The organism is Thiomonas sp. SCN 64-16 (genome assembly GCF_001725585.1).
Taxonomy (GTDB): Bacteria; Pseudomonadota; Gammaproteobacteria; order Burkholderiales; family Burkholderiaceae_C; genus Thiomonas; species Thiomonas arsenitoxydans.
The window spans coordinates 1-53918 of record NZ_MEGQ01000014.1 but is presented as its reverse complement, the minus strand read 5'-3'; the positions used below and the strand labels follow the sequence as shown (position 1 = coordinate 53918).

Annotated in this window: 51 protein-coding genes and 3 tRNA genes; 26 read left to right on the top strand and 28 right to left on the bottom strand. The window is 65.0% G+C overall.

The window, feature by feature from the left end; translation table 11 throughout:
- The 9 genes from ABT24_RS05785 to ABT24_RS05745 form a co-directional block, all read right to left on the bottom strand.
- On the bottom strand, positions 1-96 hold a 96-nt coding region (locus ABT24_RS05785; RefSeq protein ID WP_039011239.1), incomplete at its 3' end, for a GTP-binding protein.
- Positions 97-145: 49 nt separating this feature from the next.
- Positions 146-220: transfer RNA gene (locus ABT24_RS05780), tRNA-Thr, on the bottom strand.
- Between the two features lie 60 nt (positions 221-280).
- Positions 281-354: transfer RNA gene (locus tag ABT24_RS05775), tRNA-Gly, on the bottom strand.
- 122 nt (positions 355-476) lie between these two features.
- A tRNA-Tyr gene (locus ABT24_RS05770) sits at positions 477-562 on the bottom strand.
- Positions 563-626: 64 nt separating this feature from the next.
- Positions 627-1499 carry an indole-3-glycerol phosphate synthase TrpC gene (gene trpC, locus ABT24_RS05765; protein WP_276732045.1) on the bottom strand — a complete coding sequence of 291 codons (873 nt, stop codon included), beginning with the start codon at positions 1497-1499 and terminating at the stop codon, positions 627-629.
- Complete coding sequence (gene trpD, locus ABT24_RS05760; RefSeq protein ID WP_276732042.1) at positions 1496-2542, bottom strand: anthranilate phosphoribosyltransferase; 1047 nt, start codon at positions 2540-2542, stop codon at positions 1496-1498. Before trpD ends, trpC begins: the two co-directional genes overlap by 4 nt.
- Entirely contained in the window at positions 2529-3119 is a 591-nt protein-coding gene (locus ABT24_RS05755; protein ID WP_276732041.1) for an anthranilate synthase component II, read from the bottom strand. The genes trpD and ABT24_RS05755 overlap by 14 nt, the downstream gene beginning before the upstream one ends.
- Before the next feature lie 44 nt (positions 3120-3163).
- Positions 3164-4663, bottom strand: coding sequence for an anthranilate synthase component I (gene trpE, locus ABT24_RS05750; RefSeq protein WP_276732039.1), 1500 nt, complete (start codon positions 4661-4663; stop codon positions 3164-3166).
- A 302-nt stretch (positions 4664-4965) separates the two neighbouring features.
- Positions 4966-5430 (bottom strand): PaaI family thioesterase, encoded by a 465-nt coding sequence (locus ABT24_RS05745; RefSeq protein ID WP_013107516.1) that lies wholly within the window; start codon positions 5428-5430, stop codon positions 4966-4968.
- 122 nt (positions 5431-5552) lie between these two features.
- Here ABT24_RS05745 and ABT24_RS05740 point away from each other — a divergent pair, with 122 nt between their 5' ends.
- Entirely contained in the window at positions 5553-6176 is a 624-nt protein-coding gene (locus tag ABT24_RS05740; RefSeq protein ID WP_276732037.1) for a chalcone isomerase family protein, read from the top strand.
- 144 nt (positions 6177-6320) lie between these two features.
- A complete protein-coding gene (locus ABT24_RS05735) occupies positions 6321-6896 on the top strand; it encodes a chalcone isomerase family protein (RefSeq protein WP_013107518.1) in 576 nt (191 codons plus the stop codon).
- 72 nt (positions 6897-6968) lie between these two features.
- Here the strand turns inward: ABT24_RS05735 and gph are convergent, their stop codons facing one another.
- Both gph and rpe read right to left on the bottom strand, forming a co-directional pair.
- The gene (gene gph / locus ABT24_RS05730) at positions 6969-7670 is read right to left on the bottom strand and encodes a phosphoglycolate phosphatase (RefSeq protein WP_276732035.1); all 702 of its coding nucleotides are present in this window, start codon (positions 7668-7670) and stop codon (positions 6969-6971) included.
- Complete coding sequence (gene rpe / locus ABT24_RS05725; RefSeq protein ID WP_013107520.1) at positions 7670-8368, bottom strand: ribulose-phosphate 3-epimerase; 699 nt, start codon at positions 8366-8368, stop codon at positions 7670-7672. Before rpe ends, gph begins: the two co-directional genes overlap by 1 nt.
- 131 nt (positions 8369-8499) lie before the next feature.
- Between rpe and apaG the strand changes: the two genes are divergently transcribed.
- The 4 genes from apaG (at position 8500) to ABT24_RS05705 (ending at position 12598) form a co-directional block, all read left to right on the top strand.
- On the top strand, positions 8500-8874 hold the full coding sequence (gene apaG, locus ABT24_RS05720) for a Co2+/Mg2+ efflux facilitator ApaG/CorD (RefSeq protein ID WP_013124528.1): 375 nt from the start codon (positions 8500-8502) through the stop codon (positions 8872-8874).
- Positions 8874-10997: a transporter-like protein TlpB gene (gene tlpB / locus ABT24_RS05715; RefSeq protein ID WP_276732032.1), complete on the top strand. Its 2124-nt coding sequence runs from the start codon at positions 8874-8876 to the stop codon at positions 10995-10997. Before apaG ends, tlpB begins: the two co-directional genes overlap by 1 nt.
- Positions 10998-10999: 2 nt before the next feature.
- Complete coding sequence (mltA, locus tag ABT24_RS05710) at positions 11000-12265, top strand: murein transglycosylase A (protein ID WP_286737477.1); 1266 nt, start codon at positions 11000-11002, stop codon at positions 12263-12265.
- Between the two features lie 96 nt (positions 12266-12361).
- A complete protein-coding gene (locus ABT24_RS05705) occupies positions 12362-12598 on the top strand; it encodes an HP1242/YdcH family protein (protein WP_013124531.1) in 237 nt (78 codons plus the stop codon).
- 30 nt (positions 12599-12628) lie between these two features.
- Here ABT24_RS05705 and ABT24_RS05700 read toward each other — a convergent pair whose 3' ends face one another.
- The gene (locus tag ABT24_RS05700; RefSeq protein WP_276732029.1) at positions 12629-13549 is read right to left on the bottom strand and encodes a DUF808 domain-containing protein; all 921 of its coding nucleotides are present in this window, start codon (positions 13547-13549) and stop codon (positions 12629-12631) included.
- Between the two features lie 113 nt (positions 13550-13662).
- On the opposite strand from ABT24_RS05700, the gene ABT24_RS05695 reads away from it, so the two are divergent.
- On the top strand, positions 13663-14418 hold the full coding sequence (locus ABT24_RS05695; RefSeq protein ID WP_013124533.1) for a sulfite exporter TauE/SafE family protein: 756 nt from the start codon (positions 13663-13665) through the stop codon (positions 14416-14418).
- 26 nt (positions 14419-14444) lie between these two features.
- Here ABT24_RS05695 and ABT24_RS05690 read toward each other — a convergent pair whose 3' ends face one another.
- Positions 14445-14624 (bottom strand): hypothetical protein, encoded by a 180-nt coding sequence (locus tag ABT24_RS05690; RefSeq protein WP_013107527.1) that lies wholly within the window; start codon positions 14622-14624, stop codon positions 14445-14447.
- Positions 14625-14870: 246 nt separating this feature from the next.
- On the opposite strand from ABT24_RS05690, the gene ABT24_RS05685 reads away from it, so the two are divergent.
- From ABT24_RS05685 to ABT24_RS05670, 4 genes are all read left to right on the top strand, one after another.
- Complete coding sequence (locus tag ABT24_RS05685; RefSeq protein ID WP_423837856.1) at positions 14871-15203, top strand: CZB domain-containing protein; 333 nt, start codon at positions 14871-14873, stop codon at positions 15201-15203.
- A 155-nt stretch (positions 15204-15358) separates the two neighbouring features.
- On the top strand, positions 15359-16453 hold the full coding sequence (gene hemE, locus ABT24_RS05680; protein WP_276732024.1) for a uroporphyrinogen decarboxylase: 1095 nt from the start codon (positions 15359-15361) through the stop codon (positions 16451-16453).
- Positions 16454-16847: 394 nt separating this feature from the next.
- Entirely contained in the window at positions 16848-19121 is a 2274-nt protein-coding gene (locus ABT24_RS05675; protein ID WP_276732022.1) for a primosomal protein N', read from the top strand.
- Between the two features lie 156 nt (positions 19122-19277).
- Complete coding sequence (locus ABT24_RS05670) at positions 19278-19865, top strand: CBS domain-containing protein (protein ID WP_013107531.1); 588 nt, start codon at positions 19278-19280, stop codon at positions 19863-19865.
- A 12-nt stretch (positions 19866-19877) separates the two neighbouring features.
- Here the strand turns inward: ABT24_RS05670 and ABT24_RS05665 are convergent, their stop codons facing one another.
- The 7 genes from ABT24_RS05665 to ABT24_RS05635 all read right to left on the bottom strand — a co-directional run bounded on the left by ABT24_RS05665 (position 19878) and on the right by ABT24_RS05635 (position 30283).
- Positions 19878-21062, bottom strand: a complete 1185-nt coding sequence (locus ABT24_RS05665; RefSeq protein WP_276732020.1) for a multidrug effflux MFS transporter — start codon at positions 21060-21062, stop codon at positions 19878-19880.
- Between the two features lie 59 nt (positions 21063-21121).
- Positions 21122-22375, bottom strand: coding sequence for a c-type cytochrome (locus ABT24_RS05660; RefSeq protein ID WP_276732016.1), 1254 nt, complete (start codon positions 22373-22375; stop codon positions 21122-21124).
- 248 nt (positions 22376-22623) lie between these two features.
- A complete protein-coding gene (locus ABT24_RS05655) occupies positions 22624-22956 on the bottom strand; it encodes a chemotaxis protein (protein WP_276732013.1) in 333 nt (110 codons plus the stop codon).
- Positions 22957-22959: 3 nt separating this feature from the next.
- On the bottom strand, positions 22960-23829 hold the full coding sequence (gene ypfJ / locus ABT24_RS05650) for a KPN_02809 family neutral zinc metallopeptidase (RefSeq protein ID WP_276732011.1): 870 nt from the start codon (positions 23827-23829) through the stop codon (positions 22960-22962).
- 147 nt (positions 23830-23976) lie between these two features.
- On the bottom strand, positions 23977-27603 hold the full coding sequence (locus tag ABT24_RS05645) for an indolepyruvate ferredoxin oxidoreductase family protein (protein ID WP_276732009.1): 3627 nt from the start codon (positions 27601-27603) through the stop codon (positions 23977-23979).
- Positions 27604-27848: 245 nt separating this feature from the next.
- Positions 27849-29471 (bottom strand): hypothetical protein, encoded by a 1623-nt coding sequence (locus tag ABT24_RS05640; RefSeq protein WP_276732006.1) that lies wholly within the window; start codon positions 29469-29471, stop codon positions 27849-27851.
- Positions 29472-29695: 224 nt separating this feature from the next.
- Entirely contained in the window at positions 29696-30283 is a 588-nt protein-coding gene (locus ABT24_RS05635; protein WP_276732003.1) for an MliC family protein, read from the bottom strand.
- 209 nt (positions 30284-30492) lie between these two features.
- Between ABT24_RS05635 and ABT24_RS05630 the strand changes: the two genes are divergently transcribed.
- The 3 genes from ABT24_RS05630 to ABT24_RS05620 all read left to right on the top strand — a co-directional run bounded on the left by ABT24_RS05630 (position 30493) and on the right by ABT24_RS05620 (position 36669).
- Positions 30493-33027 carry a DNA internalization-related competence protein ComEC/Rec2 gene (locus ABT24_RS05630; RefSeq protein WP_276732000.1) on the top strand — a complete coding sequence of 845 codons (2535 nt, stop codon included), beginning with the start codon at positions 30493-30495 and terminating at the stop codon, positions 33025-33027.
- Positions 33028-33166: 139 nt separating this feature from the next.
- On the top strand, positions 33167-35740 hold the full coding sequence (locus ABT24_RS05625; RefSeq protein ID WP_423837857.1) for a circularly permuted type 2 ATP-grasp protein: 2574 nt from the start codon (positions 33167-33169) through the stop codon (positions 35738-35740).
- 11 nt (positions 35741-35751) lie between these two features.
- The gene (locus tag ABT24_RS05620) at positions 35752-36669 is read left to right on the top strand and encodes a transglutaminase family protein (RefSeq protein WP_276731995.1); all 918 of its coding nucleotides are present in this window, start codon (positions 35752-35754) and stop codon (positions 36667-36669) included.
- Between the two features lie 12 nt (positions 36670-36681).
- Here the strand turns inward: ABT24_RS05620 and ABT24_RS05615 are convergent, their stop codons facing one another.
- Entirely contained in the window at positions 36682-37263 is a 582-nt protein-coding gene (locus ABT24_RS05615; RefSeq protein ID WP_276731992.1) for a hypothetical protein, read from the bottom strand.
- Between the two features lie 97 nt (positions 37264-37360).
- The gene (locus ABT24_RS05610) at positions 37361-38425 is read right to left on the bottom strand and encodes a homocysteine S-methyltransferase family protein (protein WP_013107565.1); all 1065 of its coding nucleotides are present in this window, start codon (positions 38423-38425) and stop codon (positions 37361-37363) included.
- A 192-nt stretch (positions 38426-38617) separates the two neighbouring features.
- On the opposite strand from ABT24_RS05610, the gene ABT24_RS05605 reads away from it, so the two are divergent.
- The 4 genes from ABT24_RS05605 to ABT24_RS05590 all read left to right on the top strand — a co-directional run bounded on the left by ABT24_RS05605 (position 38618) and on the right by ABT24_RS05590 (position 41293).
- Complete coding sequence (locus ABT24_RS05605; RefSeq protein WP_276731988.1) at positions 38618-39031, top strand: transcriptional regulator algP; 414 nt, start codon at positions 38618-38620, stop codon at positions 39029-39031.
- Between the two features lie 85 nt (positions 39032-39116).
- The gene (locus tag ABT24_RS05600) at positions 39117-40205 is read left to right on the top strand and encodes a transporter (protein ID WP_423837855.1); all 1089 of its coding nucleotides are present in this window, start codon (positions 39117-39119) and stop codon (positions 40203-40205) included.
- A gap of 36 nt (positions 40206-40241) precedes the next feature.
- Positions 40242-40754, top strand: a complete 513-nt coding sequence (locus tag ABT24_RS05595) for a copper chaperone PCu(A)C (protein ID WP_276731983.1) — start codon at positions 40242-40244, stop codon at positions 40752-40754.
- An 11-nt stretch (positions 40755-40765) separates the two neighbouring features.
- Complete coding sequence (locus ABT24_RS05590) at positions 40766-41293, top strand: TlpA disulfide reductase family protein (protein ID WP_276731979.1); 528 nt, start codon at positions 40766-40768, stop codon at positions 41291-41293.
- Positions 41294-41328: 35 nt separating this feature from the next.
- On the opposite strand, the gene ABT24_RS05585 is transcribed toward ABT24_RS05590, so the two are convergent.
- Complete coding sequence (locus tag ABT24_RS05585) at positions 41329-43236, bottom strand: potassium transporter Kup (RefSeq protein WP_276731973.1); 1908 nt, start codon at positions 43234-43236, stop codon at positions 41329-41331.
- A gap of 183 nt (positions 43237-43419) precedes the next feature.
- On the opposite strand from ABT24_RS05585, the gene hemN reads away from it, so the two are divergent.
- From hemN to ABT24_RS05570, 3 genes are all read left to right on the top strand, one after another.
- Entirely contained in the window at positions 43420-44820 is a 1401-nt protein-coding gene (gene hemN, locus ABT24_RS05580; RefSeq protein WP_286737465.1) for an oxygen-independent coproporphyrinogen III oxidase, read from the top strand.
- A gap of 80 nt (positions 44821-44900) precedes the next feature.
- A complete protein-coding gene (locus ABT24_RS05575) occupies positions 44901-45524 on the top strand; it encodes a MarC family protein (RefSeq protein WP_013107573.1) in 624 nt (207 codons plus the stop codon).
- 251 nt (positions 45525-45775) lie between these two features.
- The gene (locus tag ABT24_RS05570; protein WP_276731967.1) at positions 45776-46531 is read left to right on the top strand and encodes a sulfite exporter TauE/SafE family protein; all 756 of its coding nucleotides are present in this window, start codon (positions 45776-45778) and stop codon (positions 46529-46531) included.
- 84 nt (positions 46532-46615) lie between these two features.
- Here the strand turns inward: ABT24_RS05570 and ABT24_RS05565 are convergent, their stop codons facing one another.
- Both ABT24_RS05565 and ABT24_RS05560 read right to left on the bottom strand, forming a co-directional pair.
- Positions 46616-46807 (bottom strand): YgaP family membrane protein, encoded by a 192-nt coding sequence (locus ABT24_RS05565; protein WP_013107575.1) that lies wholly within the window; start codon positions 46805-46807, stop codon positions 46616-46618.
- A gap of 78 nt (positions 46808-46885) precedes the next feature.
- Positions 46886-47557 carry a Crp/Fnr family transcriptional regulator gene (locus ABT24_RS05560; protein WP_276731963.1) on the bottom strand — a complete coding sequence of 224 codons (672 nt, stop codon included), beginning with the start codon at positions 47555-47557 and terminating at the stop codon, positions 46886-46888.
- Between the two features lie 121 nt (positions 47558-47678).
- On the opposite strand from ABT24_RS05560, the gene mnmG reads away from it, so the two are divergent.
- The 5 genes from mnmG to ABT24_RS05535 all read left to right on the top strand — a co-directional run bounded on the left by mnmG (position 47679) and on the right by ABT24_RS05535 (position 52666).
- A complete protein-coding gene (gene mnmG, locus ABT24_RS05555) occupies positions 47679-49613 on the top strand; it encodes a tRNA uridine-5-carboxymethylaminomethyl(34) synthesis enzyme MnmG (RefSeq protein ID WP_276731960.1) in 1935 nt (644 codons plus the stop codon).
- Positions 49610-50284, top strand: coding sequence for a 16S rRNA (guanine(527)-N(7))-methyltransferase RsmG (gene rsmG, locus ABT24_RS05550; RefSeq protein ID WP_423837854.1), 675 nt, complete (start codon positions 49610-49612; stop codon positions 50282-50284). The genes mnmG and rsmG overlap by 4 nt, the downstream gene beginning before the upstream one ends.
- 115 nt (positions 50285-50399) lie before the next feature.
- Entirely contained in the window at positions 50400-51173 is a 774-nt protein-coding gene (locus tag ABT24_RS05545) for a ParA family protein (RefSeq protein WP_013107579.1), read from the top strand.
- On the top strand, positions 51170-51736 hold the full coding sequence (locus ABT24_RS05540; RefSeq protein WP_286737460.1) for an RBBP9/YdeN family alpha/beta hydrolase: 567 nt from the start codon (positions 51170-51172) through the stop codon (positions 51734-51736). Before ABT24_RS05545 ends, ABT24_RS05540 begins: the two co-directional genes overlap by 4 nt.
- Before the next feature lie 27 nt (positions 51737-51763).
- Positions 51764-52666, top strand: coding sequence for a ParB/RepB/Spo0J family partition protein (locus ABT24_RS05535; protein ID WP_276731954.1), 903 nt, complete (start codon positions 51764-51766; stop codon positions 52664-52666).
- Here the strand turns inward: ABT24_RS05535 and ABT24_RS05530 are convergent, their stop codons facing one another.
- From ABT24_RS05530 to ABT24_RS05520, 3 genes are all read right to left on the bottom strand, one after another.
- Positions 52667-52945 carry a hypothetical protein gene (locus ABT24_RS05530; protein WP_013124570.1) on the bottom strand — a complete coding sequence of 93 codons (279 nt, stop codon included), beginning with the start codon at positions 52943-52945 and terminating at the stop codon, positions 52667-52669.
- A gap of 75 nt (positions 52946-53020) precedes the next feature.
- Positions 53021-53215: a hemin uptake protein HemP gene (hemP, locus tag ABT24_RS05525; protein ID WP_276731952.1), complete on the bottom strand. Its 195-nt coding sequence runs from the start codon at positions 53213-53215 to the stop codon at positions 53021-53023.
- A gap of 219 nt (positions 53216-53434) precedes the next feature.
- On the bottom strand, positions 53435-53918 hold a 484-nt coding region (locus ABT24_RS05520), incomplete at its 5' end, for a GGDEF domain-containing protein (RefSeq protein WP_286737456.1).

Genomic DNA, 53918 nt, shown 5'->3' with positions numbered 1-53918 from the left:
GATGGCCGCCGTCAGCGTGGTCTTGCCGTGGTCCACGTGACCAATCGTGCCCACGTTGACGTGCGGCTTGGTCCGCTCAAACTTTTCCTTCGCCATGATTCAAACTCCTCAAGCCTACAAAGATGGACAAATCGATAAATTCAACTGGTGCCCATGGCGGGAATCGGACCCGCGACCTCTCCCTTACCAAGGGAGTGCTCTGCCACTGAGCCACATGGGCCTGAACGCTTGCACGCTCAAGAAAAAACCGTTACATAACAACACTAAATACCGCAGGAGCTGGAGCGGGAGACGGGAATCGAACCCGCGCCATTAGCTTGGAAGGCTAAGGTTCTACCATTGAACTACTCCCGCCTTGCCTAGCCCTGGACACCCTGGCGAGGCCCGCAGCGACCAACTCGGAGCGACTGATCGTCGCCAACACGACGAAGCCCGCAGCAAAAACCAAAAGCAGCAAAGCACATCATTCTTGCGCCTGGTGGAGAGGGCTGGATTCGAACCAGCGTACTCGTAAGAGGGCAGATTTACAGTCTGCTGCCATTAACCACTCGGCCACCTCTCCGAGGCGAACCGCAGATTCTTAGCGATTTTTGCGGCAATGTCAAATAGAAGGCCTTTTAGCCGGGTCAATCGAAGAGCGCGCGCAGGGCCGTGCCGGGGTCGTCCGCGCGCATGAAGGCTTCGCCGACGAGGAAGGCCTGAACGCTGGCGGCCCGCATGCGCGCGACGTGATCCGCGGTCAGAATGCCGCTCTCGGTCACAACGACGCGGCCCTCAGGAATCTGCGGCAGCAGATCGAGGGTGGTCTCCAGCCGGGTTTCAAAGCTGCGCAAGTCGCGGTTGTTGATGCCAAGCAGCGGCGTGCGCAGCGCCAGCGCCGCCTCCAGTTCAGCCGCGTTGTGCACCTCGACCAGCACATCGAGGCCGTAGCTCATCGCCTCGGCTTCCAGTTCGATCAATTGCGCCCGTGGCAGAGCGGCTGCGATCAACAGCACGCAGTCGGCCCCCATCGCGGCGGCCTCGGCGATCTGGTAGGCGTCGACCATGAAATCCTTGCGCAATACGGGCAGCGCGCAAGCCGCCCGCGCCTGCTGCAGATAAGACGCCGCCCCCTGGAAGTACTGCACATCGGTGAGCACGGACAAGCAGGTGGCGCCCCCGGCCGCGTAGCTGCGAGCGATAGCGGCCGGATCGAAGTCGGCCCGCAGAACCCCGCGCGACGGACTGGCCTTTTTCACTTCCGCAATGACGGCGGGCCCGCCCGCGGCGACTTTGGCCTGCACCGCGGCGGCAAACCCCCGCGTTGGGCCCCGCGCCGCAGCCTGCTCGCGCAGCGCCGATAAAGGCACCTGCTCGCGCGCCGCCGCCACTTCTTGCGCTTTGGTGGCGAGGATGCGCTGAAGGATGTCGCTCTCAAGAAACTCGCTGGGCCGCCCCGAGAGTTTCTTGCCCCTTGAGGGGAGAGCCGAGCGAAGCGAAGGGTTTCGGGGTGGGCTCATACGCTGGCCGCCAGATTCTGCATGGCGCGGGTGACGCGCACGAACTCTTGCATTTTGTCGCGTGCTGCGCCGCTGGAAATGGCTTCGCGCGCCATCTGTACGCCGTCGATCAATGCGGGCGCGACGTTCGCGGCGTACAGCGCGACCCCTGCATTGAGTGCCACGATGTCTCTGGGCGCGCCCGCCACATCGTTGAGCGCCTCGTGCATCAGCTCGATGGACTGAGCCGGGCCTTCCACTCGCAGCGCTTCCAACGGCGCGGACTTCAGCCCGAGATCGCCGGGGTGAATGGCGTATTCGCTGATCTGGCCGTTCTTGAGTTCGCCAATCAGCGTCTCGCCCGACAGCGACACCTCGTCCAGACCATCCAGCCCATGCACCACCAGGGCGTGCTCGCTGCCCAGCCTTTGCAAAACACGCACCAGAATACCGACCAGATCGGGGTGGAACACCCCCAGCAACTGGTTAGGCGCACCCGCGGGGTTGGTCAGCGGCCCAAGAATATTGAACAGGGTGCGCACTCCCAACTCCTTACGCACCGGTGCCGCGTGCTTCATGGCGGGATGGTGGTTGGGCGCGAACATGAAGCCGATGCCGCATTCGGCCAGACTTTGCGCCACTTGCTCTGGCGTGAGCTGGATGTTGGCGCCCAGCGCGTCGAGCGCGTCGGCCGAGCCGGAGGAAGAACTCACGCTGCGCCCGCCATGCTTGGCCACCTGCGCCCCGGCGGCGGCGGCGACAAACATGCTGGCGGTGGAGATATTGAAGGTGCGCGCGGAATCGCCCCCCGTGCCGACGATATCGACGAGGCGCTTTTTATCGGCCACTTCGACCGGCATGGCGAATTCGCGCATCACCATCGCGGCGGCGGTGATTTCGCCGATGGTTTCCTTTTTCACCCGCAGGCCGGTGATGAGCGCGGCCATCATGACCGGGGACATCTCGCCGGTCATGATGCGGCGCATCAGCCCGATCATTTCATCGTGGAAGATTTCGCGGTGCTCGATGACGCGCACCAGCGCATCGTGATTACTGATGGTCATGGAAGTGGCCCTCGTTCAACGCCAGAAAATTCTGCAGCAGCAGGTGGCCGTGCTCGGTCTCGATGGACTCCGGGTGAAACTGCACGCCCTCGATGGCGAAATGGCGGTGACGCACCCCCATGATTTCGCCATCTTCGGTCTGCGCGGTAATTTCCAGACAGGTCGGCAGGCTGTCGCGCTCGATGGCCAGCGAGTGATAGCGCACCACGGTGTACGGACTGGGCAGATCGGCGAACACGCCTCGGCCGTCATGGGTGATGGAGCCGGTCTTGCCGTGCATGATTTGTCGCGCCCGCACGATCTGGCCGCCAAACGCGGCGCCGATGGCCTGATGCCCCAGGCAGACGCCCAGAATGGGCAGTCGCCCGGCGAAGTATTGCAGCACCGGCACGGAGATACCGGCCTCGGCGGGCGAGCACGGCCCGGGAGAAATGACGATGCGCTCGGGATTGAGCGCCGCGATGGCTTCGAGATCGAGCTCATCGTTGCGCACGGTGTGCACGTCCTGGCCGAGTTCGCCGAAATATTGCACCAGGTTGTAGGTAAAGCTGTCGTAGTTGTCGATCATCAGCAGCATGATGGGCTCCGTAGGTCTGGGAAGAGAGGGGGCGGGACAGCGCTTTAGCCGTCCAGCCCTTCCTGCACTTGCTCGGCCGCGCGCAACACGGCGCGGGCCTTGGCCTCGGTTTCGCGCCATTCCATCTCGGGCACGGAATCAGCCACCACGCCAGCGGCCGCCTGCACGTACAACCAGTTGTCCTTGACGATGCCAGTGCGAATGGCAATGGCCAGATCCATGTCACCGGCAAAACTCCAGTAGCCGATGGCCCCGCCGTACAGCCCGCGGCGGGTCGGTTCGAGTTCGTCGATCACTTCCATGGCGCGAATCTTGGGCGCGCCCGACAGCGTGCCCGCCGGGAAGGTGGCGCGCAGCACATCCATCGGCGTGCGCTGCGGTTGCAGCAGCCCCTCGACGTTGCTGACGATGTGCATCACATGCGAATAGCGCTCGATGGCGAACGCCTCGGTCACCTTCACGCTGCCGGTCTGCGCGATACGACCCAGATCGTTGCGCGCCAGGTCGATGAGCATCAGATGCTCGGCGCGCTCCTTCGGGTCGGCCAGCAGTTCGGCCTCGTTGCGCACATCGGCCTCGGCGGTGGCGCCGCGCGGCCGCGTGCCCGCCAGCGGGCGGATGGTGACCTTGCGTCCTTCGGGCACAGTCTCTTCGCGCACCAGAATCTCGGGCGATGAGGCCGCAATCTGAAAATCGCCGAAGTTGAAATAAATCATGTACGGCGAAGGGTTGAGCGAGCGCAGCGCGCGGTAGAGCGACAGCGGCGAATCGCTGAAGCGCTTGCGCAGGCGCTGCCCCACCTGCACCTGCATGAAGTCTCCGGCGGCGATGTAGTCCTTCGCCTTCTCGACCGCTTTCAGATAGTCGGCCTTGTCGAACTCGCGCTCGATCGGCGTCACGCTGCTGCGCTGCATGGGCGGCGCCGAAACGGAATAGCGCAGTTGCTCGCGCAGACCGCGCAAGCGCGAGCGCGCCTGGCTGTAGGCCTCGGGCTGGCCGGGGTCGGAATAGACGATGAGGTAGAGCCGCCCCGACAGGTTGTCGATCACGGCGAGTTCTTCGCACAACATCAGCAGGATGTCGGGCATACCCAGCGGATCGGGCTTGGGATGCTTGGCCGCAGACGCCATCAGGCGCGGCTCGATATAGCGCACCGCGTCATAGCCGAAATACCCCGCCAACCCGCCGCAAAAACGCGGCATGCCCGCAGGCAGCGCCACCTTGAAGCGGGCGTGGAACGCTTCGATGAAATCCAGCGGCGGCGCTTCAGAGGTTTCCACCACCGCGCCGTCGCGCAGCACCTCGGTGAGGCCGTTCTTCACCCGTACCTGCGTGCGCGCGGCCAGGCCGATGAAGGAGTAGCGGCCGAAGCGCTCGCCGCCGACGACGGATTCCAGCAAAAAAGTGTTTTGCCCGGCTCCTGCGCCCACCCCCAGCTTGAGGTAGAGCGACAGGGGAGTTTCCAGATCCGCCAGCGCTTCAGACACGAGCGCAATGCGGTTGTAGCCCTGGCGGGCCAGTTCTTTGAATTCGAGTTCAGTCATGTTCGTCTCAAGGGTCGGCTGCCCCGAAGGGACGGGCAGCGGATATCACGGGAGTGCAGCCTGTTGCCGACACGGCCCCACGCATTGACGCGCGAATGGGACGCAGATCGGAGGTGAGTCAGGCCGCAGCAGCGGGCACGATCAACCAGAACCGCCAGGGCCAAGCCCCCCGGTCTCCAGAACCCGATGCGTGTCGCCGATGGATGAACATGGACAGTGAATGAATCGCGCAGAGCTATCCGAGTGAGCGAATGTAGCAAACTCGTAGGGCCATTTTCCGCGTAACGGGCTCAAACGCGGTCTCAAGCGCCGAAGTTTTCCGGCATCTGTACCGCGACGACCTCGCCGCGCACGGTGGCCACGCCGCCCGCAAACACCGTGGACTCCACAATGACCTTGCGGCCCTTGATTTCTTTGACACGACCGCGAATTTCAAGCTCTGTACCCAAGGGCGTCGGCTTGAGAAAATCGACATGCAGCGATCCGGTGACAAAACGGAAGGCCGGTGGCGTGTCCATCTCCCGCCCTTCGGCACGGTACATCGCCGCTGCCGCCGTGCCGGTGCTGTGGCAATCGATCAGCGAGGCGATCAAGCCGCCGTACACAAAGCCAGGCACTGCGATGTGATAGGGCTGGGGCGTGAAGCGCGTGACCGTTTCATCACCATCCCAGACGGTCTTGATCTGATGCCCCTCGGCATTGAGGCGGCCGCAGCCATAGCAGTGCGCCAGCGCGTCGGGGTAGCTGTCCTGAAAAACCTTGGGCATGACGTCTCCTTCATGGGTGTCGTTGCAGTATCTTAAACGGCGCCCGATCCAAATTCACTTGTCAAAGCACGGCGTTTTACGAAAAATGAACGACCGTTCGATAACAGACAACAGGAGACTTCATGGATCACACCACTCACAAGCCGCTGCGCACCTTCGGCGCAACCGCCTCGCTGATCACCGCACTGGCCATCGCATCCTTCATGCCGAGCGCGCAGGCGCTCACCCTGCACGGCGTGGATATTCCGCCGCAAGTGGATGTCGGCGGCAAGACGCTGACGCTCAACGGCGCCGGTACCCGGTACGTGTTCTTTTTCAAGGTTTACACCGCCGCACTGTATTTGCCGCAGAAAAGCACGCAACCGCAGGCGATTTACAACATGGCCGGGCCCAAGGAGTTGAAACTCACCCTGCTGCGTGATGTGAGCGGCAAGGAGCTCGGCGACAAACTCAACGAAGGCATCAAAAACAACCTCAGCCCGGAGGAGTTCAGCGCCTTCATTCCCAGCCTGGTGCAACTGGGCGGACTGTTTGCCCAAAAAAGCCAGATCAAAACCGGGGAAACGGTGACTATCCGCGAGATTCCCGGCAAGGGCAGCACCATCGCCATCGATGGCGTGCCCTCAGGCGGGGTATTCACCGAGCCGCAGTTTTTCAACTCCATGCTCAAAATCTGGCTGGGCAAAAATCCCGCTGAAGACCGGCTCAAACGTGCGCTGCTGGGCAACGAAGCGGACAGCAACTGAGCGGCTTCACCGGGCAAGGCTTGCGCGCCGTCATGTTTGGTGACCACTCAAACACGCCGTTTCGGTGAAAACCCGAACATGCAAGGGGTGGGTTCATAAAATAAGATTTGGCTGATATACCCACAAACCACCCGAGGATCGCCCATGAAAACAGTTCTGACCGCAACCGCCATCGCGCTGGCCGCGACGTTCGGCGCCGTAAGCGCCAATGCCGCCGTCAAAGTGGGCGGCGTTCCTGTGATGCAAACCGCCCCGGCCAACGGCGTGCCCCTGCTGATCAACGGCGCTGGCGTGGTCGATATGGGCGGCAAGATGGCTGCGGCGGTTTACCTGCCGCAAAACACCACGTCGGTCAGCAACATCATGACCATGCCCGGGGCCAAATCGATTCGCCTCACCGCCATTTCCAATATGTCGGCCGACGCTTTGGCCAAGGCGCTGGATGCTGGGGTGAAAAAGGGCGTGTCCGCCGCGCAGTACGCCTCGTTCAAGCCGGCGATGGACGCCTTCAGTAAACAACTGGCCAGCGTGAAGCAGATCGCCAAGGGTCAAACGGTTGAACTGCTGTTCGAACCCTCCAACGGCATCGTGCTGATGGGTCCGGGCTCGCACATCATTCCGGGCACCGGCAACGCCGAGCTGTATCAGGCCATGCTGCGCATGCTGCCCGCTGGCGTGCTGTCCAACACCTCGATTCAAAAGCAGAACATCAACGGCTGATCGTGTGGGCTCTGCCCACAAAAAAGCCGCTCCTGTCCGGAGCGGCTTTTTTATTGCTGCGTGCTGAATTATTCAGGCGGGCAGCAGATCGCCGATGCGGTCGGCAAAGCCATCTGCGTCCACCGCACGCACGGGCTCGCCGTGGTTGTAGCCGTAGGTGACCAGAGCCACCGGGCAACCGGCGGCACGGGCGGCCAGGGCATCGTTCTGCGAATCGCCGATCATCAGCACCACCGCGGTGGGCAGGCCGATCTGCTTGCAGGTTTCGACCAAGGGCATGGGGTCGGGCTTCTTGCGCGGGAAGGCGTCGCCGCCGTTGACCACTTCAAAGTGCTGCAGCAGCCCTTTGAGGTCGAGCAGTTCGCGCGCGTAGCGTGTGGGCTTGTTGGTGATGCAGGCCAGCCGCAAGCCCGCAGCCTTCAAGGACGCCAGCCCTTCGGGCACGCCGGGAAACGGGTTGGAATACTGGCCGTTGATGGTGCCGTAAATACGCTGATAGGTTTCGATGCCGCGCGGGTACAGGTCTTGGGCCTGATCGTCGCGGAGGTGAATGCGCAGGGTCTGCAGCACCAAATATTCGGAACCTTTGCCGATGCGATGCTCGACCTGCTCTCGGCTGACCGCGGGCAGGCCGAGTTCGTCCATCAACCGCGAAAGCGCCGCATGAAAGTCGCCCAGGGTGTCGATCATGGTGCCGTCGAGATCGATGATGGCGGCCTGCACGGCGTGGCCGACCAGGGTCAGGACTGGCGTTGCAACGGTGCGGGCGTCCATCAGGCCACCGCCGCGAGGTTGGCGCGCATGGCGTCGATCACGGCCTTGTAGTCGGGCTTGCCGAAAATGGCGCTGCCAGCCACGAAAGTGTCCACCCCGGCCGCAGCGGCCGCGGCGATGTTGTCGGGCTTGATGCCGCCGTCGATTTCCAGCAGGATGTCGCGGCCCGTCTGTGCCTTGTAGGCGTCGAGCTTGGCACGCACCTGTTTGGCCTTGGGCAGGCTGCTCTCGATGAAACTCTGACCGCCAAAGCCGGGGTTGACGCTCATCAGCAGCACCAGATCGACCTTGTCCATGACGTAGTCGAGCACGGAAAGCGGCGTGGCGGGGTTGAACACCAGCCCGGCCTTGGCGCCGCCGTCGCGGATCATCTGCAGGGTGCGATCGACGTGCTTGCTGGCTTCGGGGTGGAAGCTGACGATGTCGGCGCCCGCCTTGACGAAGGACTGGGCGATGGCATCGACCGGCTCGACCATCAGGTGCACATCGAGCGTGATGGGGGTACCGTCGGCTTTCTTGCAGTAGGGCTTGATGGCCTCGGCCACCAGCGGGCCGATGGTGAGGTTGGGCACGTAATGGTTGTCCATCACGTCGAAATGAATGAAATCAGCGCCAGCGTCGATGACGTTGCGCACCTCCTCGCCCAGGCGGGCAAAGTCGGCCGAGAGAATGCTGGGAGCGATGCGGTAGGTTTTCATGGCGTTCATTTTAGAGGGATGCCCAACTGATTCTGTAGGGATTTGAACCCAACTACCTGACGCGGCGCAATTCCCTGAATGTCAAGCCATCTCAAGCGCGCACTCCACTGCTAACTCCTAGAATCGGGCGCATGTCGACCTATCAATTTTCCGTTTCGGTGATTCCGCAATACCTGCCCGAGCAGTCGGATGCGGAGCAAGGCGTTTATGCCTACAGCTACACCGTCACCGTGATCAACACCGGGCGCGTGGCCGCGCAGCTCATTTCCCGCCACTGGATCATTACCGACGGTGCGGGCAAGGTGGAGGAAGTGCGCGGTCTGGGCGTGGTGGGGCAGCAGCCTTTTCTCAAGCCCGGCGAAGCGTTCGAATACACCAGCTGGTCGCAACTGAGCACGCCGATGGGCAGCATGCGCGGCAGTTATTTCTGTGTCGCGGAAGATGGCGAGCGCTTCGAGGCGCACATTCCCGAATTCGCGCTGGTTCAGCCGCGGAGTCTGCACTGATGTTTTTTGCCAAGCACCGGGCGCGCAAGGCGGCGGCGCGTGCGGCGACGGAGGTGCATTCGCTGCTCAACGCGGCCAGCGCACAGGCGCAGCCCGTGGAGCAAGCGCTCTGGATCATCGACCTGCTGGACTGGCTGCGACGCGGCCCCGACGCCGATCTCCTGCGCGAGGGTTTGAACCTCCCGCCGACTCTCGCTGCGCAAGACGGAGAAGACACTGCGGCGCCCGCCGAAATCCGCCGACTGCAAACCCTGCTGGATGTGCTCGACCACCTGCCCGAGCGCCGCGCCGAAATCGCCGCCGTGATCAACGGCCTGCTGCGCAACACCGATGCCACTTTGCTGCTGGCCGATTTCGGCTTCAGCCAGCGGCCTTCGTTTTTCAGCGAATTCAGCGAGCGGCTGGGCAACAAATGGCTGCCCAAATCGCCCGAGACGCGCGATCTCGCCGTGCTGTTCGCCCTGTTTTTTCCGCAGGCGCACGACGCCGTCTGGCTCGAAGCACTCGATGCCGACACCCTCGCGCGTCTGCGCGAATTGCTGGCCACGCGCGAGATCGAAACCGAAAAAACCGCCAGCGCGCAGCTCTGGCGCACCGCCCTGCTCGATGCGCTGACCTATACCGTCAGCCAGATCCGCGCCACCGGCTTCTCGCCCGATCTGCGCTCGCGTATGCACAACAGCGGCCCACTGGCGGGCGAAGTCGAAGCCCCGTTCAAGCAGCTGGCCGCGCAGTATGAAACGGTACAGACGCTGTTGGCGCAGCAGCCCCCCGGCGACGAAGAGGCGCTGCGGCAGTCGCTCACCCTGTTTCGCGCCGGGTTGGAAGCCTGTCGCCAGCAGGCCGATTCGGTCACGGCGCATCTGGAAGACTACGGCACTTCGGTGAGCTTGGTTTATGTGCTGCACCAGCTGCATCAGCGCATCGACCGCGCCGAGGCGCTGCTCAATTGCCTGGTGGGCGACACCCCGGCGCGCGACACTGCCCACCTGTTCGCCAATTTCGTACGCCTGAACGCCCAACGCCGCAGCCTGCGCGCCCTGTGGCGGCACAACACCGCGCTGCTGGCGGAAAAAATGGCCGAACGCCACGCCGAGACGGGTGAGCACTACATCACCCGCGACCGCAGCGAATACCGCGCCATGCTCGGCGCGGCGATGGGCGGCGGGCTGATCATGGGGTTCACCACCTGGATCAAGATCGGCATTCTCGGCCTGAAAACCGCGCTGTTCTGGACCGGCCTGCTCGCCGGGCTGAACTACGCGGTGAGCTTTGTCATCGTGCAATTGCTGCACTGGACCATCGCCACCAAACAACCGGCGATGACCGCACCGGCCATGGCCGACAAGCTCGGCGAGCTGTCCAAACCCGGTGGGGTGGAGCGATTCGTTGACGAAGTCGCCAACCTCACGCGCTCTCAGTCGGCCGGGGTGTTCGGCAACGTGCTGCTGGTCATGCCGGTGGCGCTGCTGCTTGGCCTGGGTGGGCTGGCCGTCTTCGGGCCGCAGTTTCTGCCCGTGCCCAAGGCGGAGCACGAGCTGCAATCGTTGTCGCTGCTGGGCCCCACACCGCTGTTTGCCGCGTTTACCGGGGTGCTGCTGTTCCTCTCCAGTGTGATGGCAGGCTGGGCGGAAAACGCCTTCGTGCTGCACCGGATCGACAGCGCCATCGCCTGGAATCCGCGCATCCGGCGTCGCCTGGGCGCGCTGCGCGCAGCGCGCTGGGCCGCCTGGTGGCGTCGCAATATCGGCGTGATGTCCGGCAATGTGTCGCTCGGCCTGCTGCTCGGATTGACGCCGGAGTTTTTCCGCATTTTCGGCCTCGACCTGCAAGTGCGGCACGTCACCCTGTCATCGGGCCTGTTTGGCGCGGCGTGCGCCAGCCTGGGGCCCGCGGTCGTGAACGATCCGGCGTTCTGGTGGGCGCTGGCGGGCATTGCCGTCAACGGCGTGCTCAACGTCGGCGTGAGTTTCTATCTGGCCTACCGTCTGGCCTTGCGCGCCCGGGGTATTCAAGTGAAAGAGCGCCGCGCCATCTACACCAGCATTGCCCGTCGGCTGTGGCGCAGGCCCTGGACGTTCATTCTGCCGCCGCGACACGCTGCGGCCAGCGCACACGGCTGAGCATGACGTTGTTATCGTACCGACCGGGGTTGATGGGCCGGGTCCGCACCGCCCTGCTCAGCCTGCTGGGGCTGGTGCTGGCGTCCTGCGCCACGCCGCCCGCGCCGCCGACTTCTTCGCCCACGACCCTGCCGCCCACTACGGCGCCGACGGCGCCTTGGCCTGCAACCCCGCCGGGTACTGCCGCCGCGCTCACCGGCCCCAGCGTGCGGCTGCAACCCGCGCAGTGGGCCGATTTACCCGGCTGGCCGCAAGACGATTTCAGCGGCGTCTGGCAGGCCTTCCGGCGCGACTGCGGCGCACGCCTTCCCAGCGCGCTGGCGGCGGTGTGCCGACGCGCGGCGTCCGTGCCGGCGGACGATCCGCAGTCGCAGCGGGCGTTCATCGAGGCCGAGTTCGCGCCTTGGCAAATCACCGCTTCGGGCAAACCGGACCAAGAGGACAAAGGCTTGATCACCGGCTACTACGAGCCGGTGCTGCACGGCTCGCTCACCCGCATCTGGCCTTATGTGGTGCCCGTCTGGGGGCTGCCCGCCGACCTCGTGCCGCGCGCGCCGGGCGCCGATGGTGTCAGCGGCGGCCGGGTGGCTTGGGTGGACGGGCAGCAGCGCGTGCTGCCCTACTGGAGCCGGGCGCAGATTCAGTCCGACCCCGCCTTACAGGCCGCGCTGGATCGTCACACCGTGGTCTGGCTCGACAGCGCGGTGGACGCCCTGTTCCTGCAGGTACAAGGCTCCGGCCTCGTGCGTCTGCCCAGCGGCCAGACCTTGCGGCTGAGCTACGCCGGCACCAACGGCTGGCCCTACAAATCGGTTGGCCGCTGGCTGCTCGACACCGGGCGGGTGAACGGCACGATCACCATGTCCATCATCCGCGCCTGGGCGCAGATGCATCCTGCTGAAGTGCCCGAAATGCTGGCCGCCAACCCGCGCGTGGTGTTCTTCAACGCCGCGCTCGACACCGACCCGCAACGCGGCCCCATCGGCGCCCTGGGCGTGCCCCTCACGGCCATGCGCAGCATCGCGGTGGACAAGCGCGCCATCGCGCTGGGCCTGCCGGTGTGGTTGTCCACCGCGCAGCCTTACGACAGCCGCGCGCCCGCGCCGCAGCCGCTCGACCGGCTGGTGTTCGCGCAGGATGTGGGCTCGGCCATCACGGGCACTGTGCGCGCCGACTTGTTCACAGGCACCGGCGATGCGGCCGGCGAACTCGCCGGGCGCATGCAGTGGCCCGGGCGCATGTGGGCGTTGCTGCCGGTCAATCCCTGAACGGCCCTGCAACGGGCAGCTTGCGCGCAGCGGTGGCACGTCCGCGCGAACCGTCCTATGGTTGAGCCTTGCTCAACAACACAGGAGGACGTCCCCATGACACTAGACCCGCACGATCTGACCCACGAATTTCCCGCCCAGGCCGACAAGATCCACGCGCTGAAAGCGGACAACGCCCACTTCCAAAAGCTGGCCCAACGCTACGAAGAACTCAACAAGGAAGTGGTGCAGATTGAAGAAGGCGTGCACGCCGCCGATGACCTGCACCTGGAAACGCTGAAAAAAGAGCGTTTGCAGCTCAAGGACCAGATCGCTGCACAACTGGCTGCATAAATACTTTGTCGGTATGCGCACCGGCGCGGCTCAATGTGCCGCCGCGCCGCGCCCCCGAAGTTTCTGCCCGAGCGTCCACACGCCAAGCACCCCGATGCCGGTGGCGATGCCCACCGCGGCATCGAACAACAGCGGGCTCAGCCAGCCCAGCGCCGCACCCGACTGATGCACCACGGCCTCGCTGGCGTGATGCAGCCAGGGCCAGCCGTGGCGGATGATGCCGCCGCCCACCAGAAACATCGCGGCAGTACCCACTACGCTCAGCCCTTTCATCAGCCAGGGTGCCGCAGCCAATAGGCCACGCCCCAGCGCCTGCGCCGCGGCAGACGCCTGACGGCTCAGGTAGAGCCCGGCGTCGTCCAGCTTCACAATGCCCGCAACCAGGCCATAAACGCCCACGGTCATCAGCACCGAAATACCGACCAGCACGGCGACCTGCGTGGTGAAGCTCGCACCAGCCACCGCACCGAGCGTGATGGCGATGATTTCGGCGGAAAGCACGAAGTCGGTGCGCACCGCGCCCTTCACCTTGTCGCGCTCCAGCGCCAGCAGATCGACCTCCGGATGGGTCAGCGCCTGGGTCAAATCCTCGTGATGGGCTTCTTCTTCTGATGGTCTGTGGAAGAACTTGTGCGCCAGCTTTTCCGCGCCCTCGAAGCACAGATACGCCCCGCCCACCATCAACAAAGGGGTGATCGCCCAGGGCGCAAAGGCGCTGATCGCCAGCGCCAGCGGTACAAGAATCGATTTGTTGATCAGCGAGCCCTTGGCCACGGCCAGCACCACGGGAATTTCGCGATTGCTCTGCACCCCGGTGACCTGCTGGGCGTTGAGCGCCAGATCGTCGCCCAGCACGCCCGCGGTTTTTTTGGCCGAGAGTTTGGTGAGCAGCGCGACGTCATCCAGCACGGTGGTGATGTCATCTAAAAGAGCGAGCAGACTGGTTGCCATTGCAGTAGGGGGTCGTGTTACCAATTGAAAGCGGTATTGGACGACAAACCGCAGGCCTGCCGGGCGCAGCGCTGGCGTTCTGCGTATGCTTGACGCTTTTTCGCATCAAGCTCATGTTCAACGACGGTTTCACTTTGGCGCTGGTCGCGCTGGCCGCTTTTTTCGGCGCCGCGCTCAACGCCGCGGCCGGGGGCGGCAGCTTCCTCACCCTGCCCGCATTGATCTATGCCGGGATTCCGCCCGTTGCCGCCAACGCCACCGGCACCACGGCCCTGTTGCCCGGCTACTTGGCCAGCACCTGGGGCTTCCGCGAAGATCTCGGCCCGCCGCGCTCGGTCGGCATGACCGCGCTGATGCTGACCTGCCTGGTGGGCGGAGGCATCGGCGCCGGGCTGTTGATCACCACGAGCAATCACGCATTTCGGGCGCTGGTGCCGTGGTTGCTGTTGTTCGCCACCGCCTTGTTCGCCTTCGGGCCGACTTTGTTGCGCCGCATCGGCCGCCACCCCGAGCAGCATGCGCCGCGTCTGCAAGCGCTGGTCGGCCTGTTCGTGGTCAGCGTGTACGGCGGCTACTTCAACGGCGGCCTCGGCGTGCTGCTGCTGGCGATGCTCACCCTGATCGGCGAAACCCATCTCAACCGCATGAACGCGCTGAAAAACGCCATCTCCGCCGTGCTCACCCTGTTCGCCGTGGGCATCTACGCCGCCGCTGGCACCGTGCAGTGGCGCTGGGTGGCGGTCATGCTGCCCGCCGTGCTGGTGGGAGGCTATGTGGGCGCACGCGTCGCCCGGCGCATTCCGCGCGAGGTGATGCGCTGGAGCATCGTGCTGATCGGTCTGGTGATGAGCGCGCTGTTCTTTCGCTGAATTCCTGGGCCTCTCATCCCGGCCTCTCATCGCCCGTCTTTGACGATGAGATAGACGCCGACGGCGACCAGCCCCATCCAGAGCGCGACCGCTCCCGTGCCCATCCATTGCGCCGCCTGGTCGATGAACAGCAGAAACACCGCGGCCAGCGCCAGAATGCCGTTGCCCAACCAGAAGCGGGGTCCGTGTTTGGGTTCTTGTTGCACAGTTCCTCCCGGGTTGATAAAGAGGTGCAGCCTATCGCAGGGCGATGCTGAAAGGCATCGCTTGGGTGGAAACTTGGCCCCTCGCCTTCCGAATCTTGATGCCTCTCAGCCCAAGGCGCATCGCCGAATTGTAAAGTTTCATCCTGAAAACTATATTTGGGCCACCTGCCCAACTATCGTCAACCCAGCCCGTATGGAACTGAACTTTTTTCGGCGACAAACGCCCACAAAGCGTGGAAGAAGCGGTTGCACGATTGTGTCAGCGGCGCTTGCTCCACGCTCGACCCGGACACCATTGCGCTGGACAACCGCTGCGATCTGGGCAAGTGGCTCTATCGCATTCGCGAAAGCCGTCCGGCGCTGAGTACCGACACGCAGCGCTTGTTCACACGGCTGTTCGAAGAACACGCCGCATTTCATCGCGTGGCCGCCGATGTCGCCCGCCAGGCTTTGGCCAATCAACGACAAGAGGCGCTGCAGCAATTGCAAGGCGGAGGCGAGTACGCCCGCATTTCCAATCAAGTCATCGGCACCTTGGGCGAGCTTTATCTCAAACGCAGGGAATTCGGCATGGATTGAACCCGGATGATCCACCCCGGCCTGTGGCGACCCTGATGACTAACGCTACTGGCGCACCCGCGCCGTCATCCCTTGTCCCCACAGAGCATCCGGGTTGAAACATCCAGAGCAAACCGCGCGCTGGGCTGCGCCTGCAGTTTGCGACAATACCGTCCATGACCGCACCCATTGCCAACGACACCTTCCTGCGCGCCCTGCGCCGCCAGCCCACCGACTACACCCCGCTGTGGCTCATGCGCCAGGCCGGGCGCTATCTGCCGGAATACAACGCCACCCGCGCCCGCGCTGGGAGTTTTCTCGGCCTGGCGCAGAACCCGCACTTCGCCACCGAGGTGACGCTCCAGCCGATCGACCGTTACGCGCTGGACGCGGCCATTCTGTTTTCCGACATTCTCACCGTGCCTGACGCCATGGGTCTGGGCCTGCGCTTCGAGGCGGGCGAAGGCCCGAAATTCGATCGCCCGCTGCGCACCGAGGCCGATGTGGCCGCGCTCGCCGTGCCCGACATGGACAAGCTGCGCTACGTGTTCGACGCCGTCAGCGAAATCCGCCGCGCGCTGGTGCAGAACGGCACCCAGCGCGTGCCGCTGATCGGTTTTTCCGGCAGCCCCTGGACGCTGGCTTGCTACATGGTCGAAGGCGGCGGCAGCGACGACTACCGCACCGTCAAGACGATGCTGTATTCCCGCCCCGATCTGATGCACCGCATTCTCGCGGTCAACGCCGAGGCGGTGGCGCAGTATCTGGCCGCGCAGATCGACGCCGGCGCGCAAGCTGTGATGATTTTCGACAGCTGGGGCGGTGTGCTGGCCGACGGCGCTTTTCAAGAATTTTCACTCGCCTACAGCCAACAGGTCATCGCCGCGCTCAAACAGAAGGCGTCCCTGGCCGACGTTCCCGTGATTCTGTTCACCAAGGGCGGTGGCCAGTGGCTCGAAGCCATGGCCGACACCGGCGCCGACGCGCTCGGGCTCGACTGGACGACTTCGCTCGCCCAGGCCCGCGCCCGCGTGGGCCAGCGCGTGGCGCTGCAAGGCAATCTCGACCCCAACGTACTGTTCGCCCCGCCCGCCGCCATCGAAAAAGAAGTGCAACGGCTGCTGCACAGTTTCGGCCCGGTCGGCGCCGGCGCAGGCCATGTGTTCAATCTCGGACACGGCATTTCGCAATTCACCCCGCCCGAGCATGTGTCGGTGCTGGTCGAAGCGGTGCACACCCACAGCCGGGCCTTGCACCGCAGCGCGACCTGAACGGGGGAAGCTGGCTGCGTTCAGGCTCGCGGCCAGCTCCCCGGCGCGCCCCTCTGTCGCTGTCCGGCGATACCCCGCGCTGCAAGGGAAATTCTGATTTGTCAAGCTTGACAAATCGGCTTATGCACATTTTTGGTCAGCTTGCACCGCAGCAAGTTGATCACAGATTTGACTTGAAATATTCACGCTTAATTCGTTGATTTATCTTGATTTTTTCGATATTTCACAATTCGGTAAATTTTTCTGCACAGGCTTATCCACAAGGCTGCCGTCCTGGCGCATGGTATTGATGCACAGAGTTATCCACACCCTGTTTTGATCCAGAATAACTCCTGATTTGACGCCGACTTAGCGCCCGTTTCGAACGCCGACCTCAACCCGCTGCGCACTACCCATGTCCGTCGTTCTCCAGGTTGCCGTTGACGCGCCGGGCCTGCCGCCACTCGATTACAGCGCTCAGGCGCCGCTGGCGCTGGGCACGCTGGTACGCGTTCCTCTGGGACGCCAGACCGTCAGCGGGGTGGTGATGACGCTGGTACCGCAGCCGGACGCAGCCCGTCTCGCCGCGCTGCGACCCATTGCCGCAGCGCACACCGCCCTCGCCCCGCTGGCCCCCGCCTGGCTGGACTTGATGCAGTTCGTCGCGCGGTATTACCAGCGCGCGCTAGGGGAAGTCATCGGCGCGGCCTTGCCCGCCCAGTTGCGCAACCGCCAACCCGGCGAGGGAACGGCCGCGCCACCTCGATCTTCGAACACGAGCTATCGCTGCACCGCAGCGGGCCTGTCGGCCTTACCCGGCCAGATTGCGCCGCGCAGCGTGGCGCTCTGGCGGCTGGCGCGCGCACTCGGCGTCGCCGCAGCGGGGGAGACTCCTGCTGCCTCGACGCTGCCTTACCTCAGTCTGACCGAGGCGCGGCGCTTGCATCCGCAAGCCGTCAAGGTGCTGGCCGACTGGGAGGGCTCGGGGTGGGTGGAGGCCACCGCGGCCGCCCCCGTCTCGTCGAACCCGGCCGCATCGGCCGCTGCCCCCACGCTGCACCCGGAGCAGGCGCAGGCGGTGGAGGCCATCGCCGCCAGCTCGGGCTTTTCGCCCTTCCTCTTGTTTGGCGTGACCGGCAGTGGCAAGACCGAGGTTTATCTGCACGCTGCGGCGCAGGTGTTGCAGCGCGAGCCCGAAGCGCAGGTGCTGGTGCTGACGCCCGAAATCAATCTCACGCCGCAACTGGTGGGCCGTTTCGAGCAACGCTTCGGCGCAGAGCACCTCGCCGTTTTGCACAGCGGCCTGTCGGAAGGGCAGCGGCTGCGACACTGGCTGGCGGCCCACATCGGCGCGGCGCGCATCGTGCTCGGCACCCGGCTGGCGGTGCTGGCTTCACTGCCGACGCTGCGACTCATCGTGGTCGACGAGGAGCACGACCCGTCCTACAAACAGCAGGAAGGCGCGCGCTATTCCGCCCGCGACCTGGCGCTATGGCGAGCGCAGCAAATCGGCATTGCCGTCGTTCTCGGCTCGGCCACGCCCTCGCTGGAAAGCTGGCGGGCCGCGCAGACCGGGCGCTACCAGTTGCTCACTTTGAAACAGCGCGCCACCGGAGTGCTGCCCAGCGTGCGCATCGCCGACACCCGGCGCGACGCCACGCTGCGCGCCAGCGGCACGCTGATCGGCCAGACGCTCGACGCCGCACTGCGTCAGCGGCTCGCGCGCGGCGAGCAAAGCCTGCTGTTTCTCAACCGCCGCGGCTATGCCCCGGTGTTGAGCTGCCCCGATTGCGGCTGGATGTCGGACTGCCCGCACTGCGACGCGCATCTGGTGTTTCACCGCACCGACCGCACCCTGCGCTGCCACCACTGCGGCTACCAGGCCGCCGTGCCGCGCGCCTGTCCGGGCTGCGGCAGCCTCGATCTGCAGCCCGTGGGCAAGGGCACGCAGCGGGTGGAAGAGGCACTGGCCGAAAAATATCCCGAGGCCCGCATCGCCCGCATCGACGCCGACAGCACGCGCCGCAAAGGCGCGGCGGCGAGCCGTTTCGACAGCGTCCACGCCGGTGAAGTGGACATTCTGGTAGGCACGCAAATGGTGACCAAGGGCCACGACTTCCAGAAAGTCACCCTGGTCGCCGCGCTCAACCCCGATGCCGGGCTGTTCACCCACGATCCGCGCGGCCCCGAGCGTCTGTTCGCCCAACTCATGCAGGCGGCCGGGCGGGCGGGCCGCGCCTTGCCGCCCCAGGGCGATACCCCCGCCTCCACCCCCGAAATGCTGGTGCAGACCGCCCACCCCGAACATCCGCTGTACCGCGCGCTGGTGGCGCACGACTATCCCGGTTTCGCGCAGGCCGAGCTCATCGAGCGCGAGCGCGGCGGCATGCCGCCGTTTTCCTATCAGGCCCTGCTGCGCGCGGAACACCGGAATATCGACGCCGTGGTCGAGTTTCTGGCACAGGCGCAGCAACTCGCCGCGCCCTTGGCCGAGGCGCTGGGCGTGACCGTCTATCCCCCCATTCCCGCCACGCTCGCCCGCATGGCCGACGTGCACCGCCTGCAGATGCTGATCGAAGGCAGCCATCGCGGCGCGTTGCAGAGCCTGCTTTCGCAGTGGCGCGCCGAGCTCACCGCCCTGCGCTCTCGGGTGCGCTGGGCAGTCGATGTCGACCCGCTCGATTTCTGAACGCCCGCATTGGCGGATGAAATGGCGCATATGTCGCATTCGGCGGCGGATTCGACATTTCGATACAACAGCCTGGCGCAGCACGGACTAAATTGGGTGCATCGAAAGCGTATTGCAGTGCAGCAAACGCTGGTCCTTTTCTGGGAGAGAACCCTCATGTCCACTCAACGCCCTCTGCATCATCACCCCCTTCCCGCAGGTACGCCCGTGATCGAGTTCGACCACGGCCGCCCCGGCAGCGTCACCCCTGACTCTCCGGCCACCGATGTGATGACCGACCTGCGCCACACCCCGGCCTTCACCACCGAAGCCGACGCGCCCGCCAACCAAGCGCTGCAAAAGATGATGCACGCCGGGGTGCGTCTGCTGCTGGTCACCAACTCCGCGCGGCACGTCGTCGGCCTGATCACCGCGCGCGACCTGATGGGCGAAAAGCCGGTACGCGCCGCCACCGAAAACCAGATTCCGCGCGACGCGGTCACCGTGGCGCAATGCATGGTGCCGCAGCAGCACATAGAAGTGCTCGATTACGCCGAAGTGCTGCGCTCTACCGTGGCCGAAATCGTCCTCACCCTGCGTCACTCCGGCCGTCAGCATGCGCTGGTGCTGGAAGCCGACGGCAAACCCGTGGTGCGCGGCATTTTCTCGGCGGTGCGCATCGGTCGGCAACTGGGGATCGAACTGCAGGCCAGCGGCCAGATGCAGAGCTTCGCCGAACTGGAGCAGGCGATCGCCGCGCTCTGAACAAGGCCTGCGTCAACGCGGCGCAAGGCGCTGATTCGCCCACAAGGCCAAGCCCGCAAACGCCCAGAACGCGGCGGCCATCGGCAAGGCGCTGTGGGCGGCGATCATGCCCACGGCCGAGCCGCTGGCCGCCGCCAATGTGAACTGAAGGCTGCCCATCAGGGCCGCCGCGCTGCCCACGCGGCCCGTCTGATGCGCCAGCGCCAGCGCCGTGGCGTTGGGAAACGAAAAACCCAGGCTGGACAGGGCGATGAACAGGGGAATGACCACGCCCCATAAACCGCCCACCTCGAGCACGGCAAGCGCCAACATCACGCTCGCCCAGACCGTCAGACTGAGCAAGGCCCGGCGCAACAGCACGCCGCTTCCCACGCGAGCCAGCAGCGCGTGATTGATCTGCGACGCCGCAATCAGGCCCAGGGCATTGGCGCCGAACACCCATGCGAACTGCGCCGAACTCAGTCCGAATACCTGCATGAACACGAACGGTGCTCCGGCGATATAGGCAAACATGGCCGACTGCCCCAGCGCCCCGCTGAGGGCAAAACCGATGAAGCGCCGATCGCGCAACAGATCGAAATAAGTGCGCAAGGCATTGCGCACCGGGTGCTGCTGGGCGCTGCTGCGAGCCCCCGGCGCCAGCGACTCCGGCAACGCCAGCGCGGCTAGCAGGCAGGCCACGCCGAAGGCTGAAAGCACCAGAAAAATAGCCCGCCAGCCCCAAGCCTGCACGAGGGCCGCACCCGCCAGCGGCGCCAGAATGGGGGCAGCGCCCAGCACCAGGGTCAGCCGCGAGAACACCCGCGCCGCGTCAACCGGGGCGTAAAGATCGCGCACCATGCTGCGCGCAATCACGATGCCCGCACAGCCGCCCAGTGCCTGCAAGAGTCGCCACAGCATCAAGGCATCCATCGAGGCCGCCATGGCGCAGCCCAGCGAGGCCAGAACGTAAAGCGCGATGCCGATGAGCAGCGGCCGCTTGCGGCCATAGCGGTCGGACACCGGCCCCCAGAATGCCTGACCCAGCGCCAATCCGACAAAAAACACCACCAGCGTGCGCTGTACTGCCTCGGGCGTGGTGTGCAGATCATGCTGCAGGGCGGTGAAGCCCGGCAGGTACATGTCGATGGACATGGGGGCGAAGGCGGTGAGCGCCCCCGGGGTGAGAATGCGCTGCAGCGCGCCGGATCGGGCCATGCAGCGCATTGTCGCAGCGCTGCCACGCTGCCACTGCGACTGACCCTGGCCCGTTGCGATCAGTGCGAGGCGATGGCGCGCCGCAACTCCTTGACCTGCTCGGCCGAGACCGGCTCGGCAGCGTTGCCCCAGCTGGTGCGGATGTAGGTCACCAGATCGGCGATCTGCTGATCGCCGAGTTGCGCGCCGAACGGCGGCATGACCATCGGCGCGGGGGCTGATGCCGTCACCGCGGTGCTCGCCCCGGCCAGAATGACGTGGATGGCGTTGGTCGGGTTGATGCACTGCACAGAGGGATTGGCCACCAGGCTGGGAAAGGCAGCGGGCACGCCCTGGCCGTTGGGTTGATGGCAAGCCACGCAATGCTGGTTATACAGCGCCTTGCCGCGCTGCACCGCAGCGGGGTCGGGCTTGGTGCCCGCTACCTGCGCGCTGGTCTCTGAGGGCAACGATTTGAGATAAACGCCCATGGCGAGCAGATCCTCATGGTAGAGATGCTGGGTGCTGTGATGGATGACCTCGGTCATGCCGCCCGCCACGGTGTAATTCTGAGCGCTACCCGTTTGCAGCAACAGCGCGAAGTCCTGCGCGCTGAGGGTTTTCTGCAGACAGGCGCTGCGCAGATTGCTGGCATACCAGTGCTCCACCGTACCGCCGGTGAGGTAGAGCCTGCCGCCCGGCCCGTTGGCGCTCAGCGCTTTTTCCTGGAAGAACAGCCCGCGCGGCGTATGGCAGGCGCCGCAATGCCCCAACCCTTCGACCAGATACGCGCCGCGGTTCCACTGCGCGCTCTGCTTGGGATCGGGTTTGAACACCGTGTCGCGCACGAACAGCCAGTTCCAGATCGCCAGCGGCCAGCGGATGGTCATCGGCCAAACCATGTCGGGCTTGCGGTTGGGCGTGGGGTTTGGCGCCACGCCTTGCATGAAATAGGCATACAGCGCGTGCATGTCCTGCGGCGTGACGCGCGCGTACGACGGATACGGCATGGCCGGGTAGAGGTATTTGCCGCCCGGCGCCACACCATGGCGCACCGCGCGGTCGAACTGTTCGAAGCTGTAGTTGCCGATGCCGTGCGTCTTGTCCGGGGTGATGTTGGAGGAATAGATCGCGCCCATGGGCATGACCATCTTCAGACCGCCGACAAAGGGCTTGCCGCCCGGCGCCGTATGGCAGGCCACACAATCGCCCGCGCGGGCCAGATACGCGCCACGCTGCACCTCCTGGTCGGAAAATTGGGCCGCCACCGCCAAACCGCATTGCGCAGCCAGGAGCCCGGCCAGCATGACACGCCACCCCATCTTCTTGTTCATACCCGTTCCTTTTCAGCGCTGCGATAAAAGAGTTTGCAGCGCAACAATCTGCGATCAGGTTACGGGGCGTGGCGGCCTTCAGGGTTGATGCAGGCCAAAGGAGTGCGACACGGTGTCGCAACCCGCGCCCGGCGACAAGCAGACGGACGGCGGACGGGTTGACCTGCTGCAGGGCCGGGTGCAGATCCCTGCATTCCACCCGCATGGCAAACAGAAACTCTTTGCCGACCGCAGCCAACCGCGGCGCTTCAGCGCAGCAACGCGGCGAGGGCCAGCACCAAAGCCACGGCACCCAGGCCCAGCGCCAGTGCGGCCCAGCGCTGCTGTTTGTGCTGCGCCTCGGCGAGTTGCAGGCCAGCCTGCTCCAGCGCGGTGACCGTGGTTTGCAGTTGCTGTGCGAGCGCGCGCACATGTTCGGCGTTGTGGGTCACGGCCGTCTGCAATTCCTCGATCTGCTTCTGCTGCGTATCGGCCGCCTCTTTGTCTGACTTGCGTTGCTTGAACACCGGCAACGCAAGCTTCGCCACCGATTCGATGTAGGGCAAAGCGGCACTGATGGCCGTCATCCAGGTTACGGGCATGGCTCAGAGCTGAGAGGCGTTGAAGGTATCGCAGACCTGCGGCCGCCCGCTGGCGAAGCCGGTCTGGAACCAGTGCGCGCGTTGCGCCGAGGTGCCGTGGGTGAACGAATCGGGCACCACATAGCCCTGCGCCTGCTTTTGCAGTCGGTCGTCGCCCACGGCCTCGGCCGCGTTGATGGCCTCTTCCACATCGCCCGGCTCCAGCACCTTGCGCTCGTTCTGCGCGTGATAGGCCCAGACCCCGGCGTAGCAATCGGCCTGCAGCTCCAGCCGCACCAGCAGCGCGTTGGCGCGAGCGGGGCTGCTGCGCTGCATGGCGTCGCGCACCTTGCTCTCCACGCCCAGCAGGTTCTGCACATGGTGGCCGACTTCATGCGCGATCACATACGCCTCGGCGAAGTCGCCCTTCGCGCCAAGGCGCTGCTGCAACTCCTGGAAAAACTGGGTATCGAGATACAGCTTCTGGTCCGCCGGGCAGTAGAACGGCCCGGTGGCTGCCTGCGCATAGCCGCAGGCTGACTGCACCGCGCCGGAAAACAGCACCAGCTTGGGATCGACATACTGCCGCCCCGCCTGCTGGAACAGCGCGCCCCAGGTGTCTTCTGTATCGGCCAGCACCACGGAGAGAAACTCCTTGTCCTGCTGATCCTTGGCGGTCAGCGCGGCAGGGGCTTGCTGGGTGGATTGCTGCGTCTGCTGCTGCGCCACCTGATTGAGCACCACACTCGGGTCGACCCCGAAATACAGCGCCACCAGCGCCAGCACGATGGTGCCAATGCCGCCGCCCACAAGCCCGCCCCGCCCGCTGGGCCGAGGCCCGTAAGCCCGCTGATCTTCGACGTTGTCACTGCGTCTGCCATTTTTCCAGAGCATGATGCCCCTCCCCTTCAAGGAAACGCCGGGCCGCCCCAAGTTTCCTTGACCCCCATGGGGGGCGGGTCGGCAAGCCGACCCCGGGGGCACTCGAATGGCGCGAATTATGCCGCCTCGACGCACACGCCCGGAACGACGGAACCTACATTAAGCCACGGTCTCAGGCACGGTCTGGGAGTCTGGAGACGAGACGCCCGCCGTCACCTGCCGCCACTTGCGCATCAGCGCCTCCCACTGCGGCAGCACTTGCGCCAGATGGCGCTGCTTGATGTGGCCGTAGCCGCGGATGCCGTCGGGCAGACGGGCGATCTGCGTGGCGAGCTGCAGGCGCTCGGGCGGGCTGTTGGCGTCGAGGCCGCGCAGCAATTCGGCGATCGTCTCGCGGTATTGACCGATCAGCGCGCGCTCCTGCTTGCGTTCCGCCGTATGGCCGAAGGGGTCGAACGCGGTGCCGCGCAGCACCTTGAGCGGCGCGAGCAGCCTGAAGGCCACGCCCATCCAAGGGCCGAACTCGCGCTTGATCAGCTCGCCCTTGGCATTGCGCTTGCTCCACAGCGGCGGCGCGAGGTAGTAATGGCGCTTGAAATCGCCCTCGAACTGCTGTTGCAGCTGCTTGGCGAACGCCGGGTCGGACTGCAGCCGGGCGACTTCGTACTCGTCCTTGTAGGCCATGAGCTTGAACAGATGGCGCGCCACGGCCTCCGTCAACGCGGTGGACTTGAGCGGCGCTTCAGCCGCACGCACCTGCGAAACAAAGGCAGCAAATTGCTGCGCGTAGGCAGCGTTCTGGTAGCCGGTGAGGAACTCCACCCGGCGCTGAATGATTTCGTCCAGGCTGGGACGCTTGACCAGTTGAATGACTTGCTCTGCAGCACTCAGCGCGGCGATGCCCTGCGGATCGTGCGCCGCATGGCGGCCCCACTCGAACGCCGCCTTGTTCTTCTCGACCTGCACCGCGTTGAGCTCGATGGCGCGCATCAGCGCGGCATGGCCCAGCGGCACCCAACCCTTCTGCCAGGCGAAGCCCAGCAGCATGGGGTTGGCGTAAATGGCGTCGCCCAGCAACTTCTCGGCGGCGCGCACGCAGTCGAACCCCGCCACATGGTCGGCGCCAGCGGCCTGTTCAATGGTCTTGTGGCAGGCGGCGTCGGGAAACTGCCAATCGGGGTTGTGAACGAAGGCGGCGGTGGGCGTGCTGTGGGTGTCGAGCGCGATGTAGGTGCGGCCTTCGCGCACGCGCGCCAGGGTTTCACGGTCGGCAGTGACGATGGGGTCGCAGCCGAGAATCAGTTCGGCCTCGGCCGTGCCGACGCGGGTAGTGACGATCTGCTGCGGGTCATTCGCGATCAGCACATGGCTCCAGGTCGCGCCGCCTTTTTGCGCCAGCCCGGCGGCGTCCTGCGTGACCACGCCCTTGCCCTCGATATGCGCGGCCATGCCGAGCAACTGGCCGATGGTGATGACGCCGGTGCCGCCGACACCCGCGACGACGATGCCGTAGCTGCCGCCGCCTGCCACATCGTCGCGCACCGGGTCGGGCACCTCGGGCTGAGGCAGTTCGGGCATGGACGACAGATCGGCTCCCGGCTGCGGCTTGGGTTTGCGTAGCGTGCCGCCTTCCACCGTGACGAAGCTGGGGCAGAAGCCCTTGAGGCAGGAAAAGTCTTTGTTGCAGCTGCTCTGGTTGATGCTGCGCTTTCGTCCGAATTCGGTTTCCAGCGGTTCGACCGACAGGCAGTTGCTCTGATCGGAACAGTCGCCGCAGCCTTCGCAAACCAGCGGATTGATGACCACGCGCCGCGCCGGATCGACCATCAGCCCGCGTTTGCGGCGGCGGCGCTTTTCAGTGGCGCAGGTCTGGTCGTAGATGATGACGGTGATGCCAGCCTCTTCGCGCAACTCGCGCTGAATGGCATCGAGATCGTCGCGGTGGCGCACCGTCGCCCCGCTGGCCAAGCCGACGGCGTTGTCGTACTTTTGCGGTTCGTCGGTGACCACCACGATGCGGCGCACGCCTTCGGCCTCCAGCTCGCGGCTGATTTGCGGCACGGTCAGGCCGCCCTCCACCGGCTGCCCGCCCGTCATTGCCACGGCATCGTTGAACAGAATCTTGTAGGTGGCATTCACCCCGGCAGAGATGGCCTGGCGGATGGCGAGCAGCCCCGAGTGGTAATAGGTGCCGTCGCCCAGATTGACGAACACGTGTTTGTCGGTGGTGAACGGCGCCTGGCCCACCCAGGCCACGCCCTCGCCGCCCATCTGGCTGAAGGTCTGCGTGGCACGGTCCATCCACACCACCATGTAGTGGCAGCCGATACCGGCCATGCCGCGCGAGCCTTCGGGCACGCGGGTAGAGGTGTTGTGCGGGCAGCCCGAGCAGAACCAGGGCGGGCGCTGGGCACTGGCGCCCGGCGCCTGCAGGGTGCGCTCGCGTGCGTCGATCACCGCCAGCCGTTCGCTGATGCGGCGCTGCACATCCACCCCGGCGTCGCGCAGGATGCCCAGCCGTTCCAGCCGCGCGGCGATGGCGCGGGCGATGATCGCCGGATTGAGATCGGCCTTGGCGGGCAACAGCCAGTTGCCGCCGGGATTGGGCTGGCTCCATTCGCCGCCGGTGCGGTCTCCCGCGATTTCGTCAAACTTGCCGATGACGTTGGGCCGCACGTCTTCGCGCCAGTTGTAGAGCTCTTCCTTGAGCTGATACTCGATGACCTGGCGCTTTTCCTCCACCACCAGAATTTCCTGCAGCCCGGTGGCGAATTCGCGGGTGAGCTGCGCCTCGAGCGGCCAGACCACGGCGACCTTGTGCAGACGGATGCCGAGCTGCGCGCAGGTGTGGACGTCCAGCCCGAGATCGTTCAGGGCTTGACGGGTATCGTTATAGGCCTTGCCCGAGGCCATGATGCCCAGCCGCGCGTGCGGGCTGTCGATGACGGTGTGGTTCAAGCGATTGGCGCGGATATAGGCCAGCGCCGCATACCACTTCACATCCATCAGCCGTGCCTCCTGCGCCAGCGGCGTGTCGGGGATGCGGATGTGCACGCCGTCTGGCGGCAGGGCAAAGTCTTCGGGCAGCAGGATGCGCACGCGGTCGGCGTCCACATCGACCGTGGCGGAAGACTCCACGATTTCCTGGATGGTCTTCATGCCCGACCAGACGCCGGCATAGCGGCTCAGGGCAAAGGCGTGCACGCCCAGATCGAGAATGTCCTGCACCGAGGTGGGAAAGAACACCGGCAGCCCGCAAGCCTTGAAAATATGGTCGCTCTGGTGCGCCAGCGTCGATGATTTGGCCACATGGTCATCGCCCGCCACGGCGATCACGCCGCCGTGACGCGCGGTGCCCGCGCTGTTGGCGTGCTTGAACACATCCGAGCAGCGATCCACGCCGGGGCCCTTGCCGTACCAGATGCCGAACACCCCGTCGAATTTGTTTTTATCGGGAAACAGATCGAGCTGCTGCGTACCCCAGACGGCGGTGGCCGCCAGTTCCTCGTTGACCCCGGGCTTGAACACCACGTGGTTGGCCTCGAGGATTTTTTTGGCCTTCCACAGCGCCTGGTCGTAGCCACCCAGTGGCGAGCCACGATAGCCCGAGACAAAGCCCGCGGTGTTGAGCCCGACGGCGGCGTCGCGCTGCCGCTGCAACATGGGCAGACGCACCAGCGCCTGAATGCCGCTCATGAAGGCGCGGCCAGAATCTAGGGTGTATTTGTCGTCCAGCGAAATGGTCGCCAGCGCACGACGGATGTGCTCGGGTAGGGGAGCGTTCATCGCCTGTCTCCTTGTGTGGCGCGCACCGCTCAAAGGCCGCGCCGTTGGGTCACCGATCGGCCGCCGATCAGGCTGGCCGGGCAATTGCGGCGCCATGTCTGGGCACGGCCCGCATGCCGTCTTGTGAACGGCAGTCGGCCTTATGCCGACAAAGCCATGCTAGTGCGGCTGCGAAGGAGTGAACAGGGGGAGAAGCGATAGGCGCTTTGGGCTTGCGGACTTGCGCGCGCAAGCCTTGCGCGCGGTCAGGCGTAGGACGGCAGAATGAGCACGTAGGTGTCGATCGGCGCGTTGGGATTGACCAACGGGTTGCTCGGATCGCCATCGCCCCAGTCGCTGTTGAACAGAATGCGTGTACCGCTGGTGCTGAAGGTCACGTTCGGCTGCGCCCAGTAGTTGCTCTGCGAGGCGTTGCTGTAGTTGCCCGTGCTGCGGTGGTGGGCAATGCGCCAGGTGACTCCGCTGGTCAGGTTGGTGATCATCAGCTCCTGGTCGAGGATGGTGCAGGGATTGGCCGTCGGCCCGCTGTTGCCGTTGCTGCCGGGCGAGGCCACCCCATTGCTGCCCGTGCCGTAGATATTGCCCGTCATGCCGGTGACCACCCAGTTCGGGTTCTGCCAGGCGGTCGAGCCGCTCAAGGACCCTGTGGTCGGATAGCCCCAGCCGCTGGATTGACCAACGAAGTTCGAGACTGCTCCGGTGTTGAGGTTGCAGACGATCACGTTACCGTTGCCCGGGTCGTTGCGCGAGAACTGCGAACCGACCAGCAGATCGTTGCCGCTCGCATCCATCGCGGTATCGCAGTGCTCGTTGGTGTCGAAGTTCACCCAGCGCACCAACTTGCCGGTAGCGGCGTCCAGTACGGCGCTTTGCGTGGTGGGCTGAGAGTTCAAGCCCACGGCAGCATTCCAGATGAAGAACTTGCCTGACACCGACGGGAACGGCGTCGATCCCCGCGCCTGCGGTTGCGGCACGATGCTCTGGTCATACAGCGTGAACGCCCCCGTCGCCTCGTTGAAGCCGAACACCCACATGCCCAGCTCGCCGGACACATTGGGGACGTTGGAGCCAAACGCGCCCAGACCCCAGATGCGCTGCCCCTGCGCGTTCACGCCCAAAGCGAACGGGTAGCCGCAGCGCACGCCTTGCGTGCCAGAAGGGCAACCCGGCGGCAAGCCGTTGGGCAGAAAACTGTGGATGATGGTCTTGACTCCCGTCTCGACATTGATCGCCGTGAGGTCGGCCAGGTTGGTGCTGCCCGACGAATGGTTGTCGATATAGCGCAGCGTGGCCGGGTCGGCGTGATCCCAGTAGAACTGCTCCACGTCACCCGGATTGATGTCGAGGAACTTGATGAAGGCGTAGGTCGTGCCGTCATACATCGCCCAGCCCTGCTGCCCACCGGCCTGTGCCGTCGAGCCGGGCACGTAAAGGATGAAGCGGGTTTCATCGCAATTCCAGGCCATCGCCGTGGGGTAGGCCGGGGCGACACACAGATTGTTGAAATCATTCACGCAATCGGTGATGCGGATGATCTTGGCGCCGAAGTCGGGATCGGTGACGGTGGCCCCTTTCGCGGGTTTCGCCAAAGCGCTGTAAGGCACGGGTGACTTGCCGTACTGGGTGAGCCCTTTGGACAGGTCGGTGCCCGGCGGCACGGTAACCGGCGTAGAGGTGGCCGCAGGGGTGACCGAGTTCGACGCTGTTCCTTGGCTGCCAGTTAAGGGGGCCGTCTGATTTCCCGCAACCTGGGATGTCGAGCCGCTGCTGGCACCCGCGCCCCCTCCGCCGCCACAAGCCGCCAGTGAGCCCAGCGCGGGCAGGGAAAGGAGAGACTTCTGAATGAAACGACGACGGGATTGCTGCATAAAACGACTCCTGGAACTTGGCCGCGCTCGACAAAAGCAAACGCAGAACAGTGGCTAAATAAGCGCCATGACCTATCCCGCACGAACGCGGAAACAAGTCTGCCCGGGAGGGTGTGAAATCTTCACGCCATTCGCCCCACAAAAAGGCACTTTCCCCCCAATTTAGGGGGTGCATGGGGCTGTCGTCTATATCCAGATGTAATAGTCGCTACCAAAGAAACAAATCACTGCTGCTGGCACACCGTGTTGGTGTTCTGCAGGAAGTTGGTCACCGTGGCCTGGCGGCCTTTGAACCACACCTGGAAAGCGCTGTTGCGATAGCGGGCGCCGTCGGCGGAGACGGTCTGATCCAGGGTGAGATTGCCCAGCGCGGTTTGCAGCGTGACCGACACGTCGCCGAAGGTGGCGATGAAAGAGCTGCCGTCCTGGCAGTTGAAGCGCACGGCGCCCGGCGGCAGGGCGGGTGCACTGGGCTGCGGCGCCGAAACTTCAGGCGTGGGCGCGAACTGCGGCGCAGCGGGCGCGCTTGCGGCCGGGGCCACACCGGCAGGCCCCAGGGGCTGCACGGTGATGGGCGCGGCAGGGGCCAGCGGCTGGGCTTCGCTTTGGGGCGCTTGCGGAGTGACGGGGGCGTAGGTCGACGGCGGCGCCGTGACGCGCGGCGTGGGCGGATTGAGTTGCTGCACCGGTACGGGCTGGTTGAGGTTGACCGGCGTGGCGCATCCCGCCAGGGTCAGCGCGCCGAGGGCTGCAAGTGTCGCAGCACCGACTGCGCTCAAGCGCAGAACAAAAGTGTGTTTTTGCCGATTCATGCAGAGACTCCCGAAATCTGTTGCAGAAATTGAACCATACAAACACGAGCTGCTTGCCCGTGTGACGGCGCGCAACTGTAGAGACTTGTAAAAGCGACGAAATTCCCGCGCCGCGCTGCCCGCTTTTTATGATGCGCCCAGACGCCCTGGCGAGAGAGCGCCGGGACGCCCGCCATCAACCACCTGCCTGCGGCCTGAAGGAACCCGACTTGCCGACCTTTGCCCTTGCCGTCCTGCTGGGCTGTGCGCTGCAGACCGCGCAGGCCGCGCTCTGGCCGCAGCCGATTTACGGCGTGATGGCGGCCGCAGGCATCGGACTGACTGCGGCGCTGCTGCTGTGGCAGGGCCGCTACGGCGGCTGGGCGAACAAAAAGCAAAAGCGGCAACGCATCGCCCTTGAACTTCTGGTTGCCAGCGGCGGCTTTGCGCTCGCTTTCGGGCTGACGGGCTGGCGCGCCACTGCGCTGCTGGCCGACCGTCTCGATCCGGCGCTCGAAAGCCAGGTCATCCAGGTGCGCGGCGTGGTGACCGGGCTGCCGGTGCTCTACCCCGATGCCACGCGCTTCGTCCTCACGATCACCCCGACCGCCCCAGCCGAAGTGCCGAGCAAGGTGTCGCTGAGCTGGTATGCGCGGCGCAGCGGTTCCGGCCCTGCTGAGGCTCTGCCGCGAGTGCATCCCGGCCAGGAATGGCAGTTTTCGGTGCGCCTCAAGCGCCCGCATGGCCTGGCCAATCCGGGCGGCAACGACACCGAGCTGACGCTGTTCCGCGAGGGAATCGGCGCCACCGGAACCGTGAGCCGCATGGGCGCGCCCCCGCAGCTTCTCGGCCTTCGCCGCGCGCCTGCCGACTGGATCGCGCAACTGCGCGACCACCTGCGCCAGCGCATGATGACCGCGCTGCAAGGGCAGAACGCGCCTCACCCCCTCCCAACCTCCCCCACGGCGTGGGGGAGGAGCGATCACTCCGTCCCCGCCGCCGACACCGTCATCGCGCTGGCTCTGGGTGATCAAAGCGCCATTTCCGCGCAAGACTGGGCGACTTACCGCATCACCGGCGTCGCGCATCTGATGAGTATTTCCGGTCTGCACATCACCCTGCTGGCCTGGCTGGCCCTGGGTCTCGTGGGCGGTTTGTGGCGGCAGAGCGCCCGGCTGCGTCATCCCTGGACGCTGACCGTTCCCGCCCCCACCGTCGCCGCCTGGGGAGCGCTGCTGATCGCCACCGCCTACGCGTTCATCGCGGGCTGGGGCGTGCCGGCACAGCGCACCCTGCTGATGCTCGCGGTGGTGCTGTTGCTGCGCCAGCGGGGGCTGCGCGCCGACTGGCGTGACGTGATGGCGCTGGCGCTGACCGCCGTGCTGCTGTGGGATCCGTGGGCGGTGCGGCAGGCCGGGTTCTGGCTGTCTTTCGTGGCGGTGGGCATGCTGTTCGTCGCGGGCAACCGCAGGCACCCGGAAACCGCCGCGCTGGCCTGCGGCCCCGGCGAAGCCGCGCCCGCCGGTCGGCTGCAGCGCGGCGCTCAGGCGCTGCGCCGCGCCGCGCACTCGCAGTGGGTGGCCACCATCGCCCTGCTGCCGCTCACGCTGTTGTTCTTTCAGCAGATCGCGGTGCTCTCGCCGCTGGCCAATGCTCTGGCGATTCCCGTGGTCACCCTGGTGGTTGCGCCGCTGGCGGTCGGCGGTCTGCTGCTGCCCGCGCCGCTGGACGGCTGGGCGTGGCGGCTCGGGGCCTGGGTGCAGCAGGGTCTGGACGCGGTGCTGCACCAAATGGCCGACTGGCCGCTGGCGCAGTGGCACGCCGCCGCGCCCGACGGTCTCACGCTGGCGCTGGCCGCGCTCGGCGTGCTGGCGCTGGCGCTGCCGTGGAACTGGCGGCTGCGCGCGCCCGGTCTGTTGCTGCTCCTGCCACTGGCGAGCAACCCCGGCACAGCGCCCGAGACCGGGGCGATGGAGGTGTGGTTTGCCGATGTCGGACAGGGCATGGCGGTAGTGGTGCGCACCGCGCGGCACACCCTGCTGTACGACACCGGGCCGCGACAGGCGCCGGGCGTGGACGCCGGTGGCCGCGTGCTGCTGCCGCTGCTGCACAGCCTGGGCGTGCGCCATCTCGACCGCGTGGTGGTGAGTCACGACGACAGCGATCACGCGGGCGGCGCAGCCACCCTCGCCCGAGCCCACCCCGAAGCCGATCTGCTCACCTCGGCCCCGCCGGACGCCGCCGCCCGCTACGGCCTGCAGCAGCGCCAGCCCTGCACCGCCGGTCAGCACTGGCGCTGGGACGGCGTGGACTTCCGCATCGTCAGCCCCCCGCCCGGCGACGCCCCCAGTAGCGACAACGCCCGCTCCTGCGTGTTGCATGTGGCCGCGCGCGGCGCCTCGGTGCTGCTCACCGGCGACGTCGATCAGCCGCAGGAGCGCGCCCTGCAGCGCGCCGATCTACTGCCCTATGCCGACGTGCTGCTGGCGCCGCATCACGGCAGCAAGACGTCGTCGAGCGAGGCCCTGCTCGACACGGTGATGCCGCGCGCCGCCGTGGTGCAGGCGGGCTATCGCAATTCGCACGGCCACCCCCACCCCGCCGTGCTGGCGCGCTACGCCGAGCGCGGCATCGCCGTCTGGCGCACCGACCTGCAGGGCGCGCTGCTGTGGCGCGACACCGCGCCCGACACCTTCATCGCCTGGCGCGATGCGAAACCGCATTACTGGAGCGCAAATGTGAAGCCTGCCGAGGTTTCTCGCTGAAGTTTCACACCACCCGACCTGTCTGGCCGGTATCTTGCCGAAGCTGCCCTATGCTCGCAGTCAATGGACGCATGAAGTTTGACCGCAATCGGGGGAGGCCTGCCGCTGTCTGGGCGTCCCCTGCATGCCACAATGCCGTATGGTCAGCCTGTTCCAATCTCAATCTCAAGGCGCGTTCGGTCCGGGTGAAGATTGCGCCGCGCTCGCCCGCGACCTGGCTTCCCCCGTCATCCCCGGCCACTGGGACGAATTGCGCGGCCGCGTCTCCGATGGCGGGACGGGTGCACCGCTGGCCCCGCTCTGGGACCAATTTTTTCGCCTGCTCGGCTCCGGCGGCTTCGACAGCCTGAGCGCCCGGCAGCAGCAGTTGCTGCAGCAGATTCACGACGACGGCGTGACCTACAACGTCCACGCCGACGCCGCGCAAGCCGTGCGCGCCTGGTCGGTCGATCTGTTCCCGCTGCTGGTCGACTCAGCCTCGTGGAAGCAGATTTCCACAGGTATCGCACAACGCGCCGCACTGCTCAACACCATCCTTGCCGACCTCTACACCGGCCCGCAGCGCACCCTCAAGGAAGGGCTGCTGCCACCGGCGCTGGTGCAGGGGCATCCCGGCTATTTGCGCGCCCTGCACGGCCATGCACCGCCGGGCAATATCTGGCTGCACATCGCCGCCTTCGATCTGGCGCGTGGGCCCGACGGCGTGTGGCGCGTGGTCAACCAGCGGGTGCAGACGCCGTCGGGCCTGGGCTATTTGCTGGAAAACCGCCTCCTCATCTCCCGCCTGTTCCCGGACGCGTTCAGCCACCTGAAAGTGCAGCGCCTGGCCGCCAGCTACCGGCTGCTGATGGATACGCTGCTGCGGCTCTCGCCCGGCGGCGTGGGCAGTCGCGTAGTGTTGCTCACCCCCGGCCCGTATAGCGAAACCTATTTCGAGCAGGTCTATCTGGCGCGTTACCTGGGCATCACCCTGGCCGAAGGCAGCGACCTCACGGTACGCGAAGACCGGCTCTACCTCAAAACCCTGCGCGGCCTGGAGCCGGTGCATGTGGTGCTGCGCCGTCTCGACGACAGCTTCTGCGACCCGCTCGAACTGCGTCCCGATTCCATGCTGGGCGTGGCCGGGCTGCTGCAGGCGGTGCGTGCGGGCAACGTGCTCGTGGCCAACGCGCTCGGTGCCGGTTTTCTCGAATCGCCCGCGGTGGAGGGTTTTCTGCCCAAGCTGTGCGAAACCCTGTTGGGCGAGCCGCTCCAGCTGCCCTCGCTGCCCACCTGGTGGTGCGGCGAGCCCGGCGTGTGCGACGCGCCGATGGACGATCTGCGCGCCTGGGTGATCAAACCGGTGCACCCGGATTGCGGCTTCGAGCCCACGGTGATGGCCAGCCTCGATTACGGCCAACTGCCCGCCTGGCGCGAACGGGTGCAGTCCAACCCGGCACTGGTCACTCTGCAGCAATATCAACCCCTGCCGCATGTGCCGGTGTGGAGCAATGAGCAGCTGGCCGCCCGCGCCGCCATGCTGCGGGTGTATGCCCTGTCAGACGGCCGCGGCGGCTGGCGGGTGCTGCCCGGCGGGCTGGTGCGCACCGCGCCGCGCGGGGGTAACACCGTGTCGATGCAGCGCGGCGGCAGCAGCCAGGACGCCTGGATCATCACCGGCGACGCGGTGGACAGCTCCACCCTGCTGCCCGAGCCGATGCGCCCGCAAGATCTGATCGACCATCACCGCGTGGTCACCAGCCGGGCGGCCGAAAACCTCTACTGGCTCGGACGCTACTGCGAGCGCGCCGAATTCAGCGCCCGGCTGGCGCGCATCACCCTGCGCGCACTGTCGGGCGACGACGATCTGGGCCCGGCCGTCTGCAACATGCTCGACCAATGGTGTCGCAGCAACGGCCTGGTCAGGAAGGAAGCGCCCGATCTTCGCGACAACCCGCAGGGCTTTGAGCACTGCGTGGTGCGCGGTCTCGTGCCGGGGCAGCACGCCGGCGGCATCGTGCAGAACCTGCAGGCGCTGGGCCACGCGGCCACTCAAGTTCGCGAACGCTTGGGCGGCGACCACCGGCAATGGATCGCCTCGGCCACCGCACTGGAGCTTTTGCCCACGGCCTCGCGGCGGGAAGAATTGCAGTCGGCCCAGGCCTTGCGCGGGCTGGAGCGGCTCACCGAAGTGCTCAGCGCCATCACCGGCGCGCAAACCGACCGCATGACCCGCGACGACGGCTGGCGCCTGCTGAGCATCGGCCGCCACATCGAACGCCTCTTGCTGCTGGGGCAAGCGCTGGCCGTAGCCTTCCGCAGCGGCGCGGTGCACAGCGACAGCGGCTTCAACCTGCTGCTGGCGCTGTTCGACAGCACCATCACCTACCGCGCGCTGTACCAGAAGCGGCTGGAAGTTCCGCCCCTGCTCGACCTGCTCATGCTCGACCGCGAAAACCCCCGCGCCCTGGGCTGGGTAGCGCAGACCCTGCGCGCCCGCATGGCCAGACTGCCGGGCGAGGCCGCCGACAAGGAGGCCCTGATCGCCCTCGCGCCCGACCCCGATGACTGGCATCTGCCCGAACTCTGCACCCACACGCAAGAATTGCATTACATGGGGCTGGACCTCGCCCTGACGCAGAGCATGGATCTCGCCTGTCGCCTGTCGGACGAGATCAGCCGCCGCTATTTCGCCCACGCCAGCCTGCCTGACCGCACGCTGGGCGGGTATTGAAAGCCGCACGCATGACTCAAGTCGCTTCTACCGCGCAGGCTGACGCCGTGCTCTACCGCGTGGTGCACGAAACCGCCTACGCCTACGCCACCCCGGTCGAACTCGCCCACCATCTGGCGCATCTCTGCCCGCTCGATCATGCCGCGCAAGAGCGCATCGACTACGTCTGCGACATTCACCCCGAGCCCGAACATCGGCACAGCGATGTCGATGTGTTCGGCAACCAGCGTGAGTTCTTCGCCTACTACAGCCCGCATGACACGCTGACCGTGCGTGCCGTCAGCCTGGTGCAAGTGCGTGCGCCCGAGGCGCCCGACTGGGACGCCAGCCCGCCGTGGGAACAGGTGCGCGAACAACTGCTCTACCGCGTCGGCAAGCCCTATGTCGCCGAGGCCGAGTTCACTTTCGGCACCCATTTCGCCCCCCTGTTTGCCGCCGCCGCCGCTTACGCCGCCCCCAGCTTTGCGCCCGAGCAACCGTTGCTCGGCGGCGCCCTCGACCTGATGCAGCGCATCCACGCCGACTTCACCTACAACCCCGAGAGCACCGAAGTGCAGACCCGCGCCCCGCAGGCGCTCGAACTGCGCGCCGGCGTCTGCCAAGACTATGCGCACGTCATGATTTCCGCCTTGCGCAGCCTCGGGCTGGCCGCGCGCTACATCAGCGGCTACCTGCGCTCGCATCCCAAGCCCGGTGAAGAACAACTCGTCGGCGCCGATGCCTCGCACGCCTGGGTGGCCGTGTGGTGCCCGGTCAACGGCTGGGTGGAGTTCGACCCCACCAACAACCGCCAGCCCGCCGCCGACTATGTCCGCATCGCCCTGGGCCGCGACTTCGCCGACGTCTCTCCCCTGCGTGGCGTCATCCGCGGCGGCGGCGATCACACCCTTAAGGTCGGGGTGCGCGTCAGCCCGGCAGACCCGCGCTGACCTTGCCCCGCCTTATGCGCGCAGCCGATTGAGCGACTGCAGCTCGTAGATCAACCTCGTGCGCACGCCATTGATCGACAGCGTGTCCTCGATGCCCTTGACCGCGCGCCCTGCTGCCGGCGCGTACCAGTAGTGCGTCATCACCGTGGCCTGCGCGGCGGTGTAGTGCCCTTGCAGGCGAATGGCGTGAAAAGTGCCTGCGGGCACGGTGATGGTCTGTTCGGCCTCCACGCTCACACTCACGCCCAGCCGGGTGTGCAGTTCCCAATCGGGCTGGCTCTGGGTGATGGTGTCTTTCCAGTTCTTGCCCACGCTCAGCGGAAAGTCGAACTGCGGAAACGCCGGGCTGTACTGAATCGCCTCGCCCGGCACGATTTCGCGTGAGAGCAGGTCGAACTGCTTGGAATAGATGTTTTTCAGCACCGGCGCGTCGGCCTTATTGGTGCGCTGCACTTCGACATGCACCTCGCCATTCGGCCCGATCTGCGTGACGTGATTGGCCAGCACTAGACCGGCGTCACCACGCTCGATTTCTTCCTGCGTGCGGGTGACGAACACCCAGCGGTCTCCAACGCGGATATCGGGCAACTGCATCTCATGTCTCCTCTAGGGCTCGAACGGAGTTGCGATTTTGCCCGCACGCCCGGCAAGACGCTGCGCGCGGCGCAATGCCCGTCAAGGCCTAGGTGAATCAGTCCGCGTCGGCATAGAACCCGGCACGGCGGCGCGCGCGCGGGGCTTCGTCTTTCACCGCCGATTGAATGGCGGCGATGTGCTCGGGCGTGGTGCCGCAGCAGCCACCGACGATGTTCACCAGGCCCTCGGCGGCAAACTCGTGCAGCAGCCGCGAGGTCACTTCGGGCGTTTCATCGAAGCCGGTGTCGCTCATCGGGTTGGGCAGGCCGGCATTGGGGTAGCAGGAGATGAAGGTGTCGGGCGCGGCCTTGGCGAGTTCCTGCAGATAGGGCCGCATGAGGGCTGCGCCCAGCGCGCAATTCAGCCCTATGGCCAGCGGCTGGGCGTGGCGCACGCTGGCCCAGAATGCGGTCACGGTCTGGCCGGACAGCACGCGCCCGGAGGCGTCGGTCACGGTGCCGCTGATGATGATGGGCAGGCGCTCGCCGGTTTGCTCGAAGACTTCATCGACGGCGAACAGCGCCGCCTTGGCGTTGAGGGTGTCGAAAATGGTTTCCACCAAAATGACGTCGGCGCCGCCGCGCATCAGCGCGCGGGTCTGCTGGGCATAGGCGGCGCGCAGGGTCTCGAAATCGACATTGCGCGCGCCGGGATCGTTGACGTCCGGGCTGATGCTCGCGGTCTTGGGCGTGGGGCCCAGAGCGCCCGCGACGAAACGCGGCTTGTCCGGGGTGCTGAACTTGTCGCAGGCCGCGCGCGCGAGCCGGGCCGAGGCTTCGTTCATCTCGTCCACCAGTTCGGCCATGCCGTAATCGTCCTGCGCCACCGTGGTCGCACCAAACGTATTGGTCTCGACCAGATCGGCGCCCGCGGCCAGATAGCCCTCGTGAATGTCGCGGATGATCTGCGGCTGCGTCAGGCTGAGAAGCTCGTTATTGCCCTTCACATCGCGCGGCCAGTCTTTGAAGCGCTCGCCACGATACTGCGCTTCGCTGAGTTTGAAGCGCTGGATCATGGTGCCCATCGCGCCATCGAGGATGACGATGCGTTGCTTGAGCAGAGCAGGCAGTTGGGCGGCGCGGGTGTAGGGCTTGGGGGCGGGTGGGTGGGCGGTCTGCATCCTTGCATGGTAAAGGCTTGCAGGGTGGGTGCCTGTGGCCTGATCTGCGCGGTGCGAAGCCTGCCTGCCTGACGGCGCTGCCGCGGGTGCTGCTGCGCCGAATCAGATTTCAGCCGCAATGTATTGCGCAAACGCAAAATCGCCAGCGACGGCGCTTGTTTGCGTAAGATGCAAAGCAGACACTCCACCGCCATGCGCTTTCTGCCGCGTCTGTTTTCCACTCTGCGCCACGCCTCCCATCTGATCTGGGTGGTGCTCGCGGCGCTCATGCTGCAGCCGCTGGCGTTGGCGCGGCAGCCGGCTGCGGTTTGGATCTCGCTGCCGTATTGCGCGAGCGCCGCCGCCGACCACGATGCGTCGGCGCGCAGCGCACAGCCCGCGCGCCACAGCCCGTCGCAGCCGCACGCGCATAGCCTGCTGGTCCTGCTCAACCCGGCAGCGGCGGTCACGGCGTCCGCCCAGGCTGCGTTGCCCGCGCCCGACAAATCGGTCCTGCCCAGCAAAGCAGGGGGGGTCGCACAATGCCCTGCCTACCGGGCCGCGCCGTATGCGGCAGCGCCGCCCCACTCCCCGCAACAGCCCCGCGCTCCACCCCGGTTCTCCTGACCCGCTTTCCAAGTCGCGCTGCGCGTTTCGCCACACGCGGCGCTCGGCATGCACGCCCGCCCCTGCGGGCCTACAGGAGTCTTTGATGCTTTGCGTACATTCCCCACGGGCAAGACACTTGCCCGCCCCCCAGTCGCGCGCCCTGCGCGCTGCCAGCCTGGCCTGCAGCGCCATGGCGCTGGCTTTTCCCTTGTCTGCGCACGCCTGCGCCACCTGCGGCTGCAGTCTGAGTACCGATGCCGCCATGGGTTATTCCGCCGCCTCGGGTTGGCGGGTCAATCTGCAGACCGACTACATCAACCAGAGCCAGCTCCGCACCGGCACGCACAGCGTGTCGGCGGCGAGCGTGGCCGCGCTCAACCCCGCCGCGGGGCAAGAAGTCGAGCACGACACCATCAACCGTTACACCACCCTGGGGCTGACGTACAGCCCGAATGCCAACTGGTCGGTCAACCTGCAGATTCCCTACATCGACCGCAGCCACAGCACCTATGGCGCGGCCACGCCGGATCAGATCACGGCAGGCAACCTCAGCGGCGCCACGCTGCGCGGCCTGGGCGACGTCAAGCTCATCGGCAGCTACCAGGGCCTGCTGCCCACGCACAACGTCGGGCTGCAGCTCGGACTGAAGTTGCCGACCGGCCGCTACGGCGGGCCGAACGCCGACGGCACGGGCACGGTGGGCCGCAACCCGGTTGCTTTTTCCAGAGGGCCGAGTGCCGGGCAACTGGTGGACACCAGTCTGCAGCCCGGCACGGGCAGCACCGATCTGATCGTCGGCGCCTACGCCTACCAGGCCATCAGCCAAGACTTCGACGCCTTCGTCAGCGGTCAATTTCAGGCGGCGGTGGCGCACAAGCTCGACACCCCGGGCGAGGACTACCGCCCGGGCAACCTCGCCAGCCTGAGCTTTGGCCTGCGCGATGAGGCGCGCCCCGATTTCGTGCCGCAAGTGCAGGTGAACATCACGCACAAAAGCCACGACCAGGGCGCGCTGGCCGACACCGCGGATACTGCGGGCACCGTGGCCTACCTCAGCCCCGGCCTATCGGCGACACTGGTCAAGGGCTGGCAAGCCTACGGCTTTGTGCAACTGCCGGTGTACAGCCGCCTCGACGGCTATCAGCTCTTCCCGCACTGGACGGCCAGCCTGGGAATCAGTACCGCGTTTTAATTCTTTGCTTTCTTTCACTCGCAAACGGAGTTCACCATGCGTTCAAACGCTTTTTTCTCTCGCACCGCCCGGCGCGGCCTGGCTGCAGGCGCGCTCAGCCTGGGGCTGCTCGGCTCGGCCTTCGCCGCGGGCATCCAGGTCACCGACGCCTGGATCCGCTGGCTTCCGGCCAACCTGCCTGCGGGCGGCTATGCCAAGGTCACCAATGATACCGACAAGGAGATCAAGCTCGTCGGCGCCTCCAGCCCGAAATACGGCATGGTCATGCTGCACCAGACGGTCAACAAGAACGGCATGTCGAATATGGTGCACGTCGATGCCATTCCCATCGCCCCGCACAAAAGCATGGCCTTCACCCCGGGCGACTATCACATCATGCTGATGCAGCCCAAGCCGGGGATCGAACCGGGGCAGAAGGTGCCGGTCACGCTCAAGTTCTCCGACGGTCAGACGGTCACCGCCGAATTCGAGGTGCGCAAACCCACCGCCTCGGGCCCGGGGGACATGAAGGGCATGGACATGGATCACATGCACGGCATGCAGCACTGAGCCGTCAGACGATGACCGCATGGTCCCGGCGCGCCCTGCTGCAACGCGGCGCCTACCTTGGCCTGAGCCTGCTCGGCATGGGCTCGCAGACGGCCCGGGCGGCTGGCCTGCACGTCGGCCAGCCCGCACCGGTCGCGGTGCTGCAGACCCTGGACGGGCAGACGATCTCCACCGCAGCGCTGCGCGGCGAGGTCGTCATCCTCACTTTCTGGGCGACCTGGTGCGACCCCTGCCGAGCAGAGCTGCCCGTGCTGTCGCGCTATGCCGCAGACCACGCCGCGCAGGGCTTGCGGGTGCTGGGCTTCTGCCTGGACGGGCCCGAACGGCTGGCGCAGGTGCGCGCCGTCGCTGCCACGCTGTCTTTCCCCGTCGGGCTGCTGCCCAGCCCGTGGATGCCCGGCTACGGCCGCATTTGGCGGATTCCCGTGAGCTTTGTCATCGATCGCGACGGCCGTCTGGCCGATAACGGCTGGAACGATCCGCACCCGGCATGGACGCAAGAGCGGCTGCAGCAAGTCGTCGGCCCGCTGCTGGTTTGAGTGTCCCTAGATTTGCCGCGCGGGGACAGCCTGGCTCAGATCTCGACCTGCGTGCCCAGCTCCACCACGCGGTTGGGCGGAATGCGGAAGTAGTCCGACGCATCCTGCGCGTTGCGGCTCATCCATGAGAACAGCACTTCGCGCCACAACGCCATGCCGGGCAGCTTGGACGGAATGATGGTCTGCCGCGCCAGGAAGAAGGAGGTTTCCATCAACTGGAATTCCAGGCCGTAGAGCCGTTCGCATTCCTTGAGCAGGCGCTGAATATCGGGCTCGTCCTGGAAGCCCAGCTCGACGTGCAGTAGGTAGATGCCCTCGTCCATTGGTGTGAGCTTGAGCCCCTGCTCGGCGCTCACATGCGGCACATCCATGGTCTGCGCCGAAAGAAAAATCACCCGCTCGTGCAGCACCTTGTTGTGTTTGAGGTTGTGCAGCAGCGCGTGCGGCACGGTGGTCGCACTGGGGGTGAGGTAGATGGCCGTGCCCTCGACCCGCGTTGGCGGGTAGGTGGACAGGCTGGCGACGAAATCCTGCAGGTTCAGCGCGTGCTCCTCGAGCTGGCGACGCAGCAGACTGCGGCCGCGCTTCCAGGTGGCCAACAGGGTGTAGACCACGGCGCCGAACAGCAGCGGGAACCAGCCGCCGTGATCGATCTTCAGCGCGTTGGACGACAGAAAGGCCAGATCGATCAGCGCGAACAGCCCGAACACCGCATTGGCCCGCAGGGCGCTCCAACCCCAGCGGTGCTGCGCGATCATCCAGCAGAACGCGGTGGTGACGATCATGGTGATGTTCACCGCGATGCCGTAGGCCGCCGCGAGGTTTTCCGCCGTTTTGAAACTCAGCACCAGCAGGATGACAAAGACGAGCAGCAGCCAGTTGATGAACGGCACATAAATCTGGCCCTGATTGCCCTCGTTGGTGAACACCACCCGCATGCGCGGCAGATAGCCCAGCTTGATCGCCTGCGTGGTCATGGAAAATGCGCCCGAGATCACCGACTGCGCCGCGATGACGGTGGCGGCTGTAGCCAACCCCAGCAGGGGCCACAGCGCCCAGGACGGCGCCAGATAGAAAAACGGATTCTTCGTCGCCTCGGGATGGGCCAGCACCAGCGCGCCCTGGCCGAGGTAATTGAGCACTAGACCGGGCATCACCACGCACACCCAGGCAATCTTGATCGGCAGGGGGCCGAAATGTCCCATGTCGGCGTACAGCGCCTCGGCGCCGGTGAGCACCAGAAACACCGCGCCGAGCAAAATGAGCGCCACGCCGGGCTCGCGCACGAACATATGGGCGCCGTAATACGGATTGAGCGCCAGCAAGATCGAAGGGTTTTGCACCACCTGCGCCAAACCGAGCAGACCGATGGCAGCGAACCACACCAGCATCACCGGGCCGAAGTAGCGGCCGACCAGCGCCGTGCCGTGCTTTTGCACCACGAACAATCCCACCAGTATGCCAGTGGTGATGGGCACGATCCAGTCGTTGAAAACCGGGGTGGCCACGCCCAGACCCTCCATCGCCGAGAGCACGGTGATCGCCGGGGTAATGATGCTGTCGCCGTAAAACATCGCCGCACCCACCAAGCCCAGCGTCGTGACCACGGCGCGTCGGCGCGAATCTTTGGGAAAACGACGCATCACCAGGGCCAGCAGGGCGAGGATGCCGCCCTCGCCGTCGTTGTCCAGGCGCATCACGAACGACACGTACTTCACCATCACGATGAGCATCAGCGCCCAGAAGATCAGCGAGATGACGCCGAAGATATTGTCCGGGCTGTACGGCATACCGTGACCGGGGCTGAACGCGGTTTGAAAGGCATACAACGGACTGGTGCCGATGTCGCCGAACACCACACCCAAAGCGCTGATACTCAGCGTGACCAAGCCAGTTTTTTGCGCGGATCGCGGCGCGTTCGTCGGATGTGTTTGCGTCTGCATGAAAAGTCGCGGGCCATGTCGCTAAGCCAAAAACCCCCGCAGGATAGTCCATTGCTCTGCAGGGCGCCGTCTTGCGCCTCAGACTGTTGGTTTTGCGCCGCAGCAAACGCACCGCTGCCTCGCCAACCGTTGCGTCAGATCAAAACCTTCCTGCTGGCTTTGCGCAAACATTCAATCATTATGATGAATCAATCTCTCGACTTCCAGCCCGAGCTGCTCCAGCGTTTCGACATCTCCGGCCCGCGTTACACCTCCTACCCCACCGCCGACCGGATGCACTCCGGTTTCGGCGCGCGCGACTACGCCGAGGAATTGCGACGCCGCGCCCAGCGTCCCGGCGAGCCGGTGTCGCTCTATTTCCATGTGCCGTTCTGCGAGACCCTGTGCTACTACTGCGGCTGCAACAAGATTCCCACCAAGAATCACGGCCGCTCCGCGCCCTATCTCGACAGCGTGGAACAGGAACTGGGGCTGATTGCCAGCCTCTTGCAGGCCCGTCTGCCCGTCACCCAGCTGCCCTGGGGCGGCGGCACGCCCACCTTCCTGAATGACGAGGAAGCCGCGCGGCTGATGACCATGACGCGCGAACATTTCGACCTGCAGCCCGGCGGTGAATTCTCCATCGAGATCGACCCGCGCAAGGTGAATGAGACGCGCGTGGCGCATCTCGCCCGGCTCGGCTTCAACCGCATGAGCGTGGGCGTGCAGGATTTCGCGCCGGAGGTACAGCAGGCGGTCAATCGCATCCAGAGCGTGGAAGAAACCCGGCTGGTGATCGACGCTGCCCGTGCCAATGGTTTTGGCTCCATCAGCCTCGACCTGATCTACGGCCTGCCCTTCCAGAACCTCGATTCGTTCGCCCGCACCCTCGATCAGGTGATCGAGATCTCGCCCGACCGGCTCTCGCTCTACAGCTACGCGCATCTGCCCCATATTTTCAAGCCGCAGCGCCGCATCAACGCCGAAGACCTGCCTACGGCCGAGGTCAAGCTCGGCCTGCTGGGTCTGGCCATCCGACGGCTGGAAGAAGCGGGTTATGTCTATATCGGCATGGATCACTTCGCTAAGCCGGGCGACGAGCTCGCCCGCGCGCAGCGTGAGGGCAAGCTGCACCGCAATTTCCAGGGCTACTCCACGCAGGCCGAACTCGATCTGCTGGCCTTTGGCGTATCCAGCATTTCCAACGTCGGCAATTGCTATGCGCAGAACGCCAAGACCATCGACGAGTACACCGAGATGCTGGCTTTCGGCAAGCTGCCCACGGCGCGCGGGGTGCATCTCACTCCCGAAGACCACCTGCGTCGCACCGCCATTCAGCGGCTGATGTGCGATTTCCAGCTCGATCTGGCCGCACTGGCCGACGAATTCAAAGTGGACGCCGCCGCCACCTTTACCCTCGACCTGCAGCGCCTCAAGCCGCTGGAAGATGCCGGGTTGGTCGTGCGCGAAGGCCCGCAAGGTCTGCGCGTCCAGGTCACGCCGCAAGGCCGCCTGCTGGTGCGCATCGTCGCCATGCAGTTCGATGGCTATTTGCATCAGCCGCGCGAGCAACTGTTGCAGCCCCGCTATTCGCGGGTGATCTAAACGCTGGCCCGTCACGCCCGGCGGTGAGATGAGGGCGAGGGCGCCGATAATGGAGCCCGCGCACTCACAACTCCAAATCCATGAATCTGGTCAAGCCCTTGATCGCCCTGCTGGCGATCGTCAATCCGCTGGGCATCATTCCCTTTTTCATTCTGTTCACCGAGAGTTTCTCGCGGGAGCAGAAGAAGCGGACCATCCTCGTCGCTTCGATCTCGGCGTTTCTGGTCATCGCCGTCAGCACGCTGATCGGCGCTGATCTGCTGCATTTTTTCGGCATTTCCATTGCGTCGTTCCAGGTCGGCGGCGGCATGCTGCTGCTCATCAGCGCCATCAGCATGCTCAACGCCAAAACCGGCGCCACCAAATCGACCAGTGACGAGGTAGAAGAAGCCGCCGACCGGGCCAGCGTGGCCGTGGTGCCGCTCACCATCCCCCTGCTCACAGGCCCGGCCACCATCAGTACGGTGATCATTTATGCCAGCAACACGCACCACTGGTGGCAGCACGCGGTGCTGATCGGCTACGGCGTGATCATTGCCGGGGCCGCGGCGCTGTGCTTCATGGCGGCCGAACCGATTGCGCGGTTTCTGGGCAAGACCGGCATCAATGTGATGACCCGCTTGATGGGCCTGATCCTCTCGGCGCTCGCGGTGGAAATGATGAGCGACGGCCTGATCAAGCTGTTTCCGGGCCTGGGACGCTAACCTGCAAACCCCAACTCTCAGGGTTCGCCCCTAGTGCGCGCGGCAGCCAAAATTCGAACAATGTTTTGTATTGCGATTGGGCTCACCCAACGCGCCCCAACAAGAGGGATCGAGGAGACAAACGACCTGCAACCCAGGTGGTTTCACGACAACAGCGCTGCACAAGATGGCTGCGCAAGCAGTACCCCGAAGCACCGTGAACACTCGTTCCGGTGCTTTTTTACGCCCCGCTCCCCTCGCCCGCTCCCAATATGGAACTGATCCTGCTCGGCATTGCCGCGCTCTTTGCCGGGTTTGTCGATGCCATTGTCGGCGGCGGTGGTCTGGTACTCGTACCCGCCCTGTTTGCCGCGTTTCCCAACGCGGCTCCTGCCACGCTGTTTGGCACCAACAAAGGCGGCGCCATCTGGGGCACCTCGGCGTCAATGTGGTCGTATGTGCGCCGGGTTCAGCCCCCTTGGTCCACTGTGGCGCCCGCCACCCTTGCAGCGTTTGTCGGCGCGCTTGGCGGCGCCTGGCTCATCACACAAGTCAAGTCGACTGATTTTCGGCAGGCCCTACCTTTCATTCTGCTGGCCGTATTGCTCTACACCCTCAAGCGCAAGGATTTGGGACATCACCATGCCCCGCACCTGAGCGGCGGCGCCGAGCGGGCTCTGGCAGTGTGCGGCGGCCTGCTGATCGGTTTTTACGATGGATTTTTCGGGCCGGGCACGGGCAATTTCTTGATTTTCCTGTTTGTCCGTGGCTTCGGCTTTGATTTTCTCCATGCCTCGGCCAGCGCCAAAGTGGTCAACGTGGCCTGCAATCTGGCGGCCCTGCTGGTGTTCGCCAGTAAAGGCCATGTCATGTGGCAGTATGCCGCGCTCATCGCGGTGTGCAATATTGCGGGTAGCCTGCTGGGCACCCGGCTCGCCTTACGCCGGGGCACGCACTTCGTGCGCGGCGTCTTTCTGCTGGTCGTCGCGGCGCTCATTCTCAAGACCGCGCACGACGCGTTTTTCTGAACAAACATAAAAAAAGCGCCGCATGTTGCCAGGGGGCGCTTCATCTGAAACACGGCGTTGAAGCACGGCACATGGCCGCCTGCCTTATTTTTTCATCGGGCAGGTGTTCATGCCGATGATGGAATACAGCGGGCAGAATTTGAACAGGCCCGTGACCAGCGGCACAATGCCGATCCAACCCCAGACGCCGATGGTGCCCATCAGGCTCAAGGCGATCAGAACGATGCCCACAATAATGCGCAGAATGCGATCGATACCGCCAACGTTGAATTTCATGGTCCACTCCTTGAAAAATGAATATCGCAATTTGACACCGATTCGTGCGGACGCACAGTGACCTCGGTCACACGCGTTTTACCCCGACAGCTCCCCGGCGGCCACTTGGCGCAGCACGGCGGGCTGCAGAATGTCGATCTTCTCGCGCGACAGCCCCACCCACCCGGCGGCTTCGAAGCGCTTGAGCAGGCGGGTGACGATCTCCCGCGCCGTGCCCAGCCGGTCAGCCAGTTGCTGATGGGTGCTCTGCAGACGCGGCCCTTGGCCCAGCAGGGCTTGCGCCAGACGTTGATCCAGGCGATGAAAGGCCAGCGCATCGATCAAGGCAGTTATGTCGGCCATGCGCGCGGCAAACTGGCCGAGAACGAACCGGCGAAAGGCCGGAGCGCATTGCAGCCAATGCTCGAACAATTCAGGACGGATCATCCACAGCGCCCCCTCGGTCTGCATTTCCGCAAAGGCCGTGAGCACCTCACCCGAAAACAGGCTGGCCGACGACACCAGGCAGATTTCACCCGGAGTCAGGCGATACATCTCCAACTGCCGCCCGGAGGGCGCCATGCGAAACACGCGCGCCTCGCCAGACAACACCAGCGGGAACCCGCCGCAGTTCGCGCCGGGCGCGAAAAGCTGCGTTCCGCGCGGCACCTGCATCACGGTCGCCCCGCCAGCCCATTCCGCCTCCAGCTCAGCGGTGGGCACAGAGGTCATCGAGGGATAAAGCTCTTGCAGTTCGCGCAGGGTTTGCATGGAATTGAGTCGAAAAATCAAAATAATGCGGTTCGTGGATATGTTTCACGTGAAACAAAGCCCGACCAAGCTGCCGCACCGGGTAAACCCGCATAAAATAATCGGGTTGAGGAGACACACAGTGGATTATCCGCGTAACTTTGATGTCGTTGTCATCGGGGGTGGGCATGCCGGCACCGAGGCGGCTCTGGCCGCTGCGCGCATGGGCTGCGCCACCTTGTTGCTGACGCACAATATCGAAACCTTGGGCCAGATGTCGTGCAATCCGTCGATAGGCGGCATCGGCAAAGGACACCTCGTCAAAGAGGTGGACGCGCTGGGTGGCGCGATGGCCGAGGCGACTGACGAAGCAGGCATCCAGTTCCGCATTCTCAACGCCAGCAAAGGCCCTGCGGTGCGCGCTACCCGGGCGCAGGCCGACCGTCAGCTCTACAAGCGTGCCATACGCGGACGGCTGGAAGACCAGCCCAATCTGTGGCTGTTCCAGCAGGCGGCCGATGATTTGCTGGTGGAATCGACCGGCCAAAGCGAGCGGGTTACGGCCGTGGTCACGCAGATGGGCATCCGCTTTCGCACCCGCACTGTGGTGCTGACCGCTGGGACGTTTCTCGACGGGAAAATTCACATCGGACTCGACCAATACGCCGCCGGGCGCGCGGGCGATCCGCCCTCGCTGCGTTTGTCCGCCCGGCTGAAGGCGCTCGCACTGCCGCAGGGGCGGCTCAAGACCGGCACGCCGGCGCGCATCGACGGCCGCACCATCGATTTTTCCAAGCTCATCGAGCAGCCGGGCGACCTCAACCCGATGCCGGTTTTCAGTTTTCTCGGCTCTGCCGATCAACACCCTGCACAGGTCGCTTGCTGGATCACCCATACCACCGAGCAGACGCACGACATCATTCGCGCCGGGCTCGATCGCAGCCCGATGTTCACCGGAGTGATCGAAGGCGTGGGCCCGCGCTATTGCCCGAGCATCGAAGACAAGATTCACCGCTTCGCCGACAAGTCCTCGCACCAGATTTTTCTCGAACCCGAGGGGCTGCAGACCAACGAGTTTTACCCCAATGGCATCTCCACCAGCCTGCCCTTCGATGTGCAGATTGCCATGGTGCACTCGATTCCGGGGCTGGAAAATGCCCATCTGCTGCGTCCCGGCTATGCCATCGAGTACGACTATTTCAACCCGATGGCGCTGAAAACCTCGCTGGAAACCAAGGCCATCGATGGGCTGTTCTTCGCGGGGCAGATCAACGGCACCACCGGCTACGAGGAGGCCGCTGCGCAAGGGTTACTGGCGGGCATCAACGCCGCGTTGCAGGTACAGGGCCGTGATCCTTGGTGTCCGCGGCGCGATCAGGCCTATCTCGGCGTGCTGGTTGATGACCTGGTGACCAAAGGGGTGAGCGAGCCCTACCGCATGTTCACCAGCCGCGCCGAGTACCGGCTCAGTCTGCGCGAAGACAACGCCGATCTACGTCTGACCGAGATCGGCCGCGAACTCGGCGTGGTGAACGACGCCCGCTGGGATGCGTTCTGCCGCAAACGTGACGCCATCGAGCGCGAGATTCAACGGCTGCGCACCACCTGGGTCACGCCGCAAAGCCTTCCGCCCGAACAGGCTGAAGCGCTGCTGGGCAAATCCATCGAACGCGAATACAACCTTGCCGACTTGCTGCGTCGCCCCGAACTGCGTTACGACACCCTGACCGCGTTCCCGCACCCCGCTTTCGCCCCGGAATTCCCGCTGGGAGAGACCGAGCGCGAGCAGGTTGAGATCCACCTCAAATACGCCGGTTACATCGAACGCCAGCAAGATGAAGTCGAGCGCGCTGCGCAGCAGGAATCGTTGCGCCTGCCGGCCGATCTCGACTACCGAGAAGTGTCGGGACTGTCCATCGAAGTGCAGCAAAAGCTCAATCAAGCCCGCCCCGAGACGCTTGGCCTGGCCTCGCGCCTGTCGGGCATGACCCCCGCGGCCGTTTCCTTATTGTTGATTCATTTGCGCAAAGGCGTCCTCAAAAAAGCGCTCAAGCTAGAAAAGGATGCCCTCGCGTGAGTGCGATTACCCCCCGCACCGCTGGCGGCTTTTCCCTCGAAGACTTTTTGCACCAAACCCTGTCCGCGCTCCAACTCGACTTTACCGCGCGCCAGCGCCAGCAATTGCTCGACTACACCGCCTTGCTGCAACGCTGGAACCGGGTGTTCAACCTCACCGCGGTACGCGATCTCGAGGGCATGGCCCGGCTGCATCTGGCCGATTGCCTAGCCGCACTACCCGCTCTGCAACGCCTAGCCCCCCGGCGCCTGTTGGACGTCGGCTCGGGCGGTGGCCTGCCCGGCATCGTGTTTGCCATCGGCCTGCCCGACACGGAAGTTCATCTGATCGATGCGGTGCAAAAGAAATGCGCCTTTCTACAGCAGACCAGCGGCAGCCTGCAACTCAGGCAGGTCAGCGTCCACCATGCGCGCGTCGAAGCTCTGGCCGATGCACGCGGTTTTGATTGCATGACCAGCCGCGCCTTCAGCGATCTGCCTTTGCTGATTCAGAGCACCCGGCATCTGCTTGCCGACGGCGGCCAGTGGTGCGCCATGAAGGGCCAAACGCCTCGAGATGAAATCATGGCGTTGCCCGCGGATGTGGCCACGCAGATAGAACCCCTTCAGGTGCCTGGGCTCGATGCACAGCGTTGCCTGGTGTGGCTGCGGCTGACGTCTGCTGACCGCTGATTTCGTGGCCGAGCCATCGGCTCCGGCACAATACAGCCTCGGTTGAGCCAGAAGTCTGTAGGACTCCTCACTCAGCACCGTTTCACGTGAAACATCGGTTTTCTGGAGAATCGGCTTGGCGCAGATTTTTTGCATCGCAAACCAAAAAGGTGGCGTCGGCAAGACCACCACCAGTGTCAATCTGGCGGCCGCCCTGGCGAACATCGGCCAGCGCGTTTTGCTGGTCGATATGGACCCGCAGGGTAATGCCACCATGGGTTCCGGTGTGGACAAACACGCCCTTGAGGCCTCGGTTTACGAAGTTTTGATCGGGCAGGCCGAGCTTGCCCAGGCCCGGCAACGCAGCGCCAAAGCCGGGTATGACCTCATCGGCGCCAATCGCGAACTGGCCGGCGCCGAAGTTGAGCTGGTCAGCCTGCCGCAGCGAGAGCGCCGACTCAAGACCGCGCTTGCCACCGTCGATGCCGACTACGACTTCATCCTGATTGACAGCCCGCCCGCCCTGGGCCTGCTCACACTCAACGGCCTTTGCGCCGCGCACGGCGTCATTGTTCCGATGCAATGCGAGTACTTCGCCCTCGAAGGGCTGTCCGATCTGGTCAACACCATCAAACAGGTGCACGCCAACCTCAACCGCGATCTGCGCATCATCGGCCTGCTACGGGTGATGTTCGACCCGCGCATCACCTTGCAGCAGCAGGTCAGCGAACAAATCAAAAACCATTTTGGCGACAAAGTGTTCAACACCGTCATTCCCCGCAACGTGCGCCTAGCCGAAGCGCCAAGTTACGGCCTGCCTGGCGTGGTGTTCGACCCAAGCAGCCGCGGCGCCAAAGCCTTCACCGAGTTTGCCCAGGAAATGGTTGACCGCCTGGCCGTGGCCGCATGACCCGCATTCTGCTGCTCCCCGGCTGGCAAGGCTCGAGCGACGGGCACTGGCAGCGCCGCTGGGAAAGACTTTACGGCGACACCGTGGTGGAACAGGCCGACTGGGATTTTCCGCGCCGCGGCGACTGGATCACCCGGCTGGAAGACGTCATCCTCGCCCAGCCCGGCCCGGTCGCGCTCGTCGGCCATAGCCTGGGCTGCCACCTGATCGACGCCTGGTCGGCCAGCACGCGCCATGTCGACCGCGTCGTCTGCGCACTGCTGGTCGCGCCGCCCGATATGGAGAGCAATGAACTGCCCGCCGCCTTGCTCCCCTGGCGACATCCCTTGAGCCAAGCGCCGCTGCCCTTCCCTGCCATGCTCGCCGCCAGTACCGACGACCCCTATTGCCGCTGGCAGGTCGCACAACAGCTCGCCCAGCGCTGGGGGGCCCGCTGCGCCAACCTCGGCGCCTACGGGCACGTCAATACCGCGTCCGGCCTGGGCGATTGGCCCCAAGGCCGTCAACTGCTGGACGCGATACTGCCGCCCGCCCAGCACCCTACCGCCCTTTTTTCTGCTTGATCACCCCGCTTGATCCGTCTCACGCTCATGGCAACCAAAAAACCCAAAGGACTCGGCCGCGGCCTCGACGTGCTGCTCGGCCCCTCCGTCGAACTCTCGGAAACCGACGCCGCCGCACTACGCGAACTGCGGCTGGACGATCTCGTGCCCGGCCGCTATCAGCCCCGTGCGCAGATGGACGAAGGCGCCCTCTACGAACTGGCGCAGAGCATCAAGGCGCAAGGCGTGATGCAGCCCGTGCTCGTTCGCGCCCTGCCCGATGGCCGCTATGAAATCATCGCCGGAGAGCGCCGCACCCGCGCCGCCCGCCTTGCCGGGCTCGACAGCGTGCCCGCACTGGTGAAAGAGGCCGACGACCGCACCACCCTGGCCATGGCCCTGATCGAAAACCTCCAGCGCGAAGACCTCAATCCGCTGGAAGAAGCCCGCGGCATCGCCCGGCTGATCGAAGAGTTCGGCCACACCCACGAACAGGCCGGACAAGCCGTCGGCCGCTCGCGCACCGCCACCAGCAATCTGCTGCGCCTGCTGCAACTGAGCGAGGCCGTGCAGACCATGCTGCTGGCGGGCGATCTCGACATGGGTCACGCCCGCGCGCTGCTATCGCTCGACAAGGCGCAGCAGGTTCAGGCCGCACAGCAAATTCTGGCCAAACGCCTGAGCGTGCGCGAAGCCGAGCGACTCGTGGCTCGCGCCCAGCAAGCGCAGAACCCGGGCGCCACGCCCAAAAAAGCCAAAGCCGCCAAAGATCAAGACTGGAAGCGGCTGGAAGAAGAACTGTCGGAGCGCTTCACCGCCCCGGTTGAAATTCGCAGCAAGGCGGGCCGCAAAGGCCAGCACAGCGGAGAAATCGCGATTCGATTTTCCTCGCTGGACGAGCTCGACGGGCTGCTCGCGCTGCTGCGCGGCGGTGATAGCGCTCAACCGTAATTACTGTAACGCCGACGACGCCGTCGCAAAGCGGCAGGCCGAATGCGCATCGGCCCGCTCCACCTCGCAGCCCAGCGTCAGCCAGTACGCTGCCAGACGGCGGCAGACGATGCTGAGTTCGGCGCTGAGTTGAGGGTGTTGCTGCAAGGTCTGCAGATTACGGCCGATTTTCTGCATGACCGCAAGACTGGGCTTGTCCGCGTAAAACGTCATCAACGCCAGGGTTCCGGCCAACAGCGGCTCGGCGGAGTCGATTCGGGTTTTATGGGTATTCGGCATAAAAATCGCATGGCTAGCTAATGTGCTGGAGGACTAGTCCACACAAGGCTGGCGAGCAAAGCTGCGAGAAATCAACTACTTGGTCAAAATCAACTTGTCCTGCCGCGTTAAACGCAGTTGGTAAGTCTGCCCCTGATGGCGAATCTGCACCACAGAGCCTTGCCGGAAAAGCTCGCGCGAATGCAGGGTCAAGCCCGCGTTCGCACCCGGCTCCAGCGCGGAGACTACGTTCGCTGCTCGCGGCAATGGCTTGCACAGCCGCGGGTTCATCGTGACCACTCCATCGCCGCCCACGTCAGCAGCAGCACCACCAACAGACTGAGCCCAAGTTCTGCATATCCCATGATCGATCTCCCAAGTCAGGTCGGCCCGGAATCAGACCCACCGAGGCGAAACGCTCTGCGCCATCGCCTTGGGGCTATCTTATTGCGAATAATTCTTATTTGTAGGAATGCCCTCGTGATTCAGAGGGAATAGCGTGAACAGACCCTAGTCGCAATAAAGCTCGGTGCGATTACGCCCGCCCTGTTTGGCGCGATACATCGCCTGATCGGCCATCGACAGCACCCTGTCGATGCTCTGCACCGGCGCATCGCATCCCGCGATGCCCAGACTCAGGCTCAAGCGCACCACTCCGGCCGAGGTCTGGAACGGGTGCGCCGCCACGAACTCGCGCACCCGTTCCGCCACCTCCAAGGCCTGCGACGCGCGCATGTGCGCGAGCAGAATGCAGAACTCCTCGCCGCCCATGCGAGCGAACACATCGCCCTCGCGCAAAAGCGACAGCACCACCTGGGCAAACTCCACCAGGATTTCGTCCCCCACCGGGTGGCCATAGCGGTCATTGATCTGCTTGAAATGGTCGAGATCGATCAGCATGATGCAAGGCCCTGGCTGCCCTGCGGGCCGCGTCCGCAGGGCGTGCTCCGGATGCATGTTGTGGAAGGCATAGGACTCGTCGCCCCGGAAGGCC

Excerpts from the sequence above, each read along its gene's own strand:
- trpC (WP_276732045.1), bottom strand. The coding sequence starts at position 1,499 with ATGAGCCCACCCCGAAACCCTTCGCTTCGCTCGGCTCTCCCCTCAAGG.
- trpD (WP_276732042.1), bottom strand. The coding sequence starts at position 2,542 with ATGACCATCAGTAATCACGATGCGCTGGTGCGCGTCATCGAGCACCGC.
- ABT24_RS05755 (WP_276732041.1), bottom strand. The coding sequence starts at position 3,119 with ATGCTGCTGATGATCGACAACTACGACAGCTTTACCTACAACCTGGTG.
- trpE (WP_276732039.1), bottom strand. The coding sequence starts at position 4,663 with ATGACTGAACTCGAATTCAAAGAACTGGCCCGCCAGGGCTACAACCGC.
- ABT24_RS05745 (WP_013107516.1), bottom strand. The coding sequence starts at position 5,430 with ATGCCCAAGGTTTTTCAGGACAGCTACCCCGACGCGCTGGCGCACTGC.
- ABT24_RS05740 (WP_276732037.1), top strand. The coding sequence starts at position 5,553 with ATGGATCACACCACTCACAAGCCGCTGCGCACCTTCGGCGCAACCGCC.
- ABT24_RS05735 (WP_013107518.1), top strand. The coding sequence starts at position 6,321 with ATGAAAACAGTTCTGACCGCAACCGCCATCGCGCTGGCCGCGACGTTC.
- gph (WP_276732035.1), bottom strand. The coding sequence starts at position 7,670 with ATGGACGCCCGCACCGTTGCAACGCCAGTCCTGACCCTGGTCGGCCAC.
- rpe (WP_013107520.1), bottom strand. The coding sequence starts at position 8,368 with ATGAAAACCTACCGCATCGCTCCCAGCATTCTCTCGGCCGACTTTGCC.
- apaG (WP_013124528.1), top strand. The coding sequence starts at position 8,500 with ATGTCGACCTATCAATTTTCCGTTTCGGTGATTCCGCAATACCTGCCC.
- tlpB (WP_276732032.1), top strand. The coding sequence starts at position 8,874 with ATGTTTTTTGCCAAGCACCGGGCGCGCAAGGCGGCGGCGCGTGCGGCG.
- mltA (WP_286737477.1), top strand. The coding sequence starts at position 11,000 with ATGACGTTGTTATCGTACCGACCGGGGTTGATGGGCCGGGTCCGCACC.
- ABT24_RS05705 (WP_013124531.1), top strand. The coding sequence starts at position 12,362 with ATGACACTAGACCCGCACGATCTGACCCACGAATTTCCCGCCCAGGCC.
- ABT24_RS05700 (WP_276732029.1), bottom strand. The coding sequence starts at position 13,549 with ATGGCAACCAGTCTGCTCGCTCTTTTAGATGACATCACCACCGTGCTG.
- ABT24_RS05695 (WP_013124533.1), top strand. The coding sequence starts at position 13,663 with ATGTTCAACGACGGTTTCACTTTGGCGCTGGTCGCGCTGGCCGCTTTT.
- hemE (WP_276732024.1), top strand. The coding sequence starts at position 15,359 with ATGACCGCACCCATTGCCAACGACACCTTCCTGCGCGCCCTGCGCCGC.
- ABT24_RS05675 (WP_276732022.1), top strand. The coding sequence starts at position 16,848 with ATGTCCGTCGTTCTCCAGGTTGCCGTTGACGCGCCGGGCCTGCCGCCA.
- ABT24_RS05670 (WP_013107531.1), top strand. The coding sequence starts at position 19,278 with ATGTCCACTCAACGCCCTCTGCATCATCACCCCCTTCCCGCAGGTACG.
- ABT24_RS05665 (WP_276732020.1), bottom strand. The coding sequence starts at position 21,062 with ATGGCCCGATCCGGCGCGCTGCAGCGCATTCTCACCCCGGGGGCGCTC.
- ABT24_RS05660 (WP_276732016.1), bottom strand. The coding sequence starts at position 22,375 with ATGAACAAGAAGATGGGGTGGCGTGTCATGCTGGCCGGGCTCCTGGCT.
- ABT24_RS05655 (WP_276732013.1), bottom strand. The coding sequence starts at position 22,956 with ATGCCCGTAACCTGGATGACGGCCATCAGTGCCGCTTTGCCCTACATC.
- ypfJ (WP_276732011.1), bottom strand. The coding sequence starts at position 23,829 with ATGCTCTGGAAAAATGGCAGACGCAGTGACAACGTCGAAGATCAGCGG.
- ABT24_RS05645 (WP_276732009.1), bottom strand. The coding sequence starts at position 27,603 with ATGAACGCTCCCCTACCCGAGCACATCCGTCGTGCGCTGGCGACCATT.
- ABT24_RS05640 (WP_276732006.1), bottom strand. The coding sequence starts at position 29,471 with ATGCAGCAATCCCGTCGTCGTTTCATTCAGAAGTCTCTCCTTTCCCTG.
- ABT24_RS05635 (WP_276732003.1), bottom strand. The coding sequence starts at position 30,283 with ATGAATCGGCAAAAACACACTTTTGTTCTGCGCTTGAGCGCAGTCGGT.
- ABT24_RS05625 (WP_423837857.1), top strand. The coding sequence starts at position 33,167 with ATGGTCAGCCTGTTCCAATCTCAATCTCAAGGCGCGTTCGGTCCGGGT.
- ABT24_RS05620 (WP_276731995.1), top strand. The coding sequence starts at position 35,752 with ATGACTCAAGTCGCTTCTACCGCGCAGGCTGACGCCGTGCTCTACCGC.
- ABT24_RS05615 (WP_276731992.1), bottom strand. The coding sequence starts at position 37,263 with ATGCAGTTGCCCGATATCCGCGTTGGAGACCGCTGGGTGTTCGTCACC.
- ABT24_RS05610 (WP_013107565.1), bottom strand. The coding sequence starts at position 38,425 with ATGCAGACCGCCCACCCACCCGCCCCCAAGCCCTACACCCGCGCCGCC.
- ABT24_RS05605 (WP_276731988.1), top strand. The coding sequence starts at position 38,618 with ATGCGCTTTCTGCCGCGTCTGTTTTCCACTCTGCGCCACGCCTCCCAT.
- ABT24_RS05600 (WP_423837855.1), top strand. The coding sequence starts at position 39,117 with ATGCTTTGCGTACATTCCCCACGGGCAAGACACTTGCCCGCCCCCCAG.
- ABT24_RS05595 (WP_276731983.1), top strand. The coding sequence starts at position 40,242 with ATGCGTTCAAACGCTTTTTTCTCTCGCACCGCCCGGCGCGGCCTGGCT.
- ABT24_RS05590 (WP_276731979.1), top strand. The coding sequence starts at position 40,766 with ATGACCGCATGGTCCCGGCGCGCCCTGCTGCAACGCGGCGCCTACCTT.
- ABT24_RS05585 (WP_276731973.1), bottom strand. The coding sequence starts at position 43,236 with ATGCAGACGCAAACACATCCGACGAACGCGCCGCGATCCGCGCAAAAA.
- hemN (WP_286737465.1), top strand. The coding sequence starts at position 43,420 with ATGAATCAATCTCTCGACTTCCAGCCCGAGCTGCTCCAGCGTTTCGAC.
- ABT24_RS05575 (WP_013107573.1), top strand. The coding sequence starts at position 44,901 with ATGAATCTGGTCAAGCCCTTGATCGCCCTGCTGGCGATCGTCAATCCG.
- ABT24_RS05570 (WP_276731967.1), top strand. The coding sequence starts at position 45,776 with ATGGAACTGATCCTGCTCGGCATTGCCGCGCTCTTTGCCGGGTTTGTC.
- ABT24_RS05565 (WP_013107575.1), bottom strand. The coding sequence starts at position 46,807 with ATGAAATTCAACGTTGGCGGTATCGATCGCATTCTGCGCATTATTGTG.
- ABT24_RS05560 (WP_276731963.1), bottom strand. The coding sequence starts at position 47,557 with ATGCAAACCCTGCGCGAACTGCAAGAGCTTTATCCCTCGATGACCTCT.
- ABT24_RS05540 (WP_286737460.1), top strand. The coding sequence starts at position 51,170 with ATGACCCGCATTCTGCTGCTCCCCGGCTGGCAAGGCTCGAGCGACGGG.
- ABT24_RS05535 (WP_276731954.1), top strand. The coding sequence starts at position 51,764 with ATGGCAACCAAAAAACCCAAAGGACTCGGCCGCGGCCTCGACGTGCTG.
- ABT24_RS05530 (WP_013124570.1), bottom strand. The coding sequence starts at position 52,945 with ATGCCGAATACCCATAAAACCCGAATCGACTCCGCCGAGCCGCTGTTG.
- hemP (WP_276731952.1), bottom strand. The coding sequence starts at position 53,215 with ATGAACCCGCGGCTGTGCAAGCCATTGCCGCGAGCAGCGAACGTAGTC.